This window comes from Streptomyces termitum, from assembly GCF_014650175.1.
Lineage (GTDB): Bacteria > Actinomycetota > Actinomycetes > Streptomycetales > Streptomycetaceae > Streptomyces > Streptomyces termitum.
The window spans coordinates 1-56,570 of record NZ_BMUL01000009.1 but is presented as its reverse complement, the minus strand read 5'-3'; the positions used below and the strand labels follow the sequence as shown (position 1 = coordinate 56,570).

The following is a 56,570-nucleotide window of genomic DNA, read 5'->3' as shown; positions in this document are numbered from 1 at the left end:
ACCCGCCCAACACCGTCCTCGCCAACGTCTGCGAGCAGCTCCTGAGGGTCACCCCCGACCTCAGGATCGAGCCCGGCCTCGCCACCTCCTGGAAGCAGCCCGACCCGCGCACCTTCGTCTACACCCTGCGGTCCGGCGTCACCTTCCACGACGGCGGCACCATGACCGCCGACGACGTCGTCGCCTCCCTGAAGCGGCAGATGGACCCCGCCACCGGCTCCCCCTGGGGCTCGGCCTTCAAGACCGTCGAGTCGATCGCCAAGACCGGCCCGCTGGAGGTCACGATCCGGCTCGGCAAGCCCGACGCCCTCTTCCACGAACTGCTCGCCGCCTCCCCCGGCACCGTCGTCAGCGCCGCCTCCCTGAAGCGGGAGGGCAAGGACTACGGCACCCCCAAGGGCGCGCTGGACTGCACCGGCCCCTTCTCCCTGGAGAAGTGGGCCCAGGGCGACAGCATCACCCTCAAGGCCAACCCCCGCTACTGGGACCAAAAGCTCGCCCCCAAGGCGCGGTCCGTGAAGTTCACCTTCGTCGAGGACCCCGCCGCCCGCGCCAACGCCTTCCTCTCCGGCGCCGCCGACGGCGGCTACCTGGTGCCGTCCTCCTCCTTCGCGCAGCTCCGCGGCAGTGGCAAGGGCTCCCTCCTCTTCGGCCCCAACACCGCCGCCGCCGACCTCGCCGTCCTCGACTTCAAGGGCCCCCTCGGCGACCTGCGGGTCCGCCGGGCCCTGTCCATGGCGCTCGACCGGAAGAACATCGTCAAGGCCCCCGCCGGCGGCGTCGGCGTGCCCGCCAAGGCCCCCGCCGCGCGCGGCGCCTGGGCGCTGGCCCCCGAGAAGACCGCCGCCCTCTTCGACGCCCTGCCCGAGCCCGTCCAGGACGTCGCCGGGGCGAAGAAGCTGATCGAGGAGGCCGGCGCCGGCGGGCGGCGGATCACCATCGCCACCAGCTCCATGGCGCCCGAGATCAGCGTCGTCGCCAACGCCGTGCAGGCGGCCGGCCGCCAGATCGGCCTGGACGTCGTCCTCAAGCCGGTCTCCCCCGACGCGTACAGCAGCATCTTCGTCGACCCCGACGCCCGCGACGGCCTCGACCTGGTCATCACCAACGGCTACGACAACACGCCGGACCCGCTGGAGTTCTACCAGTACCTGCGCACCGGCGACTTCGGGAACTACGGCAACTGGTCCGACGCCTCCTACGACGTCGCCTTCGACCGCGCCAACAGCGAGTACGACCCCGCCAAGCGCGCCGAACTCACCGCGAAGGTCCAGGAGATCGCCCTGCGCGAGCTGCCCGTCATCCCCGTCTACGAGGCGCCCTACTCCGTCTTCCTCGGCAAGCGGATCACCGGCGCCCCCACCGGCATCGCCCAGCTCTACTACCCGTGGGCCGCGACGATCGGGGCGGCACAGAAATGACCCGCTTCCTCCTCGGCCGGCTCCTCGGCCTGGCGGCGGTGCTGTTCGTGACCTCGGTCGTCGTCTTCGGCACGATCCACCTCGCCCCCGGCGACCCGGTCACCTTCCTCCTGCACGGCCGCCCCGCGACCCCCGAGACCGTGGCGGCCCTGCGCGCCGAGCACCACCTCGACGACCCGCTCGTCACGCAGTACGGCAAGTGGCTCGGCGGCGTCCTCACCGGCGACCTCGGCCGCTCCGCCCAGTACCACCAGGACGTCACCGCCCTGCTCGGCTCCCGGCTGCCCGGCACCGCGCTGCTCGTCGGGTACGCCGCCCTGCTCGTCGCCGTCCTCGGCGTCGGCGCCGGCCTCCTCGCCGCGCTCCGCCCCGGCCTCCTCGACCGGACCGTCCTCATCGGCACCGGCATCGCCACCGCCACCCCGTCCTTCGTCCTCGCGATCGCGCTCGTCTCCCTCTTCTCCGTGCGGCTCGGCTGGTTCCCCGGACCCGGCGGCGGGGTCGCCGAGGGCATCGGGGCCCGGCTCCACCAGCTCACCCTGCCCGCCCTCGCGCTCGCCCTCACCTTCGCGGGACTGCTCGCCCGGGTCACCCGCTCGGCGGTCCTCGACGAACTGGGCCGCGACCACGTCGAGGTCGCCCGCGCCCGGGGCGTCCCCGGCCGGACCGTCGTCCGCCGGCACGTCCTGCGCAACGCCCTCGGCCCCGTCGTCACCGTCGGCGGCACCATGCTCGCCGGCCTCCTGATCAGCACCTCCATCGTGGAGACCGCCTTCGACGTGCCCGGACTCGGCTCGCTGCTCGTGCAGTCGGTCACCGCCCAGGACTTCGCCGTGGTCCAGGCCGTCACCCTGCTCAGCGTGGCCGCCTTCGTCCTCGTCAACCTCGCGGTGGACCTCCTGGTCCCGCTCATCGACCCCCGTCTCTCCCCCGGGGAAGGCTCCTCATGACCACCACCCTCACCACGGTGCCGCACCGCAGGCCGGGCCTGCGGCGGCTGCGCCTCCTCGGGCAGGGGCCCCTCTTCGCCGCCTCGGTCGCGGTGCTCGTCCTGCTCGTGCCGGCCGCCCTCCTCGCACCGCTGCTCGCCCCCTACGACCCCGAGGCGCTGGACCTCGGCGCGAGCCTGGTCGGCACCTCCGGCGACCACCTCCTGGGCACCGACCAGTCCGGCCGCGACATCCTGTCCCGGCTGCTGCACGGTGCCCGCACCGGACTCCTCGGCCCGCTCCTCGTGGTCGGCGTCTCCACCCTGCTCGGCACCCTGGTCGGCGTGGTCGCCGCCTGGCGCGGCGGCTGGGCCGACACCCTCCTGTCCCGCGCCATGGACCTGGTCTTCTCCGTCCCCGGCCTGATGCTCGCGATCCTGCTGGTCGCCGTCACCGGACCCGGCATGACCGCCCCCGTCGTCGCCATGTCCGTCGCCTACACCCCGTACGTGGGCCGGCTGGTGCGCGGCATCGCCCGCCAGGAGAAGGCCCGGTCGTACATCGAGGCGTACGTGGTGCAGGGCTGGTCCGGCTGGACGGTCTGCGTCCGCCACCTGCTGCCCAACATCGCGCCGACGGTCCTCGCCCAGTCCGCGATGAACTTCGGCTACGCCCTGATGGACCTGGCCGCCCTGTCCTACCTCGGCTTCGGCGTGCAACCGCCGACCGCCGACTGGGGCGCCATGATCAACGAAGGCCAGGGGGCCGTCCTCCAGGGCGCGATGCTGCCGGCCCTCGCGCCGTCCGCGTGCATCGTCCTCGCGGTCGTCGCCTTCGGCATCGTCGGCGAGGGGATCGCCGACCGGATCGCACGGCGGGAGAAGTGAACGCCATGACCACCGCCCCCGACACCCCCGTCCTGGAGATCGACGGGCTCGGCCTGCGGCTCCCCGACGACCGGGCCGCCCGCCCGATCCTGGACGGCGTCTCCCTCACCGTCCGGGCCGGGGAGACCGTCGGCCTCGTCGGCGAGTCCGGCTCCGGCAAGTCCGTCGCCTGCCGCAGCGTCCTCGGCCTGCTCCCCCGTGGCGCCCGCACCACCGGCCGGGTCCTGGTCGGCGGCGAGGACGTCCTCACCATGGGCCGGGCCCGGCTGGCCGCCCTGCGGGCCCGCGAGGTCGCCATGGTCTTCCAGGACCCGCGCGCCTCCGTCAACCCGCTGCGCCGGGTCGGCGACTTCCTCACCGAGGGCCTGCGCGCCTCCGGCACCCCCGCCGCCGAGGCCACCGCGCGCGCCGAGGAACTCCTCGACGCGGTCGGCATCCGCGACCCGCGCGGGGCCCTGCGCCGCCACCCGCACCAGTTCTCCGGCGGGATGCTCCAGCGCGTCGTCATCGCCGCCGCGCTCGCCGCCGAACCCGCCCTCCTGGTCGCCGACGAACCGACCACCGCCCTCGACGTCACCACCCAGGCCGAGGTCGTCTCGATCCTCGCCCGGCTGCGCGCCGAACGCGGCACCGGCATGCTGTTCGTCACCCACGACCTGGAACTCGCCTCCGCCGTCTGCGACCGGGTGTACGTCATGTACGCGGGCCGGATCGTGGAGGCCCGGTCCACCGGCGACCTGTTCGACCGGCCCCGGCACCCGTACACGGCGGGGCTGCTCGCCTGCACCCCCCGGATCGAGGCGGGCGCGCCCGCGCCCCGGCCCGTCCCGGGCCGCCCGGTGTCGCTCGCCGAGGCCCCGCCCGGCTGCTCCTTCGCCGCGCGCTGCGCGCACGCGGTGGCCCGCTGCACCGAGGAGAAGCCCGAACCGGCACGCCACGGCGACGGGTTCGCCGCGTGCCACCGCGCCGACGAAGGGATCGCGCTGTGACGCCGCCGAAGGAGCGGGGCCTCGTCGTCGAGGGCCTGCGCAAGCGGTACGGGAACCACCTCGCCGTGGACGGCGTGTCGTTCACGCTGCCCGCCGGCGGCTCGCTGGCCGTCGTCGGCGAGTCCGGCAGCGGCAAGACGACCACCGTGCGGATGCTCGTCGGCCTGGAGCGCGCCGACGGCGGCACCGTCCGCCTCGACGGCCGGGACCGCTCGGCCCGCGCCCGCGGCCGCGCCGAACGGCTGGCCCGCGCCCGGGAGATCCAGATGGTCTTCCAGGACCCCTATCTGTCGCTCGACCCGCGCGTCACCGTGAGCGGCTGCCTGGACGAGGTGCTGCGCCTCCACACCGGGCTGGACGCGGCCGGGCGCCGGGCCGGGGTCACCGACCTCCTCGACCGGGTCGGACTCGGCGCCCGCGAAGCGGCGGCCCTGCCGCGCGGCCTCTCCGGCGGCCAGCGCCAGCGCGTCGCGCTCGCCCGCGCGCTCGCCGTCGAACCCCGGGTCCTGGTCCTCGACGAGGCGGTCGCCGCCCTCGACGTGTCGATCCAGGCACAGATCCTGGACCTGCTGCGGGAGATCCGCCGCGAGGCCGGCATCGGCTACCTCTTCGTCACCCACGACCTGGCGGTGGTCCGGCACGTCGCCGACGACGTGCTGGTCCTCAAGGCGGGCACGGTGGTGGAGTCCGGCCCGGTGGACCGGGTGCTCGACAGCCCGGAACACCCCTACACCCGCCTCCTCATGGACTCCGTCCCCCGCCGCGGCCGGCTGCCGCTCGGCTGACGGGCGACGGCCCCGGGGAGGGCTGGGCGGCGCGGGGGCGGCCGGGGGGACGAGCACGGGGGGCTCGTCCCCCCGGCCGCTCCCGTTCCCTTCGGCCGTGTCCGGTTCCGGGCTGCTCGCATCGTGGGCCGGCGGGTGTCCGGCTGGTGGGCATCGTAGTGGCGGATCTCCCGGCCCCGCCCACGTCCTCGCAGGTCAGAGCCGTACGCGTACGGCCTCCGGTGGCGCAATACTGCCGCAACACCATCCGGGCCGCGCCCCGGTTACGTTCCCTGCCATGCCCGCCGAACGCACTCCCGCCGCCCTCCCGGTCGCCGCCGCCCGCCGTCGCCGGCTGCGCGCGGACCGGGCGCGGCAGCTCGCCGACCTGCTGCGGCACCAGATCCTCACCGGCGCGTTCCCGCGCGGGGTGCTGCCCCTGGAGGACGTGCTCGCGGCCGACCACCACGCCAGCCGCAACACCGTGCGCCAGGCCCTCGACCTGCTGCGCGGCGAGGGCCTGGTGGAGCGGCAGCCGGGGGTGGGGACGGTCGTCGTCGGCGAGAAGTACCCGCACGGCCTGGACCGGCTCCAGGGGCTCGCCGAGATCCTGCGCGAGCACGGCCGGGTCACCAACGAGGTGCGCAACCTCGGCCCGGTGCGGGCGCCCGGCCCGGTGGCGCACCGACTGGGCCTGCCGGACGACGCCGACGTGCTGTGCGTCGAGCGGCTGCGCCGGCTGAACGGGCTGCCGCTGTCGCTGGACCTGTCGTACCTGCCGATGGACGTCGGCGGTGAACTCCTCGGCTGCGACCTGGAGAACACCGACGTGTTCCGGCTCCTGGAGCGGCTGACCGGCGGGCCCCTCGGCCACGCCGACATCACCCTGGAGGCGGTGAACGCCGACGCGCACGCGGCGGCCGTGCTCCAGGCCCCGCGCGGGGCCGCCCTGCTGATGCTGGAGCGGCTCACCCATCTGCCCTGCGGACGGCCGGTGGACCTGGAGTTCATCCGCTTCCGCGGGGACCGCATCACCATGAGCGGCGTGCTCCGCCGCTCCCCCTGATCCCCCTGATCCTCCTTCCTCCTGATTCCCCTTCTTCTCTCCCCCGGAGCCCGCCATGCCCCTGGTGCCCCAGCGCGCCGACGTGCCCGTGACCATCGACGAGTCCCGGTGCATCGACGGCTGCACGCTCTGCGTCGACATGTGTCCGCTGGACTCGCTGGCCATCCGCGAGGAGGACGGCAAGGCGTACATGCACGTCGACGAGTGCTGGTACTGCGGCCCGTGCGCCGCCCGCTGCCCCACCGGCGCGGTGACCGTCAACATGCCCTATCTGCTCCGGTGAGCACTTCCGTGAAAGGCCGAACTCCCATGCGGGGAAAGAGAACCGCCCGCCGTCCGCTGCTCCTGGCGGCGGTGCTGCCGCTGCTGCTCGCCACCGCCTGCGGCGGGTCCGCGGGGGCGGACGGCGCGGACGGCCGGACCGTCACGGTGACGGTCGGCTACCAGTCGAAGACCATCAACACGGTGACCGCCGGAACCCTGCTCCGCTCCCTCGGCTACTTCGAGGAGGAGCTGAGGCGGCTGGGCCGCGCGGACGGGACCGCGTACCGGGTGGTGTGGCAGGACTACGCGACGGGGGCGCCGATCACCGCACAGATGACCGCCGGGAAGATCGACATCGGGTCGATGGGCGACTTCCCGCTGCTCCTGAACGCGGCCCGGGGCCGGCAGCTCGGCGAGCCGACCCGGCTGGTGTCGGTGACCGGCTACAACCTCGCGGGCGGCCTCAACACCGTGGTGGTGAAGCCGGGTTCAAAGCTGCGGACGCTCGCGGACCTCAAGGGCCGGAAGGTGTCGACGAGCGTCGGCTCGGCCGCCGACGGCACCCTCGTACGGGCGCTGCGGCGGGCCGGGCTCGACCCGGCGAAGGACGTACGCAAGCTCAACCAGCAGCCCAGCGTGGGCGCTTCGGCGCTCTCGGCGGGCAGTGCGGACGCCCTGTCGCAGTTCGTCGCCTGGCCGGGGCTGCTGGCCTTCCAGGGGAAGGCGGAGGCGCTGTACGACGGCGCGGAGCTGAACCTGCCGACCTTCCACGGGGTCACCGTGCGCGAGGAGTTCGCGAAGGAGCGGGCCGGGGTCCTGGACGCGTTCCTGCGGGCCCAGCGGCGGGCCACCGACCGGCTGCGGGCCGAGCCGGTGGCCTCGGCCGAGTCGGTGGCGAAGGAGACGGGGCTGCCCGCCGAGGTCGTCTACCTGTACAACGGCGCGCACGGCGCCGCGACCTTCGACCCGGAGCTGCGGCCGGAGCTGCTGGCCGCGCTGAAGGAGGACGTGCCGGTCCTGGAGGAGGCCGGGCTGGTGTCCGGCGTCGACGTGGACGCCTTCGCGGACCCGGCGCCGCTGCGGCGCGCGGTGACCGCCGCCGCGCTGCCCCGGGCGGGCGCGGCCCGCTCCGAACTGTGGCCGCGCGGGGCGTCGGCGACGCGTTCCTTCGCGGAGCCGGGCGCGCTGCTGAAGGCCCTCGCGGCGGCGCCTGCGGGCTCGGTGCGGGCGGCGTACGTGCCGGACGCGGTGACGGGCACCCCGTGGTTCGCGGACCGCGCGGTGTGGGTGTCCGACGGCTCCGGGTGGCGGGCCTTCGTCACGCGGGCCGGGGCCGGGCGGTGGGCCGCCGCGCACCCGGGCGCCCGGATCGTGCCGTACGCGGACGCCGTGCGGGCGGCGTCGTGAGCGCGGGGCGGCGGCTGGTGCGCGCCGGGTCGCTGCTGGCGGCGCTGGGCGCGTGGCAGCTGCTGACGGCGTACGACGTGAACCTGTGGCTGCGCTTCGAGCAGTTCCCGACCGTGGCCGAGGTGGCGCGGGCGTTCGCGGAGCGGGCGGGCACGGAGGCGTACTGGCAGGACCTGGGGTCCAGTCTGCGCCGGATCGTGACCGGCTTCCTGCTGGCGGCGGTGCTCGGGGTGGCCGCCGGGACGGCGGTGGCCCGCTCGCGGTGGGCGGCGGACCTGCTGGGGCCGCTGGTGGAGGTGGTGCGGCCGGTGCCGGCCATCGCCCTGGTGCCGGTGGCGATCCTGCTGCTGCCGACGAACGAGCAGGGGATCGTCTTCATCACCTGCGCGGCGGCCTTCTTCCCGGTGCTCGTCGCGACCCGGCACGCGGTGCGGGCGCTGAGCCCGGTATGGGAGGAGGCGGTCCTCACGATGGGCGGCGGCCGGGCCAGGGTGCTGTGGTCGGTGGTCCTGCCGGGCGCCCTGCCCGGGGTGTTCGGCGGGCTGTCGATCGGGGTCGGGGTGGCGTGGATCTGTGTGATCTCGGCGGAGATGATCTCCGGCGAGTACGGGGTGGGCTACCGCACCTGGCAGGACTACACGGTGGTCGACTATCCGGGCGTCTTCGTCGGCATGGCCACCATCGGGGCGCTCGGGCTGCTGACCTCCACGGTGGTGGAGGCGGCGGGGCGGCGGATCACCGCCTGGCTGCCGCGCGTCCCGGACCGGGCCGGTCCCGCCGTGCCCCGTCCGCCGCGCCCGTCCCGTCCGCGCCCGCGCCGGGCGCCCGAGCCGCCGTCCGCCGCCGCTTCCGCTTCCGCGCGGGAGGTCCCCGTACCCGAGAAGGAGCCGGTTCCGTGAGCCGTACGCCGTTCCCCTCCCCCGCCGTCCCCCTCCCGGAGAGCGGCGGCGGGGCCGCGCTCGCCCTGGAGGGGGCGCTGCTCGGGCACTCCGGCGGGCCGGCCCCGGTGGGGCCGCTGGACCTGCGCGTCGCGCCGGGCGAGGTGCTGGCCGTGGTCGGGCCGTCCGGCTGCGGCAAGACGACCCTGCTGCGGACCCTCGCCGGGCTGCTGCCGCCGCTCGGCGGGCGGGTGCTGTGCGACGGGGAGCCGGTGCGCGGGCCCGGCGGCGACCGGGCGCTGGTCTTCCAGCACGACGCGCTGCTGCCCTGGCGCACGGTGCGGGGCAACGTCGAACTGCCGCTGGCGGTCCGGGGCGTGGACCGGGCCGGGCGGCGGCGCGCGGCCGACGGGTGGCTGGAGCGGATGGGGCTGGCAGGGCACGCGGCGCGGTGGCCGCACGGGCTGTCGGGCGGGCAGCGGCAGCGGGTGCAGCTGGCCCGCGCGCTGGCCGGGCGGCCCCGGGCGGTGCTGATGGACGAGCCGTTCGGCGCGCTGGACGCGCACACCCGCACCGGGATGCAAGACCTCCTCGTGGAGATCCTGCGCGGCACCGGCGCGACCGTCGTCTTCGTGACGCACGACGTGGACGAGGCCGTCCACCTGGGCGACCGGATCGCCCTGCTGCCGTCGGGCGGGGTGCTGGACGTGCCGCGCCCCCGGGACCGCGCGGCCGCCGGTGATCCGGCGACCCGGGCGCTGCGCCGCCGCGTCCTCGACTCCCTCTGAGACGAACCCCGTTCACCCCCCTCTCTGCCGGAAAGGCCCGCCGTGTCCTCCCCCCTGACCTCCGTCCCCGCGCTCGCCGACGCCCGCGAGTTCTCCTGCGACGTGCTCGTCGTCGGCGGCGGCACCGCCGGCACGATGGCGGCGCTGACCGCCGCCGAGCGCGGCGCCGACGTCCTGCTCCTGGAGAAGGCGCACGTGCGGCACTCCGGCGCCCTGGCCATGGGCATGGACGGGGTGAACAACGCGGTGATCCCCGGCCGGGCCGACCCGGACGACTACGTCGCCGAGATCACCCGCGCCAACGACGGCCTGGTGGACCAGTCGACGGTCCGTCAGACGGCGCTGCGCGGCTACGACATGGTGCGGCGCCTGGAGTCGTACGGGGTGAAGTTCGAGAAGGACGAGCACGGCGCGTACGCGGTGCGGCAGGTGCACCGCTCGGGTTCGTACGTGCTGCCGATGCCCGAGGGCAAGGACGTGAAGAAGGTCCTGTACCGGCAGCTGCGGCGGCGGGAGATGCGGGAGCGGATCCGGATCGAGAACCGGGTGATGCCGGTGCGGGTGCTGACCGCCCCGGAGGACGGCCGGGCGGTGGGGATCGCCGGATTCCACACCCGTACGGGCGAGTTCGTGGTGGTCCGGGCCGGGGCGGTGATCCTGGCGACGGGCGCCTGCGGCCGGCTGGGGCTGCCCGCCTCGGGCTATCTGTACGGCACCTACGAGAACCCGACGAACGCGGGCGACGGGTACGCGATGGCGTACCACGCGGGGGCGGCGCTCACCGGCATCGAGTGCTTCCAGATCAATCCGCTGATCAAGGACTACAACGGGCCCGCCTGCGCCTACGTGGCCAATCCGTTCGGCGGCTACCAGGTGAACCGGCACGGCGAGCGGTTCGTGGAGTCGGACTACTGGTCGGGGCGGATGATGGCCGAGTTCGCGGCCGAACTCGCCTCCGACCGGGCGCCGGTGTACCTGAAGCTGAGCCATCTGCCGGAGGAGACGATCGGGGCGGTCGAGTCGATCCTGCACTCGACGGAGCGTCCGACCCGGGGCACCTTCCACGCGGGCCGGGGGCACGACTACCGCACCCACGACATCGAGATGCACATCTCGGAGATCGGCCTGTGCGGCGGCCATTCGGCCTCCGGCGTGCGGGTGGACGACCACGGCCGCACCACGGTGCCGCGCCTGTACGCCGCCGGTGATCTGGCGTGCGTGCCGCACAACTACATGATCGGGGCCTTCGTCTACGGCGACCTGGCGGGCGGGGACGCGGCCCGGTACCGGGCGTACGGGGGCACGCTGGACCGGGCGCAACTGGAGGAGGCGCACGCGCTGGTCTACCGGCCGCTGCTCCACCCGGACGGGCCGCCGCAGCCGCAGGTGGAGTACAAGCTGCGCCGGTTCGTGAACGACTACGTGGCGCCGCCGAAGTCGGGGGCGAAGCTGTCGCTGGCGGTGGAGGCGTTCGAGCGGATGGCGGACGAGATCGCGGGGATGGGCGGGCGGACGCCGCACGAGCTGATGCGGTGCGCGGAGGTGTCGTTCATCCGGGACTGCGCGGAGATGGCGGCCCGTGCCTCGCTGGCGCGGACCGAGTCGCGGTGGGGTCTCTACCACGAGCGGCTGGACCATCCGGAGCAGGACGACGCAAAGTGGCTGTACCACCTGGACCTGCGCAAGTCGGCGTCCGGGGCGATGGAGTTCACGGCCCGGCCGGTGGAGCCGTATGTGGTGCCGGTGCCGGAGTTCGCGCCGCCGGGTGGTCCGGAGCGGCCGCTCGGCGAGGTGGCGCTGGTGCCGGTGGCGACGGCGGGCCCGCGCGAGGCGCCGCCGGCGGCGCGCCCGGCGGACCGGCCGGACCCGCTCCCGGCCTCCGGTCCGGTGGCGGCCGGGCCGGGCCCCCGGCTGCTCGGGCTGCTCGCGCTGGCCGAGGACTCTCCCGAACTCGGCTTGCTGGAGCCGTATCTGACGGATCGTGATCCCGAGGTGCGGGCGGCGGCCGTCGCCGCCTTGGCGGAGACCGCGCCGGCCGGGACGGGCACCGCCCTGGCGGCGCGGCTGCGGGACGGGGACGCGGCGGTGCGGGCGGCGGCCGTCGGGGCGCTGCGCGAGCTGGCGGAGGTGCTGGACGGCGGCGCCGGGCTGGCGGCCGGGCTGCGGGCCGCCCTGGACGTGCCCGACGCGGCGGTCCGGGCGGTGGCCCTGGAGGTACTGCGGGCCCGGCGGCTCGGCGACGCCGGGGGGTACGCGGCGGCGCTGGCCGACACGGCGGTGGAGGTCCGGCTCCAGGCGGTCCGGGGACTGGTGGCGGTGGACGCGACCGCCGTCCTGGCGGAGGCCGCGGCCGATCCGGCGCGCGAGGTGCGGGTGGCGGTGGCGAAGGGGCTCGCGGCCGTGTCGGCCCCGGCGCCGGAGCCGCTGGTCCCGCTCCTGGACGATCCCGATCCGCTGGTGCGCGGGGCGGCCTTCGGGGCGCTGGCCTCGGCGGGCTGCCCGGAGCCGCTGGCCGCGCGGGCGGCGGCCGGGCTGGACGATCCGGCGTGGCAGGCGCGGGCGGGCGCGGCGGCTGCGCTGCGGGCCGCGGCGGCGGGCCGGGCGGTGCCCGCGCTGGCGAAGGCGCTGGCGGACCGGAACGCGGACGTGCGCAAGGCGGCGGTGCTGGCGCTTCTGGCGCACGCGGCGGAGCCGGGGGCGCGGGACGCGCTCGCGACGTCGGCGGCCGATCCGGACGCCGACGTGCGCGCCTACGCGGCCCGCGCGGCGGCCTCCTGAGCACCGGGGCGGGGCCGGCCGGGTGAAGCGGGGTGTGCCGGGCGGCGGGCCGGGGAAGGCGCGCGGCGTGGCGTCCGGTCGGCGGGCGCCCGGGTGAGGAGGTGGTCCGGTGACGGGCCCGACGACGGCGCGGGCGCTGGGCGCGCCGTGCTGGCTGAGTCTGGCGGCGCGGGATCTGGGCGCGGCGGAGCGGTTCTACGGGGCGGTGCTGGGCTGGTCGTTCCGGCCGGGCGAGCCGGGCGCGGGGGCGCCGTACGCGGTGGGTGAGCGGGACGGGGTGCCGGTGGCGGGGATCGCGGCGCTGGCGGCGGAGCTGGCGGTGCCGGTGGCGTGGACGGTGTTCTTCGCGGTGGAGGACGCGGGCGCGGCGGTGGCCCGGATCCGGGAGCGGGGCGGGACGGTGGGGGTGGGTCCGGTGGCGTATCCGCCGCGGGGCCGGGCGGCGCTGGCCACGGACCGGGACGGGGCGGCGTTCGGGGTGTGGGAGGGGCGGCTGGTGGACCGCTGGCAGGTGGGTGAGCGGGGCGCGCCGGCCTGGGTGGAGCTGCACACGCGGGACGCGTTCGACGCGGCCGTCTTCTACGGCGGGGTGCTGCGCTGGGCGGACGGCTCGCCGGGGTGCTGCGAGACCTCGTACGAGGAGGACCGGGTGGTGCTGCGCCGGGCGGGGGTGGCGGTGGCGCGGCTCGACGGCGGGCCGGTGGAGGCGGCGTCGCCCCGGCCGCAGCTGCGGCCCCGCTGGCTGGTGCGGTTCCGGGTGCCGGACGTGGCGGCCTCGGTGGCGGCGGTGACGGAGCACGGCGGCGCGGTGGTGCCGGGCGGCGAGTGGGGCGGGGCCCGGGAGCCGGAGGAGGCGGACGCGGCCGGCCGGGTGGTGGTGCGCGACCCGGACGGAGCGCTGTTCACCCTGGAGGCGGCCGGGACGCCGTGAGCGGTACGACCCCCGGGACCGGGGTCTCGTGAGCCGTACGGGTGACGGGGCCGGGGCCTCGCGGGCCGTACGGCCGGGTCGTGCGGGAACGGCGTGGCCGGTACGGGTACGGGGTCGGAGCCCCGCCCCCGTACCGTTCGGTCAGGCGGCGCGGGCGGCCTTCTCCGGGGCGGGGGCCTCGGCGGGGGCGCCCGCCGGGGTGTGCCGGGCGGGGATGAGGGCGGCGGTGAGCGAGGCGAGCAGGGCGACGCCGGCGCCGATGAGCATGGCGGCCCGGAAGCCGTTCTCGGAGGGCAGCGCGTGGCCGCCGAAGGGGGTGGTCATCTGGGCGAGGACGACGCCGATGACGGCGGCGGAGACCGAGGTGCCGATGGACCGCATGAGGGTGTTGAAGCTGTTCGCGGAGGCGGTCTCCTCGGTGGGGACGGAGCCCATGATGAGGGCGGGCATGGCGCCGTAGGCGAGGCCGACGCCGGTGTTGCAGACGAGGGTGACGACGAGCAGGCCCCCGGTGGTGCCCATGAGGACGAGCGAGGAGGCGTAACCGGCGGAGATGACGAGGGCGCCGACGGCGAGGGTGACCTTCGGGCCGCGGGCGGCGGACAGCTTGGCGCCGAGCGGGGCGAGGATCATCATCGCGAGGCCGGCGGGGGCCATCCACAGGCCCATGGCCAGCATCGACTGGCCGAGGCCGTAGCCGGTGGCCTCGGGGAGCTGGAGCAGCTGGGGGACGACCAGGGACTGGGCGTACATGGCGAAGCCGACCAGGACCGAGGCGAGGTTGGTGAGCAGGACGACCGGGCGGGCGGTGACGCGGAGGTCGACGAGCGGGTCGCGGGTGCGCAGCTCCCAGAAGCCCCAGGCGAGCAGGACGACCGCGGCGGCGGCGAAGAGGCCGAGGGTGGTGCCGCTGCCCCAGCCCCAGCCGGCGCCCTTGGAGACGGCGAGGAGGAGGGCGATCAGGCCGGCGCCGAGGCCGAGGGCGCCGGGCAGGTCGAAGCGGCCGGGGGCGGGGTTGCGGCGGCCGGCCGGGACGACGCGCCAGATGAGGAGGGCGACGGCGGCGGAGAGGCCGGCGGCGACCCAGAAGAGGACGCGCCAGCTGGCGTTCTCGGCGACGGCGGCGGAGAAGGGCAGGCCGAGGGCGCCGCCGACGCCCATGGAGGCGCTCATGAGGGCGATGGAGCCGCCGAGCTTCTCGGGCGGCAGGACGTCGCGCAGCAGGCTGATGCCGACGGGGACGACGCCCATGCCGAGGCCCTGGAGGGCGCGGCCGACGATCATCGGGAGGACGCCGTCGGAGAGGGCGCAGACGACCGAGCCGGCGATCAGCGGGACGGTGGAGGCGAGCAGGACGGTCCGCTTGCCGAGGGTGTCGCCGAGGCGTCCGGCGACGGGGGTGGCGACGGCGGCGGCGAGGAGGGTGGCGGTGATCACCCACGAGGCGTCGGAGGCGGAGGCGTGGAGCAGCCTCGGCAGGTCGCCGATGAGCGGCACCACGAGGGTCTGCATGAGTGCCGCCACGATGCCGGCGAAGGCGAGGACGCCGACGACGCCTCCGGGGCGTGCGTCGGTCTGGGCGCGGTCCACGGGTGTCTCCCTGGGTGGGTCACGAAAAGATGCTTGTGCATCATGCATACAGACTGCATGATGCACAAGTTGTGTATGATGCATATCGCATCGCCGCAGGGGAGAATGCCCCCATGGAGAAGCCCGAGGACAGCAGCGTGGAGCAGCCGGAGAAGCCGGGGGCGGCGCAGGCCACCGACCGCGTCGAGTTCGAGACGATGCTGCTCAGCCGGCACGCGCACCTCCACGCACCCCGCGCCAGGACCGGCGGCGGCGGTCTCGACCGCAGCGCCTACGTGCTGCTCACCCGCATCCGGATGGACGGGCCGATGTCCATCGGCCAGCTCACCGACGCCTTCGGGCTCGACGCCTCCACCCTCAACCGGCAGACCGCCGCGATGGTGCGGGCCGGGGTGGTCGAGCGGATCCCCGACCCGGACGGCGGGATCGCCCGCAAGTTCCGCATCACCGGGGAGGGCGAGCGGCGCCTGGAGGCCGACCGCTCCTTCAACATCGGCGGACTGGAACGGATCCTGGAGCACTGGCCGGCCGAGGACGTGACCCGCTTCGCGGACTTCCTGGAGCGCTTCAACCGGGACATCGAGCGGCTGGAGGGCCGCCCCTGGCCCCGGGCCTGACGCCCCGCCACCTCCCCCTCGGACCGACACCCCGGGCCCGGGCCCCTTCGGCCGGGCCCGCGCCCGTCCCTCCCCTCGAACGTCCGCTGCGCGGACACTTCCGTCCGCCTCCGCGCCAGCGCCGCGCGAACCCTTTACGCGCCCGTTCCGGGGAGGTAACTTCCCGGCGACGCAAGAACTTTCCGCAAGCTTCCGCAAACGCTTCCAGGAGTGCCGATCCCCGTTCCGCCCCGGCACCCTCCCGGACGCGCGCCCCCGTCTGGAGATCCGCATGCCCCCCACCCGTACCCGGCCGCGCGGGAGAGCCCTCGCGCTGCTCGGCGCCGCCGCCGGCGTCGTCGGCCTGCTGGCCGCACCGCCCGGCGCCCCGTCCACACCCCTCGCCGCCGACCCCGCGGCCGCCGTCGCGGACGCCACCGCGACCGTCTACTACTGGACCAAAACGAAGAACTGGTCCGCCTACAACCTCCACTACGCCCCCGACGGCGGCGCCTGGACGACCGTCCCCGGCACCGCGATGGAACCCGCCTGCGCGGACTGGGTGAAGAAGACCGTCAGCCTCGGCTCCGCCGCCGGCCTCCGGGCCGCCTTCAACAACGGCAGCGGCGTCTGGGACAACAACGGCGGTCGCGACTACGCCCTCGGCACCGGGAACATCACCGTCAAGGACGGCGTGGTCGCCCACTCCGACCCGTGCGCCGACACCCCGGAGCCCGCCGCGAAGAAGGCGACGGTGTACTACTCCTCCGCCTCCCTCGGCTGGTCGACGGTGAACGTCCACTACCAGCCGGCCGGCGGCTCCTGGACGGCCGTGCCCGGCGTCGGCATGACCGCCGCCTGCACCGGCTGGTGGAAGCGGGAGATCGACCTCGGCACCGCCACCACCCTCCGCGCGGCCTTCAACAACGGCAACGGCGTGTGGGACAACAACGGCGGCGCCGACTACGCCCTCCCGGCCGGCGTCTCCACCGTCCGGGACCGCGTGATCACCCCGAACGCCGCCGACCCCTGCGCCGCGACCCCGCCCGACACCCAGGCGCCGACCGCGCCCGCCAAGGTGACCGCGAAGGCCGACGGCGTCTCCGTCCTGCTCTCCTGGGACCCGGCCACCGACGACAGGGGTGTGGCGAAGTACCAGGTCACGCGAGTCGGCGGCAGCACCGGCACGGTGGTCACCGACGTCGCGTCGACGGTCTTCTCCGACACCGGCCTCGCCGAACGGACCGCGTACACCTACACGGTGAAGGCCGTGGACGCCGCCGGGAACACCTCCCCGGCCTCCGCCCCCGCCACCGCGACCACCGGCGACCGGCCGACCGCCCCCGGCAACGGCAAGCCGCTCGGTACCGACCCGCGCAAGGACCCCGTCTACTTCGTCCTCACCACCCGTTTCTACGACGGCGACACCTCCAACGACCGGGGCGGCAGCCAGCACGTGAAGTCGGGCAACGCGGCCAACGACGACCCCATGTTCCGAGGTGACTTCAAGGGCCTGGTCCAGAAGCTCGACTACATCAAGGGCCTCGGCTTCTCCGCCGTCTGGATCACCCCCGTGGTCCTCAACCGCTCGGACTACGACTACCACGGCTACCACGGCTACGACTTCTACAAGGTCGACCCGCGCCTGGAGTCGGCCGGCGCCTCCTACCAGGACCTCATCGACGCCGCCCACGCCAAGGGCATGAAGATCTACCAGGACGTCGTCTACAACCACTCCTCCCGCTGGGGCGCCAAGGGCCTCTTCACGCCGACCGTGTACGGCGTCCGGGACGCTCAGTGGAGCTGGTACTACGACGAGAAGCAGCCCGGCTTCGAGTACGACGGCCTGACCGTCGACACCAAGAGCGGCAAGTCGTACTACAACGGCGACCTGTGGTCCACGGCCGAGCCGCCCGGCAACACCTGCGTCAACTGGGGCAAGCCGACCGGCGGCAGGAGCCAGGAGGGGTACACCCTCTACAACTGCCAGTGGCCCAGCCCCACGTCCGGGATGTTCCCGAAGGCCCTCTACCACCAGTGCTGGATCGGCAACTGGGAGGGCGAGGACTCCCGTTCCTGCTGGATCCACGAGGACCTGGCCGATTTCAACACCGAGAACCCGGCCGTCCAGAACTACCTGATCGGCGCCTATGACAAGTACATCGACATGGGGGTGGACGGCTTCCGGATCGACACCGCCGTGCACATCCCGCGCACCACCTGGAACCGCCGCTTCCTGCCCGCCATCCGCGACCGGGTCACCCAGCGGCACGGCGCCGAGGCCGCGAAGAACTTCTTCGTCTTCGGCGAGGTCGCGGCCTTCGTCAACGACAAGTGGAACCGGGGCTCGGTCAACCACTCGGCGCAGTTCTACACCTGGAAGGAGCGCAAGGAGTACGACGCCGACGACGCCAAGGCCGCGCTGGAGATGTACGACTACGAGCAGCAGCGGGGCACCGGCGACCAGCCCACCTCCACCAACGCCTTCCTGAACGGCAACAGTTACCACGAGCCCGACCACAGCCGCTTCTCCGGCATGAACGTCATCGACATGCGCATGCACATGAACTTCGGCGACGCGCAGAACGCCTTCTCCAACGGCAAGGACTCGGACGACAGTTACAACGACGCCACCTACAACGTCGTCTACGTCGACAGCCACGACTACGGGCCGAACAAGTCGAGCGAGCGGTACGCGGGCGGCACCGACGCCTGGGCCGAGAACATGTCGCTGATGTGGACCTTCCGCGGCATCCCGACGCTCTACTACGGCTCGGAGACCGAGTTCCAGGCGGGCAAGAAGATCGACTGCGGGCCCACCTGCCCGCTGGCGACCACCGGCCGCGCCTACTACGGCGACCAGATCGAGGGCTCGGTCACCGCCTCGGACTTCTCGAAGGTCTCCGCCGCCTCCGGAGCCGTCGCCACCACGCTCCAGAAGCCCCTGGTCAAGCACGTCCAGCGGCTCAACGAGATCCGGCGCGCGATCCCGGCGCTCCAGATGGGCCAGTACTCCACGGAGGGCATCTCGGGCGGCATGGCGTTCAAGCGGCGCTACACCAGCGGCTCCACGGACAGCTTCGCGCTGGTGACGGTCTCGGGCGGCGCCACCTACAACGGCGTCCCCAACGGCACCTACACCGACGCCGTCACCGGTGACGTGCGGACCGTCTCCAACGGCACGCTCTCGGTCGGCGCGCCCGGCAAGGGCAACCTCCGGGTGTACGTCCTGAACGGCCCCGGGAAGATCGGCGCGGCGGGCCCCTACCTCAAGTAGGAACCCCCGCGCCGGGCACGGCCGGAGAGGGGGCGGACGAAGGAAATCCGCCCCCTCTTCGGCATGTTCAAGTCAAGATTCTGTTACGCGGACGGACATGTGCGACAGAAGTCTTCCCTCCACCCCCTCCCCTCTGGAATCTTGCGTCCACCCCACACACCACAGGGCCCGGCACGGCGCGACCCGCGCCACCGGGCCATCGGAGGACGCATGTTTTCCCAGATACCCGGCCGGCTCAGACTCCCGGCGGCCCTCCTCGGCGCGGCCCTGGCCCTGGCGGGCCCGGTCTCCCTCGCCCAGGCCGCCCCGCTCGACAACGAGCCGCTCGCGGCGCGCGCCCTGTCCCAGGCCAGGACCTCGGCGGCCGCGCCCGCCGCCTGGGCCGCCGGCACCCGCGCCTACCTGGTGATCACCACCCCCGGCGACACCACGGCTGTCCGCAACGCCGTGGCCGCCAACGGAGGTTCGGTCTTCTCGTCCTTCGACGCGATCGGCGTGGTCGTCGCCCACTCGACCTCCGCCTCCTTCGCCGCCACGATGCGCGGCGTCTCCGGCGTCCAGCAGGTCGGCGCGACCCGCACCTCCGACGTCCCGGCCGACGCCTACAACCCGGCGCTGCCCGCCAACCCGTCGCAGGCCACGGCCCCGACGACGGAGCCGGTCCGCTCGGACATGACCCAGATCAAGGCCGACCAGGCGTGGGCCGTCAACCCGGGCTCCGCCACCGTCAAGGTCGGCATCCTGGACACCGGCGTCGACGACCAGCACCAGGACCTGGCGCCGAACTTCAACGCCGCCGACTCGGTCTCCTGCGCCTACGGCAAGCCCGACACCCGGACCGGCGCCTGGCGCGACGTCGACCAACACGGCACCCACGTCGCCGGCACCGTCGCGGCGGCCAAGAACGGCAAGGGCGCCATCGGCGTCGCCCCCGGCGTGAAGATCTCCTCGGTGCGCATCGCCGAACCCGGCAGCACCCTCTTCTTCGCGGAGAACACCATCTGCGGCCTGATGTGGGCCGGCGACCACGGCTTCAAGGTCACCAACAACAGCTACTACACGGACCCGTGGCAGTTCAACTGCCCGGACAACCTGGACCAGGCGGCCATCCTGACCGGTGTGGGCCGTGCCCAGGCGTACGCCGACGGCAAGGGCTCGCTCCAGGTCGCGGCGGCCGGCAACTCCAACGTGGACCTGGCCAACAAGACCACGGACTCCTCCAGCCCCAACGACTCGACGCCGGTCACCCGGACGATCACCAACGCCTGCCTCGACATCCCGGCCGAGCTGCCGGGCGTCGTCACCGTCGCCGCCAACGGCACCAGCGGCTCGTCGAAGGCGTCGTTCTCCAACTACGGCCGCGACGTCATCGAGGTCTCCGCGCCCGGCGAGTCCGTCTACAGCACGATCCCCGGCGGCCGGTACACCTCGATGAGCGGCACCTCGATGGCCTCCCCGCACGTGGCGGGCGTCGCCGCCCTGCTGGCCAGCGCGAACCCCTCGTACACCCCGGCGGACCTGCGGGCGAAGCTCGGCGAGCAGGCGACCGACCTGGCCTGCCCCTCGGACGCCCGCTGCACCGGCACCACCGCGAAGAACAGCTTCTTCGGCGAGGGCCGGGTGGACGCGCTGAAGGCCGTCTCCGGCTCGACCACGCCGCCCACCGGCCCGTTCTTCGAGAACACCGCCGACGTGGCGATCGCCGACAACACCACGGTCGAGAGCCCGATCACCGTCAGCGGCGTGACCGGCAACGCCCCCGCGACCCTCAAGGTCGGCGTGGACGTCAAGCACACCTACATCGGTGACCTCAAGGTCGACCTGGTGGCCCCCGACGGCTCGGTCTACTCCCTGCACAACCGCACCGGGAGCAGCACCGACAACATCCTCCGGACCTACACCGTGAACGCCTCCTCCGAGGTCGCCAACGGCGTCTGGAAGCTGCGCGTCAGCGACAACGCCGGCGGCGACACCGGCAAGATCGACGCCTGGAACCTGACCTTCTGATCCCCCTGGCACCCCGAGAAGGGGCCGGAGCCACGCGCTCCGGCCCCTTCTCGCATGCCCGGCGCGGGACCCCGGGAAGAAAGTCCGTACCGGGGGGGTAGCCCGCACCGGACCCTTGCTATACGTTGCGTCTAACAAGCTTGCTAGACGCGATGTCTAACAAGCCTCGCGCAGCCCACGAGCCGACCGCGTGACCCAGGGAGCCGCACCATGGCCAGCAGCACCGTTCGCCCGGACGACCAGAACCACGACGACGTGGCCGAGCGACTGCTCCGGTCGGCCGCCAAGCTCAGCTACGACCCCGCCGTCGAGGTCGACTGGGACACCCCCCTCGACAAGGACTTCCACGGCCAGAGCCCCGAGTGGAACAGCCTCTACGGCACCGCGTACTGGAACGAGATGAGCGAGGAGCAGCGCAAGGAGCTGACCCGCCAGGAGTCCGCCTCCGTCGCCTCCACCGGCATCTGGTTCGAGATGATCCTCCAGCAGATGGTGCTCCGGGACATCTACCTCACCGACCACACCGACCCCCGCTTCCAGTGGGCGCTCACCGAGATCGCCGACGAGTGCCGCCACTCGATCATGTTCGCGCGCGGCTCCCAGAAGCTCGGCGCCCCCGCCTACCGGCCCAAGCGCTCCGTCCTCGAACTCGGCCGGTTCATGAAGACCGTCGGCTTCGGCGAGGCCGCCTACGCCGGCATCCTCGTCGCCGAGGAGGTCCTCGACGTCATGCAGCGCGACTGGATGCGCGACGAGCGGGTGGTCCCCTTCGTCCGGACCATCAACAACATCCACGTCGTCGAGGAGTCCCGGCACATGAAGTTCGCCCGGGACGAGACCCGGCGCCACCTCGCCCGCGCCTCCCGGGCCCGCCGCCACTTCCAGGCCCTGATCGTCGCCATCGCGGCGTACTACATCATCACCAGCCTGGTGAACCCCGAGGTCTACGTGCGGGCCGGCCTCGACCCCGAGCGCGCCCGCCGCGAGGCCGCCGCCAACGAGCACTACAAGTCCCAGCTGCGCGCCAGCTGCTCCGGACTCATGGAGTTCCTCGGCGACGTCGGCATGCTGACCCGCCCCGCCGTCTTCTTCTACCAGCGCGCCCACCTCCTCTGACCCCGACGAGCCGAGCCGAGCCGCCATGACCTACGCCATCACCCAGACCTGCTGCTCCGACGCCACCTGCGTCGCCGTCTGCCCGGTCAACTGCATCCACCCGACGCCCGACGAGCCGGACTTCGGCACCACCGAGATGCTCTACATCGACCCGAAGACCTGCATCGACTGCGGGGCCTGCGCCGACGCCTGCCCGGTCGACGCGATCTTCCCGGCCGACCGGCTGACCGGCCCCCTGAAGCGGTACGAGGAGATCAACGCCGCCCACTACGAGGGCCGCGAACCCGCCCCCGTCCTCGCCTCCCCCACCTTCCACCCCTGGGGCGAGCCCGTCTTCGCGCGCTCGCTGCCCTCCGACTTCGCGCCGCTGCGCATCGCCGTCGTGGGCACCGGACCGGCCGGCATGTACGCCGCCGAGGACCTGCTCCTGCACACCAACGCCGAGGTCACCCTCATCGACCGGCTGCCCGTCGCGGGCGGCCTCGTCCGCTACGGCGTGGCCCCCGACCACCCCGGCACCAAGGGCGCCGGCGACGTCCTCGCCCGCTTCCACCGGCACCCCCGGGTCACCGTCCGGCTCGGCGTCGCCGTCGGCCGGGACGTCACCGCCGCGGAACTCGCCGCCCACCACGACGCGGTCGTCTACGCCGTCGGCGCCCCCGCCGACCGGCGCCTCGGCATCCCCGGCGAGGACCTGCCCGGCAGCCTCTCCGCGACCGCCCTCGTCTCCTGGTACAACGCCCACCCGGAGACCGCCCCCGACGCCGTCGCCCTCGGCGCCGCCGAGCGGGCCGTGGTCGTCGGCACCGGCAACGTCGCCCTCGACGTGGCCCGCGTCCTCGTCTCCGACCCGGAGGCCCTGGCCCGTACCGACATCGCCGACCACGCGCTGGCCGCCCTGCGCGGCGCCCGGCCGCGCGAGGTGGTGCTGCTCGGCCGGCGCGGACCCGAGTCCGCCTCGTACACCGCCTCCGAACTCCTCGCCCTCAAGGACCTCCCGGGCGTCGACCTCGTCGTCGACGACCACGACCCCCGGATCGCGGCGGCGATCGGGGCGGCCGGGCCCGGCGACCGGGCCGCCCTCCTCGCGGACGTCGCCCGCGAGGCCGTCGACTGGTCGCGCGGCCCGCGCGAGGGCCGGCGCCGGATCGTGCTCCGCTTCCACTCCGCCCCCGAGGAGGCCCTCGGCCCGGACGCCGTGCGCGCGGTCCGCGCCGGCGGACCCGACGGGCCCGTCGAGATCCCGGCCGGACTCCTGGTCCGGGCCATCGGCTACCGGGGCGTCCCGCTCCCCGGCCTCCCCTTCGACGAGGCCACCGGCACCGTGCCGCACGCCGCCGGCCGGGTCGAGGGCGTGCCGGGCGCGTACGTCGTCGGCTGGATCAAGCGCGGCCCGTCCGGTGGCATCGGCGCCAACCGGTCCTGCGCCGCCGAGACCGTCGGCAGCCTGCTCGCCGACGCCGTCGACGGCCGCCTGCCCAGGCCCTCCGGCTCGGCGAAGGACTTCGCCCGGCTCGCCCGCGCCCGCAGCGGCCACCTCGTCGACGCCCGCGGCCTCGCCGCCATCGACCGGGCCGAACGGGCCCGGGGCGCGGTGACCGGCCGGCCGCGGGTGAAGCTCGCGACCGTCCCCGAACTGGTCGCGGCGGCCCGTCGCGGCCGCCGGCGCGGCCCGGTGGGCTGACCCGAGACCCCCACAGGAGAGAAGGGGCGCGCGGAGAAGACGCACCCCGGCCGGTGGCATACGGGGCGGGCGCGGGGGCACTCGCCCCGTATGACCACGGCCGGACGTGTCCACGGCGATGGCGGGTGCGGGGCGGCGGGTGCGGTGCCGCTCCACCTGGCGGTCGTGACGACGGGACCGGACAGGGAGCGGGAAAGAAGGGGAACGGGGCGTGCTGAGGTCCGGCCCGGGACGGCGGGCCGGCGTGGAGCGGAGGGCTTTGGCGGTCAGGCGGCGACGGCGAGCGGCCGGCGCAGCACGATGGCGTTCAGGCCGACCGCGAAGGGCGCGGTGTCCGTGAGCCCGAGGGCGAGGACCCGGTCCTTGGGCAGGTCCACCGCGACGTCCACGCAGAACGCGAGCGCGTGCAGGTCGCCGCCCGTCTCCTCGTCCTGGAGGGCGAAGAAGAGGTCGCGGTAGTAACGGGTGCGCTCGGGGGTCTCCTCGTAGAAGGAGAGTCCGGGCGTGCCCTCCTGCTCGGCGAGGCCGGTGAAGGCGGCGACCAGCTCCCGCTCCACGGTCCGCCAGTACCCGGCCTCCGCGCACTGGGGCGGCAGCGCCTGGCGGACCGCCTCCTTCAGCGAGAGGACCATGACGAGCAGCGGCGCGTGCTCCTTGAGGCCCCAACCGCGCACCATGCGGACGACGGTGCTGTCCGGGACGGCGGCGGCCGCCCGGTGGATGGCCTCGAAGTCGAAGTTGACGGTGGCGGGGGCGATCGCCTCCTGGAAGACGCGGTCGATCGACCGGGCCTCGTCGAGGCGGCCGGGCGCCACCTCGACGACGGTCCTGAAACTGGCGGCCAAGGGCTTCTCCTGTTCTCGCCGCCCACCGGTGTGGGCGCTGATCATCAGGAGGAGTATGCCGAGGGGGCCGGTCAGGAGCGGCGGCGGGGCTTCCCGCCGCGCGCGGGGCGGCCCGAGGCGCCCTTGGCGGGCCGGCCGCCCTTCCCGGCCCCGGCCTTCTGTCCGCCCCGGGCGGCGGGCTTCGCCCGCTTCGCGGACGGCTGGGGGTCCTTGCCGCCCTTCCCGGCCTCGGCCCGGCGGCCCCGGGTGCTGTTGACGGTCCGGCCCCGGACGATCCCGATGAACTCCTCCACCAGGTCGGGGGCCTCGTCGGCCCTCGGCCAGGAGAGCGCCACCCGGGACTGCGGGACGCCGGTGACCGTGCGGTACGTGAGGTCCTTGCGGTGGTGCAGGCGGGCCAGCGACTGCGGGACGACGAGCAGGCCGACGCCCGCGGCGACCAGCTCGATCGCGTCGGCGGTGGTCTCCGGCCGCTGGAGGGCGGGCAGGCCGGGCGGCCGCTCCCAGTCGAGGGTGTCGTCGAGCGGGTGCAGGACCAGCTCCTCCGCCAGGTCCTCCGGGGTCAGCTCCTCCGCGGCGGCGAACAGGTGGTCCTTGGGCACGACGACGACGCTCGTCTCCTCGTACAGCGGGATCGCGCTGAGGTCCTCGCCGTCGACGGGCAGCCGCAGCAGCGCGGCGTCCGCGTCCCCGGCGCGCAGCGCGGCGGGGGCCTCGGCGGGGGTGGCCTGGACGAGGACGAGGGGGACGTCGGGCAGCCGCTCGCCCCAGACCCGCACCCACTTCGAGGGGGTCACACCGGGCACGAAGGCGAGCCGGAAGGTCGTGGGGGCCGGGGTGGAGTCTGTCACCCGGCCAGGTTACCGGGCATCACGCCGACCGCCGTCGCGGGCCGGGGCGGGGGCGGAGGGGCTCCGGCGCGGGCGGCGTGCGGTCGCCCGCGCGAACAGGGATACGGCCGTCGGCGCGGACGGGATGCGGCCGTCGGCGCAGGTCGCGGGGCGGACCGGCGGGCCGGGCGGGGGCGGGTGTGGTCGGGAGGGGGGCCGCCGCTCGAATACCCTGGACACCATGACGTCGCACCAGAACTCCCAGACGATGAAGCCGGCCACCGCGGCCAAGAAGCTGGGCGTGTACCTCGAGGCCACCCCCGCCGATTTCCGGGAGGGTGTCGTCTCGCGCTCCGAGCTGAACGCGCTCCAGACCGACCCGCCCGCGTGGCTGAAGGAGCTGCGGCAGAACGGTCCGCACCCGCGCCCCGTGGTCGCGTCCCGGCTGGGCATCTCCATCTCCGGTCTCGCCCGGGGCGGCATCACCGAGCCGCTGACCACCGAGCAGATCGAGGCGCTGCGCGCCGAGGCGCCCGAGTGGCTGACCAAGGAGCGCGCCACGCAGGCCGAGGTCCGCAAGGAGACCGTCCGCATCAAGGAGCGCGACGCCCGCCGCGCCGCCGAGCGCGCGCAGGACGCCTGACGGTGCGCTGACCCCGACGGGGGACCTCCGGCGTGGCGGGGCGCCGGGCGAGGGAGGCATTCCCTCATGAACGAGGAGAGCGCGGGGGACGGCCGGCCGGTCGTCGCCGCCGTCGACGGTTCCGAGCACAGTCTGCGCGCCCTGTCCTGGGCGCTGGGCACAGCCGAGGCGCTGGGCGCGCCGGTGGTCGTGGCGCACGTCCGCTCCGAGGCGCTCCAGCTGGGCGCCGCCCGGATCGCCTCGCTGGGCACCGGGCCGGAGCCGCCGGACACGGTCCTGGACGCGGTGCGGACGGTGGTGGAGGAGCGCGGGCACACGGTGCCGGTGCGGTACGCCTCCCTGGACGGGGCGGTGACCGAGGCGCTGCCGGAGGCGGCGCGGGAGGCCCGGCTGCTGGTGACGGGGTCGCGCGGGCACGGCGGTTTCGCCACCCTGCTGCTCGGTTCGACCGGCCGGTCGCTGGCCGCCCGCTCGCCCTGCCCGCTGGTGGTGGTGCCGCACGCGGCGCGGAGCACCGCCCTGGACGGCGGGCCGCGCGGCGGGCGGGTGCTGCTGGGGCTGCATCCGGAGGAGACTCCGGACGAGGTGGTGGAGTTCGCGTTCGGGGCGGCGGAGCTGCGCGGCGCACCGCTGGAGGCGGTGACCGTGCTGCGGCTCCCGCCGTCCCCCGCCGCGCTGGTCGCGGCGCCCTCCCCGGCCCTCCAGGTGCCGCCGCCGCTGCCGCTCGCGGACGACACCGAGGAGCTGCTGGCGGAGGCCCGCCGGGAGCAGGCGGCGCGGCTGGACCCGTTCGCCGCGCGGTGGCCGGGGGTGGAGCTGGTGCGGACGGTGTCGCCGGGGGACGCGGCGGGGCTGCTGGTGGACGCCTCGGAGAAGGCGGCGCTGCTGGTCGTGGGCCGGCACCACCGGCACCGGATCGCGGAGCTGCTGGTGGGGTCGGTGGCGCACGCGGTGCTCCAGCACGCGGCCTGCCCGGTGGCCGTGGTCCCACCCGCGCCGACGCCCTGACCCGTACCGGCACTCTGACCCGTACCGGCGCCCTGACCTGTACCGACGTCCTGCCCCGTACCGACGTCCTGTGCCGGGAGTCCGGCGGGGTCAGGGGCGCAGGCTGGAGACGATCTCGGCGGTGGAGGCGACCCCGTCGTGGATGGTGGGGGCGACGCTGGTGCCGGCCAGGAAGAAGCCGAGCAGGACGCAGACGACGGCGTGTCCGGTCTTCAGCCCTCCGTTCCGCATGAAGATGACGGTCAGCAGGAGGAGCAGCACCACGACGGAGATGGAAACGGCCATTGCCCTCACGTCCTTCCTCTGCCGCAACGAAATGCGGCGTTCGGCCGACAGTGTGGCGTAACACGCGGTCCGTCCGGGTGTGTGGCGGGACGGCCGTTCGGGTGAGATCCGCCGGAGGGGGTCAGGCCATGGTGCCGGCCGGCAGGCAGTCCTTCCAGTCGACGGTGCGGTCGCACCAGCGGTCGAGCAGGACGCGGTCGTGGCCGACGGCGAGCAGTCCGGCGCCGGTCTCCGCCCGGTAGGTCTCCACGGCGGCGACGAGCGCGGCGGTGGTGGAGGCGTCGAGCATGGCAGTCATCTCGTCGCAGACCAGCCAGCGGGGGGAGAGGCTGAGCGCGCGGGCGAGGCAGGCGCGCTGGAGCTGGCCGTCGCTGACCTCGTGGGGGCGGCGGGTGAGCAGGTCGGGGGTGAGGCCGACGGCGGGGGCGAGTTCCGCGACGCGGTCGGCGGCCTCGGTCTTGCGGCCGGTGGCGCGCAGGGGTTCGGCGATGAGGTCGGCGAGGCGGAGCCGGGGGTCGGCGGCGGTGCGGGGCTGCTGGAAGACGACGCCGACGGCGGTCCGCCACGCGCGGGGGGCGCGGTGGCGCCAGGCGGTGACCTCGGTGCCGTCGAGGACGAGGCGGCCGGCGTCGGGCCGGTGGAGGAGGGCGGCGACCCGGGCGAGGGTGGACTTGCCGCAGCCGCTGGGGCCGAGGAGGCCGACGGCCTCGCCGGGGGCGACGGTGAGGGAGGCACCGCGGAAGACGGGGCGGCGGGGCTCGTAGCCGGCGGTGATGGCGTGGAGTTCAAGCACGGGGCCGCTCCGGGTGGTGGCAGGCGACGCCGGCGCGGAGCTCCGGGACGGTGGCGCACTGGTCGGTGGCGCGGGGGCAGCGGGGGGCGAAGGCGCAGCCCTCGGGGAGGGCGGAGAGTTCGGGCGGCATGCCGGGGATGGGGGTGAAGGCCCGTTCGGGGAGGGCGTCGAGGAGGCCGCGGGCGTAGGGGTGGGCGGGGCCCGTGGGGCCGAAGAAGCGGTGGGCGGGGGCGATCTCGACGATGCGGCCCGCGTACATGACGGCGACCCGGTCGGCGATGCGGGCGGCGGCGGTGAGGTCGTGGGTGATGAGGAGGAGGCCGCGGCCGTCGTCGGCGTGCCGGCGCAGTTCGTCGGCGGTGCGCTCGACGAGGTCGCGGTCGAGGCCGGTGGTGGGTTCGTCGGCGAGGAGGAGGGGGGCGTCGCCGATGAGGGCGAGGGCGGTGGCGGCGCGCTGGGCGAGGCCGCCGGAGAGTTCGTGGGGGTGGCGGTCGAGGTGGGTCGCGGGGAAGGCGGCCCGGTCGGCGGCGTCCTCGGCCGCCTTGCGGCGGGCGGTCCTGGGGGTGCCGGTGAGGGCCCGGACGGTCTCCTCCAGGTGGGCGCGGACGGTGCGGACGGGGGTGAGGTGGGCGGCGGGGCTCTGCGGGACGAGGCCGACGCGGCGGCCCCGGACGGTGCGGGCGAGGGTCTTCTCGTCGGCGGCGAGCAGGTCGGTGCCGTCGAGGAGGGCGGTGCCGCCGGTCTCGGCGTTGCCGGGGAGGAGGCCGAGGAGGGCGGAGGCGAGGACGGACTTGCCGCAGCCGGATTCGCCGACGAGGGCGAGGCACTCCCCCGGGGCGAGGTCGAAGTCGGCGTCGGTGACGGCGGCGACGGTTCGGCCGCCGCGCAGCCGGAAGCGGACGGTGAGGCCGCGGACGGTGAGGAGGGCGGCGTCGGCGCGTTCGGCGGTGACGGCGTCCAGGGCGCGTTCGAGGCGGGTGTTCACAGCATCAGCTCCGATCGGCGGCGCGGGTTGAGCCGGTCGCGCCAGACGCCCGCGAGGCCGGCGATGGCGAGGGTCGGGAGGATGAGGAAGAGGCCGGGGAAGAGGGTGGGCCACCAGTCGCCGGCGAGGAGGGAGGAGCGGGCGGACTGGACGAGGTTGCCGAGGCTGGCCTGGTGGCTGGGGAGGCCGAGGCCGAGGAAGGAGAGCGCGGACTCGTGCCACATGGCGTGCGGGACCATCAGGACGGCGGCGAGGCCGGCCTGCGGCAGGACGGCGGGCAGCAGGTGGCGGACGGCGACGCGGCGGCGGGAGGCGCCGCCGGAGACGGCGGCCTCGATGTGGGGGCGGGCGCGCAGCGAGAGGACCTCGGAGCGGACGATGCGGGCGGTGGAGAGCCAGTGGGTGACCGCGACGGAGGCGATGACGGGCCAGACGCCGGGCCGGAAGAGGGCGACGACGAAGATGCCGAGGAGGAGGTGCGGCACGGAGGAGAAGGCGTCGACGAGCCGCATCAGGGTGCGGTCGGTCCAGCCGCCGAGGGCGCCCGCGGCGGCGCCGACGGCGGTGCCGAGGACGGTGGCGACGAGGGCGGCGACGAGGCCGACGAGGAGGGAGATCCGCAGGCCGTAGACGCAGCGCAGGAGGAGGTCGCGGCCGACGTCGTCGGTGCCGAAGGGGTGGGCCCAGGAGGGCGGGAGGAGTTTCTTCGAGAGGTCGACGGCCTGTTCGTCGAGCTGGACGAGCGGGGGGACGAGGAGGACCGCGAGGAGGACGGCGCCGACGGTGAGGGCGGAGGTCCACAGTCGCAGGCGGTGGGTGCGGGGGTCAGCCATCGAAGCCCACCCTCGGGTCCGCGAGGCCGTAGAGGAGGTCGGAGAGCAGGTTGCCGAGGAGGACGGCGGCGGTGGCGAGCACGGTGAGGGCGGCCAGCAGCGGGAAGTCGACGGCGGTGGCGGCCTGGACGGTGGCGGCGGCGATGCCGGGCCAGCTGAAGACGGTCTCCACGAGGAGGGCTCCGGTGATGAGCTCGGGCACCCGGGAGCCGATGAGGGTGAGCATCGGGAGCATCCCGGAGCGCAGGGCGTGGCCGGTGAGGACGGTCCGTTCGGCGAGGCCGCGGGCGCGGGCGCCGCGCACCGGGTCCTCGTCGAGGGCGTCGCCGACGCCCTGGCGGACGTAGAGGAAGAACCACGGGAGCTGGGAGACGCCGAGGACGAGGGCGGGCAGGACGAGGTGGCGGGCGACCTGGTCGGCGGTGACGGTGTCGCTGGCGGTGTCGGTGAGCCCGCCGGCGGGCAGCACGCCGAGCTTGAGCGAGAAGAACCAGATGGCGAGGAGGCCGAGCCAGAAGGCGGGGGCGGCTTCCAGGGTGTAGGCGAGGGAGCTGACGGTCCGGTCGAGGAGGCCGCCGCGGCGGCGTCCGGCGAGGACGCCGAGGAGGGTGCCGAGGAGGATGGCGACGGCGAAGGCGGTGGCGGCGAGGAGGACGGACCAGCCGAGGCGTTCGGTGACGACGTCGGCGACGGGGCGGCGCATGACGCTGGAGTCGCCGAGGTCGCCGGTGAGGGCCGAGGTGAGCCAGTCCCACCAGCGGGTGAGGAGGGGCCGGTCGACGCCGAGGTTCTGGCGGAGCTGGTCGAGGTTCTCCTGCGAGGCGGTGAGGCCGGCGGTGCCGGCGTATGCCTTGACCGGGTCGAAGGGGGAGGCGTCGGCGACGGCGAAGACGGCGAGGGTGACGCCGAGGAGGACGGGGACGGCGGCGAGGGCGCGCCGTCCCGTCATCCGGGCCATGGCCCCCCAGGGGAGGCGGCGGTTCACTTCTTCGCGTCCCCGGTGTTCTTCGGCTTCCAGGACTCGACGTTCCACCAGGGGCCGGAGGCGAGGCCGTGGTCGTGCGGCTCGGTCTGGGTGGTGAGGGGGGCGCCCTGGGCGTCGGAGGCCCAGGAGTCGTTCACGACGTAGAGGTGGTCGATGTGGGTGAGGAAGGTGTAGCCGGGGTTCTTGACCAGTTCGCGCTGGACGGTGTCGTACGCGGCCTTGCGCGCGGCCGTGTCGCCGGTGCGGCGGGCCTCGTCCAGGGCGCGGTCGACGGTCTTGTTGTCGTACCAGGCCATGTTGTTGAAGCCGTCGCCGGCGAGCTCGGACTTGAGCAGGAGGTACTGGTCGAAGTCGGGGTCGCCGGGCGAGCCGCCGCCGGCGAGGACGGCGTCGCTCTTCATGCGGGGTTCGATGACCTCCCAGGTGCCGGCCTGGGTCTTGATCTCGATGCCGGCCTTCTTGGCGTCGGAGGCGTAGGCGAGGGCGTGGTCCTGGCGGAGCTTGTCGCCGGAGAGGTACCAGAGCGGGAAGGAGGCGCGGACGCCGTTCTTGGCGCGGACGCCGTCGGGTCCGGGCTTCCAGCCGGCCTCGTCGAGGATCTTCCGCGCGCCGTCGAGGTCGTGGCGGCGCTCGGTGCCCCGGGCGAACCAGGGGCTGCCGGTGGGGACGGGGCCGTAGGCGGGCTTGCCGGCGCCTTCGAGGATCTTGTCGACCATGGCCTGCCGGTCGACGGCGACGTCGAGGGCGCGGCGGACGGCGGTGTCGCCGGTGACCGGGTTGTGGGTGGGGAGGGTGACGGTGCGGTAGTCGTAGGTCTTCGCGGTGTACGTCGTACGGCCCTTGTCCGCGGCGAAGCCGGCGGCGAGGTTGGGCGGCAGGATGGCGGCGTCGAGGTCGCCGGCGCGGAGCCGGGTGGCGCGCACGTCGTCGTCCTTGACGACGGCCATCGTGAACTTCTTCACGGCGGGGGCGCCGTTCCAGTACGCCGGGTTGGCCTCGAAGGTGAGCTTCTCGCCCTTGGACCAGCCGGTGAGGACGTAGGGGCCGGTGCCGACGGGCTTGGTGGTGAAGGGCCCGGTGTTGACGTCCTGCCCGCCCGCGACGTGGGCGGGGGCGATGGCCTGGACCGTGCGCTGCGCGAAGGGCGCGTAGGGGTACTTGAGGCGGAAGACCACGGTGTCGTCGCCGACGGCGTCGACGCTCTTGAGGGCGTCGAGCTCGGTGCGGGAGGGGTTGTTGGTCTTCGGGTCGAGGATCGTCCGGTAGGTGAAGACGACGTCCCGGGCGGTGAAGGGCTTGCCGTCGCTGAAGGTGACGCCCTTGCGGAGGGTGTACGTGTAGGTGAGACCGCCGTCGTCGACGCGGGGCAGCGCGGCGGCGAGGGCGGGCTTCAGCTTCATGTCGGCGTCGAGGGCGAGGAGGCCGTCGAAGATCTTGGAGTTGCCGTCCTTGCCGTAGCCGAGGAGGGGGCTGAGGGTGTCGGGCTCGTAGGCGATGCCGACGACGGCGGAGTCCTTCGGCCCGCCGGAGCCGGCGGCGCCGGGGTTCGTGCAGGCCGCGGTCACGAGGGCGAGGGCCCCCGTGGCTATCGCGGCGGTCGCGCGGCGAACGGGTCGGGCGGCCATCGTGTCCACACCCCTTTTTGAAGATCGTCGGTTGTTGCGAAGACCTCGCAATTAAACCGCACGTAAAGGGGCGCGAACACAGGGGACCCTTACTTCCCCTGTTCAGAGCGGGTACGGCTCCGATCCCGACGGCCCCGGAAAGGCCCGGGACCGCCGTCCCGGAGGAACCGGGCCCGCCCGTCCGGAGCCGCCTCCCGGGGAAGCCGTGACCGGAGTGCGGGCCCGGACTCCGGGCCCGGGGGCACCCGTTCAGACCCGGCCTCCGGACCCGGGAGCACCCCGTTCAGGCCCGGCCTCCGGACCCGGGCCCGTCCGTTCAGGCCGGGGCCGGGAGGTCCGCCAGGTCCGCGACCACGTCCTGGTGGTGGCCGGCCGAGCCCAGCGCGAGCTGGTCCGCCTTCGCCCGCTTGAGCGCCAGGTGGGCCGGGTGCTCCCAGGTCATGCCGATCCCGCCGTGCAGCTGCACGCACTCCTCCGCCGCGCGGACCGCGACCCCGGAGCAGTACGCCTGCGCCACGGCCACCGTCAGCTCCGCGTCGGCCGCCCCGGCGGCGAGCGCGTCGGCGGCGGCGCGGGCCGCCGCCCGCGCGCCCACCACGTCGAGCCAGAGCCGGGCCATCCGGTGCTTGAGCGCCTGGAAGGAGCCGACCGGCCGGTTGAACTGGTGCCGCTCCCGGGCGTGCCGGACGGTCTCCTCCAGGCACCACTCGGCGAGCCCGAGCTGCTCGGAGGCGAGCAGTCCGGCCCCGGCGAGCAGGCCGCGCCGCACCGCCGCCCGCGCCCCGGCGGCCCCCGCCAGCCGGGTGCCGGCTGCGCCCCGGGCGTCGACGGCGGCGAGCGGGCGGGTGAGGTCGAGCGGGGAGAGCGGGGTGACAGCCGCCTCGACGGCGGGCACCGCGTACAGCCCGTCCGGGCGGGGCACCAGGAGGACGTCGGCGGCGACCGCGTCCGCCACGCCCCGCACCGGGGCTTCGGCCGGGACCGCGAAGAGGGCGTCCGCGCCGCGCGGCGCGGTGGTGAGGGGGGCGGCCAGGACGGCGGTCCGCTCCCCCGCCGCCAGCTCCGCGAGCAGCCCGGCGGCCGGCCCGCCGTCCCCGGCGAGCGCGAGCAGGGTCTCGGTCGCCACCACGGCACCGGTGAGGTACGGGGCCGGGGTCACCGCCCGGCCCAGCTCCTCCAGGACCACGGCGGTCTCCCGGTGGCCCGCGCCCTGGCCGCCGAGCTCCTCGGGGACGAGGAGTCCGGCGGCGCCGATGTCCCCGGCGAGCGCGGGCCAGAGCCCCGGCGGGTAGGGGTCGCCGGTCTCGATCCGGCCGAGGACCACCGGGTGCCCGGCCCGGTCGGCGAGCAGGGCGCGGACGGCGGCGCGGAGGGCTTCCTGGGTGTCGGAGTGCAGGAGGTCCGGCTCGTGGCTCATCGGGCGAGGTCCTTCCAGGGGACGTCCTTGTCGTCGCGGGGCTCCGGGGGCAGGCCGAGGACCCGCTCGGCGACGATGTTGAGCAGCACCTCGCTGGTGCCGCCCTCGATCGAGTTGCCCTTGGCGCGCAGATAGCGGTAGCCCGCGTCGCGCCCGGTGAAGTCGACCCGTTCGGGCCGGGTCATCGTCCAGTCGCCGTACAGCAGCCCGTCGTCGGCGAGGAGTTCGACCTCCAGTCCGCTGACGGCCTGGTGGAGCCGGGCGAAGCCGAGCTTCATGGCGCTGCCCTCGGGGCCGGGCTCGCCCGCGGCGAGCTGCTGGCGCAGCCGCTCGCCGGTGAGCCGGGCCACCTCGGAGTCGACCCAGAGGTCGAGGAGGCGGCGGTGGAGGGCGTGGGTGCGCAGTTCGGGACGGTCGCGCCAGACGGCGGCGGCGCGGCCGATCATGCCGCCCTCGCGGGGGATCCGGGCGCCGCCGATGGAGACCCGCTCGTTCATGAGGGTGGTCCGGGCGACCCGCCAGCCGTCGCCGACCGCGCCGAGGCGGTGCGCGTCGGGGATGCGGACGCCGGTGAGGAAGACCTCGTTGAACTCGGCCTCGCCGGTGAGCTGCCGGAGCGGCCGGACCTCGACGCCGGGGTCGGTCATGTCGCAGACGAAGTAGGTGATGCCCCGGTGCTTGGGCAGGTCGGGGTCGGTGCGGGCGAGGAGGATGGCCCAGCGGGCGGTGTGGGCGCTGGAGGTCCACACCTTCTGCCCGTCGACGATCCAGTCCCCGGTGGCGGCGTCGCGGACGGCGCGGGTGCCGAGGGCGGCGAGGTCGGAGCCGGCGCCGGGCTCGCTGAAGAGCTGGCACCAGACCTCCTCGCCGGTCCACAGCGGCTTCAGGAAGCGGGCCCTGACCTCGTCGGAGCCGTGCGCGAGGAGGGTGGGGGCGGCCATGCCGAGGCCGATGCCGATGCGGCCCGGGTCGTTGTCGGGGGCTCCGGCGGCGGCGAGTCCGGCGTCGACGGCGGCCTGGAGGGAGCGGGGGGCGTCGAGTCCGCCGAGGCCCGCCGGGTGGTGGACCCAGGCGAGTCCGGCGTCGAAGCGGGCCCGGAGGAAGTCGGTCCGGCCGGTAGTGGCGGGCGGGTGCGCGGCGAGCAGGTCGCGGACACGGGCCCGCAGGTCGGCGGCGTCGGTCACGGGCGGACCCCTTCCGGGAGGACGACGAGGCGGCCGGTGGTGGTGCCGTCGGCGACGCGCTGGACGGCGTCGGCGGCGCCCGCGAAGGGGACGCGCTCGGCGACGAGCGGCTTCACCGCCCCCTGTTCGGCCAGTGCGGTGAGGGCGCGGTGGCAGTCGAGGACGGAGGCCGGGTCGCGCTGGGCGTACAGACCCCAGTGGAGGCCGAGGATCGTGTAGTTCTTCACCAGGGCGTGGTGGAGGGAGGGGGCGGGGACGGTGCCGCTCGCGAAGCCGACGACGACGATCCGGCCCTCGAAGGCCACGCACTTGGCGGACTGCCGGTACGCCTCGCCGCCGACCGGGTCGTAGACCACGTCGGCGCCGCGTCCGCCGGTGGCGGCCTTGACGGCGGCGACGACGTCCTCGGCGTGGCGGTCGATCACCAGGTCGCAGCCGAGGGCGCGGGCGGTGGCGGCCTTGGCGGGTCCGCCGGCCACGCCGATCACGGTGGCGCCGGCGGCCTTGCCGAGCTGGACGGCGGCGCTGCCGACGCCGCCGGCCGCCGCGTGGACGAGGAGGGTCTCGCCCGCGCGGAGGGCGGCGCGCCGGTGGAGGCCGAACCAGCCGGTCTGGTAGCCGATGTGGAGGGCGGCGGCCTCGGCGTCGTCGAGGACGTCGGGGGCGGGGAGGAGGCCGGCGGCGTCGGCGACGGCGTAGTCGGCGAAGCCGCCGTGCGGGAGGGCCGCGGTGGTGACGACCCGGCGGCCGTCCCCGGTCTCGCCGCAGAGTTCGACGCCGGGGGTGAAGGGCAGCGGCGGGCGGATCTGGTACTGGCCCCGGGCGAGGAGCGCGTCGGGGAAGTTGACGTTGGCGGCGCGGACCTTCAGGAGGACCTGGCCGGGGCCCGGTTCGGGGACGGCCACCTCCTCGCGGCGCATCACCGCGCCGGGTTCGCCGTTCTCGTGCACACGCCATGCCTGCATTCCGTGGTGCCTCCGTCCGTACCGAGCGGTCGGCGGCATACTAAGCGGTCGCTTGCCCGTGGGGGAACCGCTCAGCCGGACTTCTTGGGCCGCGCCCGTACGTGCATCCGCTCCCCCTGCGGCCCGTACAGGCTCAGGAACTCCACCGGCCCGTCGGCGGTCGGCCCGAACCAGTGCGGCACCCGCGTGTCGAACTCGGCGGCCTCCCCCGCGCCCAGCACCACGTCGTGCTCGCCCAGCACCAGCCGCAGCCGCCCGGAGAGCACGTACAGCCACTCATACCCCTCGTGCACCCGCGGGTCCGGCTGCTCGGACGCCTTCTCCTGCACCACCTTGTACGCCTGGAGCCCGCCCGGCTGCCGGGTCAGCGGATACATCACCCGCCCGTGGCGGACGATCGGCCGGGCCCGCACCCGGGGATCGCCCACCGGCGGCGCGCCCACCAGCTCGTCCAGCGGGACCTGGTGGGCGCGGGCGAGCGGCAGGAGCAGCTCCAGACTGGGCTTGCGCTGCCCCGACTCCAGCCGGGAGAGGGTCGAGACGGAGATGCCGGTGGCGGTGGAGAGCTCGGCGAGGGTGACGCCCCGGTCGCGGCGGACCCGGCGCAGGCGGGGGCCGACCTCGGTCAGGACGGCGTCGATGCGATCGTCTTCGGTCATGCGTCCAGTGTTGCAGGAACGGCAAGTTTCCTTGCCGGGTCGGCAGGCCCCGGGTGAAGGTCGCCGTATGAACGCACACACCGACGAGAACAGCCACGAGGTCGTCGTCATCGGCGGCGGGGCGGCCGGGCTCAGCGCCGCCCTGATCCTCGGCCGGTCCCGCCGCCGCACCCTGGTGGTGGACTCCGGCGCCCCGCGCAACGCCCCCACCGCCCACATGCAGGGCTACCTCTCCCGGGACGGCATGGACCCGGCGGAGTTCCTGGCCGCCGGCCGGCGCGAACTGGTGCCGTACGGCGTCGAGGTCCGGCGGGGCGAGGTGACCGGTGCCGTCCGGGACGGCGACGGCTTCGCCCTCACCCTCGCGGACGGCACCGCGCTGACCGCCCGCCGCCTGGTCGTCGCCACCGGCCTCGTCGACGAGCTCCCGGAGGTCGAGGGGCTGGCCGGGCGGTGGGGCCGGGACGTGCTGCACTGCCCGTACTGCCACGGCTGGGAGGTCCGCGACCGGGCCTTCGGCGTCCTCGCCCACCCGACGATGCCCGCCCACCAGGCGCTGATGGTCTCCCACTGGTCCCCCGACGTCACCCTCTTCCTGAACGGCGCCGTCCTCACCGGCGAGGACGCCCGGCTGCTCGACGCGGCCGGCGTCCGCACCGTGGCCGGCCCGGTCCGGGGCGTCGCCGTCGAGGACGACCGGCTGACCGGCGTCCGCCTCGCCGACGGCACCGTGGCCGGCTGCGAGGTCCTCTTCGCCGCCGCCACCCGCCTGGCCGCCCGCCACGACGTGCTCCGGCGGCTCGGCGCGGAGCTGTACGAGACGCCGTTCGGCTCCTTCGTGAAGGTGGACGAGACCGGCCGGACCAGCGTCCCGGGCGTCTGGGCGGCGGGCAACGTCACCGGCCCGACCGAACAGGTCGTCAACGCGGCGAGCGCGGGCTACCGGGCGGGCACCGTGATCAACGCGGAACTGCTGATGGCCGACCTGACGGCGAAGGCGGACGCCCGCACCGCCTGAACCGGTCCGGGGCCGAGGGGGCGTGCCGCCGGGGAGCCGGGGGCGCAGGACGGCGGGCGGAGCCCCGGGCGGGCGCGGTGAGCGGCGGTCCGGGGCCCGGGGCGGGCGGGGGTGCGGCCGTTCCCCGGTCGCGCCGTCCGCGCGGAGGGCCGACGATCGGTCGTGGCGGCCGGAACCCGCCCGGCCGCGGGACCACGGAAGGACGGCACCCCATGCTCGGCACCCGGTACACCCACGGCTCGCCCTGCTGGCTCGACCTCGGCAGCCCCGACACCGGCGTCTCGGCGGCCTTCTACTCCGCCGTGCTGGGCTGGGAGTTCCGGTCGGCGGGCCCCGGGGCCGGCGGGTACGGCTTCTTCCAGCAGGACGGCGCCACCGTCGCCGCGCTCGGCCCGCTCACCGAGGAGGGCGCCCGCGGCGCCTGGACGGTCTACTTCCAGACGCCGGACGCGGACACCACCCAGATGGTGGCGGCGGCCGAGGGCGGCACGGTCCGGATGCCCGTCATGGACGTGATGGACGCGGGCCGGACGGCCGCGCTCACCGACCCGGGCGGCGCCGAGTTCGCGATCTGGCAGCCCGGGTCGGTACGCGGCCTCGACCGCACCTCGGCGCCCGGCGCCCTGGTCTGGGTGGAGCTGCACACCGCCGACCCGGAGGCCGCGCTCGGCTTCTACCGCTCGCTGTTCGAGTGGCGCTGGTCGGCGATGGAGGCCCCCGGCATGACGTACCGGGTGGTCTCCACCGCCGAGGGCGACCAGGAGGACGCCTCCTTCGGCGGGGCGGCCGAGCTCCAGGAGGGTGCCGACCGGGCCCGCTGGGTGCCGTACCTGGAGGTCACGGACGCCGACGCGACCGCCGACGCCGTGACGGCCGCCGGCGGCACGGTCCTCCTCCCGCCCGCCGACATCCCCGACGTCGGCCGCCTCGCCTGGTTCGCCGACCCCTTCGGCGCCCCGTTCGCGGTCCTGAAGCCGTCCCCGGCGATGAGCTGAACCCTTGGGAGCCGGGGCCCGGGCCGGGCACCGATTACGGCCCCGGCTCCGGGGTCAGCGCGGGAAGAGCTCGAAGGAGACGGCGGGGCGGCCGCCGAAGCGTCCGGCGGTCCGGCCCGTCGTCTCCGTGAGGAAGCCGCGGACGTACTCCTCCAGGTCCTGGTCCGTCAGCGCCTCGATGTAGGCGCGGTGGCAGAGCAGCGAGTCGACCGCGCGGGCGAGGCCGGGCCCCGCGTCGACGGCGTGGGTGGGCGTGCTGGAGGCGGCGACGGCGACCCAGCGGACGCCGTCCCAGGGGTCGAGCCCGTCCTCGGCCAGCTCCGGGAAGATCCAGCGGTTGCCCGCGTCCGCCGCCGCGTCCAGGACGGCGCGGCCGACGGCCACGTGGTCGGGGGTGTTGCGGGGCGCGCCCGGCCCGTCGCCCCAGCCCTCCCGGTGGTTGAGGGTGATGACGAGTTCGGGGCGGTGGCGGCGGATCGCGGCGGCGATGTCGCGGCGCAGCGCGGTCCCGTACTCGATGACGCCGTCGCGGTGGTCGAGGAACTCGACGGTGCCGACGCCGACGACGGCGGCGCTCGCCCGCTGCTCGCGCTCGCGCAGCGGCCCGCACCGCTCCGGGGCGAGCGTGTCGATCCCGGCCTCGCCGCGGCTGACCAGGAGGTAGACGACCTCCTTCCCGGCGTCCGTCCAGCTCGCGACGGCCGCCGCGCAGCCGTACTCCAGGTCGTCGGGATGGGCGACCACGGCGAGCGCGCGCCGCCAGTCGCCGGGCATCTCCGCGAGGTCCGCGGCTTCGGTGTCGCTCATGCCCGCAGGATACGGGGGCGCGGGGCCCGGCGCCGGGCCCCGCGCGGATCCGCGGGACCGGGTCCGGGACCCGTCCTCGTCGACCGTCCGGAGGTCAGAGTTCGTCGCGGGAGAGGGCGAGGAGGCGGTCGAGGACGCGGGGGCCGCCGGCCCGCACCCCGTCGTGCTCGAACTCGTCGGTGACCCAGGTGCGCAGCCCCCGGATCGCCCGGGCGGTCTCCAGGGAGTGGGCGGTGTCCACGTACATGTCGTCGTGGTAGACGGCGGCGGCCACCGGCACCTCGTTGACGGCGAGCCGCGCCGGGTCGTAGAGCGGGGTCCAGTCGTCCCGCCGCGCGAGGAGCTCCGCCGTCTCGCGCAGCGGGCGCAGGGCGGGGTCGGCGGTGAAGTGCCAGGGGTGGATCGTCTCGCCGGTGAGCAGGACGGGCCGCCCGGCGGCGAGCGCGGCGGCCGCGTCGAACTCGGGGAAGTCCGCCCGGATCCGCTCGGCGGCCCAGGCGGTGGGGCCCTTCCCCTGGGCGTAGATGGCCTCGTGGAGGACGGCGTAGAGGGGGTGTCCGGCGTACGAGAGGTGGGCCTGGACCTGTTCGAGGAAGGCGTCGGCGAGGACGGGTCCGCCGGGGGCGCGCACGAAGGCGCCCTCCAGGAGGTGGTGGAGCTGGTGGGTGCCGTCGCCGGAGCCGAGGAGGATGCCCAGGGACTGGAAGGACTCGGCGGTGAGGAGGCCGCCGCCGGGGAGGGCGGTCTCGTGCTCCAGGAGGTGGGCGGCGATCGTCCGGACGTGCTCGGCGTCGTCGGGGTAGCGGGCGAAGTGGGCCTCGTTCTTGCGGCGGGCCCTCGGGTAGGCGGCGGTGTACACCTCGTCGGCGGTGGCGTGGAGGGACGGCAGGCCGCCGGTGATCAGGACGCGCTCCAGGCCCTCGGGGGCGGTGGAGAGGTAGTGGACGGCGCAGAAGCCGCCGAAGCTCTGGCCGAGGACGGTCCAGGGGGCGCCGCCGGTGAGCCGGCGGCGGATCAGCTCGCAGTCCTTGACGATGGAGTCGGCGCGGAAGTGCGTCAGGTGGTCGGCCTGGGCGGCGGCGTCGCCGCGCGCCGGGAGGGTCTGGCGGTTGGCCGGGGTGGAGCGGCCGGTGCCGCGCTGGTCGAGGAGGAGCACCCGGAACTCGCGCAGGGCCCGGTCGAGCCACGCCTGCCGGCCGATGAAGCGGCGGGCGCCGAAGCCGGGGCCGCCCTCCAGGTAGACCAGCCAGGGCAGCCGCTCCCGCTCGGTGGCGGAGAGGCCGCTCGCGGCGATCTCGCGGGCGTACACCTCGATCTGCTCGCCGTCGGGGCGGGCGTGGTCGAGCGGGACGGGGAAGCGGTGGTCGGTGACGACGGTCCCGGGCTGGCGGTAGGTGGTCAAGGATGCTCCTGCTCCTGCTGCTGTTCCTGCGCGGTACGGCCCCGCCCGCCCAGTGGACCACAGGCCGGCGGGGGCCGTGCCGCCGCCCCCGCCTCCCGGTGGCCGGCTCAGGGGGCGAGCGGGAGCTGCCGCTTGTGCTCGGTGAGGTCGTAGCGGCGGACGATCGCCTCGTAGGCGGCGTCGGTGACCGGCTTGCCCTCCAGGAAGTCGTCGATGTCGTCGTAGGTGACGCCGAGCGCGTCCTCGTCGGGCTTGCCGGGGTCGAGGGTCTCCAGGTCGGCGGTGGGGACCTTCCAGACCAGCCCGTCGGGGGCGCCCAGCTCGGCGGCGACGGCGCGGACGCGCCGCTTGGTGAGGCCGGTGAGCGGGACGAGGTCGGCGGCGCCGTCGCCGAACTTGGTGAAGAAGCCGGAGACGGCCTCGGCGGCGTGGTCGGTGCCGACGACCAGGCCGTCCCGGGCGCCGGCCACCGCGTACTGGGCGATCATGCGCTGGCGGGCCTTGATGTTGCCGTGCACGAAGTCCTGGTGGTGGGCGTCGCGGAAGACGACCCCGGCCGCGACGGTGGCGTCGAGGGCGGCGTCGGCGGCCGGCTTGATGTCCACGGTGAGGACCTCGTCGGCGCGGATGAAGTCGAGGGCGGTCCGGGCGTCGCCCTCGTCGGCCTGGACGCCGTAGGGCAGGCGCATGGCGAGGAAGGCGGCGTCGTGGCCGGCGGCGCGGGCCCGCTCGACGGCGAGCTGGCAGAGCCGTCCGGCGGTGGTGGAGTCGACGCCCCCGCTGATGCCGAGGACGAGGGAGCGCAGCCCGGTGGTGGTGAGGCGCTCGGCGAGGAAGGCGACCCGGCGCTCGATCTCGGCACGGGGGTCGAAGGTGTCGGAGACCTGGAGCTCCCGGGCGATCTGCTGCTGGCGGGCGGTGGGCGCCGGGTCGGTCACGGCATTCTCCTCGTCGGACGGGGTGCGGTCGTCGCCCCCGACTCTACGGGGTGACCGGCACGGCGCCGCGCGGAGGCCGCCCGGGGCGGTCCGGGGTCAGCTGGGGGTGCCGTACGCCCCGATCACGGTGGCCCCGAGGTCGCACCAGACGGTGGAGGTGCCGCCCGAGGGGACGCGGTTGCCGAAGTGGCGGTACGTGTATCCGTTGTCCGTCCGGCGGCAGTCGGCGACGCCGGTGAACGAGGAGCCGGTACAGGTGATGCTCGCCCCCCGGTGGCCGCCGCTGCCGGTGATCAGCCGGGCGGAGCAGTCGAGCGGGACCGGGGCCGAGGCGGACGCGGCGGCCGGGGCGACGGCCGCGAGGGTGCCGCCGGCCGCGAGGCCGAGGGCGAGGACGGCCCGCAGGGCACGCTGGCGAAGACGCATGGGGGAACCTCCCGTGGAGCGACGATGCAATTACTGTGCGTAGTGAAAACTTACGCCAGGTGACCGCGCTCCACCAGCGGGGCCGGAAAGGTTGGCGAGTGGGCGCCAACCGTTCGAGGGCGGGAGCGGGTCAGTCGTCGCGGAGGGCGCGGTCCAGGCCGGCCTGGGGGAGGTCGCCGAGGGCGCGGAGGAAGATCTCCTCGTAGACCGGGTCGCCGAGGGCGGCGCGGACGGTGGCGGTGTGGTGGGCGTGGAGGGTGCGCAGGCCGGGGAGGCCGCGCCGGGGCTGGCCGGTGGCGCGCCAGTACGCCTCGCCGGTGCCGGAGACGTCGGCGGCGCGTTCGCCGTCGCCGGCGGCGGCGTGGGCGGTGGCGAGGACGTCGAGGCCGAGGGCGACGCCGAGGCTGGCACCGAGGGCGCGGGTGCCGGCGAGCATGGCGCGGGCGTGCCCGGCGGCGGCCCCGGGGTCGCCCTCCAGGAGGCCGGTGAGGGCGAGCTGGTACTCCAGGGCGGTGCGGATCCAGTGCTCGTCGAGGTGTTCGCAGTGGGCGCGCAGGGCGAGGGCGTCGGCGCGGGCCTCGGTGAGCCGGCCGAGGCCGGTGAGGGCGAAGACGCGGACGAGGTGGCAGCGCAGGGCGGCGGCGGAGTCGGCGGGGCCGCCGCGGGCGGCGGCGAGGACGTGGTCGACGACGACGAGGGCGGTGTGGGCGCGGCCGGTGGTGAGGGCGAGGAGTCCGGCGAGGGCGGCGGCGTCGAGGGTGAGGGCGCCGGGGCGGTACGGCTCCGAGGGGGCGCCGGGGGTGCGCAGCGGGTGCTCGGTGCGGCGGGCCTCGCGGGCGCAGCGCTCGCCCGCCTCCTGGGCGGGGCCGGACTCGCCCTGGAGGGCGAGGGTGACGCCGAGGGCCCACAGGGCGCGGGTGCGGGTCCGGCCCCGGGCGTCGCTGAGCAGCAGGGCCTGTTCGAGGCCGTCGCGGGCCTCGCGGAGGCGGCCCCGGCAGGACCAGGCGAAGGCGACGGCGCCGACGAGGTCGAGGGCGGCGTCGGGGTCGGTGCGCAGCAGCCGGTCGAGGGCGGTGCGCAGGTCGGTGTGGTGGGTGTCGACGGCGTGGTACCAGCGGAGCTGGCGGGGGCCGTGCCAGGCGGTCTCGCCGAGCCGGGCGAGGGCCCGGAAGTGGGCGGCGTGGCGGTCGGCGACGGCGGCGGTCTCGCCGAGCCGGTCCAGCCAGCCGGCGCCGTACTCGCGGAGGGTGTCGAGCACGCGGTGGCGGCCGGAGGGGTCGGCGGGGCGGACGACGGAGGCGCGGACGAGGCCGTCGAGGGCGGTGGGCAGGGCGGTGGGGGTGAGCGGTCCGCCGGCGCAGACGGCGGTGGCGGAGGCGAGGTCGAAGGGGCCCCGGAAGACGGAGAGCCGGGCCCACAGGAGCCGTTCGAGGGGTTCGGCGAGCTCGTGGCTCCAGCCGATGGCGGCGCGGAGGGTCTGGTGGCGGGCGGGCCAGACGCGGTCGGGGTGGGCGAGCAGGTCGAAGCGGGCGTCGGGCGGGGCGTCGAAGCGGCTGCCGAGCTGGTCGCGGACGGCGGGTGCGCCCTGGAGGCGGATCTGGGCGGCGGCGAGTTCGAGGGCGAGCGGGATGCCTTCGAGGCGGACGCATATCTCGGCGGCGGGGCCGGTGGCGGGCAGGTCCTCGCCCGCGGCGGCGCGCAGCAGGTCGAGGGCGTCGCCGCCGGTGGGCGGGAGCGGGTCGAGGAGGACGGTGTGCTCGCCGGGGACGCCGAGGGGACGCCGGGAGGTGGCGAGGACGGTGAGGCCGGGGGCGGCGGCGAGGAGGTCGGCGACGAGCCGGCCGCAGGCGTCGGCGAGGTGGTCGCAGCAGTCGAGGACGAGGAGGAGCCGGGTGTCGGCGAGGCGGCGGCGCAGGGCGCCGGCGTCGCTGCCGGGGCTGTGGTCGGAGAGGTCGACGGAGTCGGAGACGAGGGCGACGAGGAGCCGTTCGCCGTCGAGTTGGCCGAGGTCGGCCCACCAGGCGCCGTCGGAGTGGCGGTGGCGGGCGCGGTGGGCGGCGCGCAGGGCGAGCCGGGTCTTGCCGACGCCGCCGGGGCCGGTCACGGTGACGAGGCGGTGCTCCGCCAACGCGGCGGACAGGCGCTTCAGTTCCGTGCGGCGGCCCACGAACCCCGGGTTCTCGTCAGGGAGATGTCCACGCACGGGAGCAGTGTCCCCCATGGCGGCGCCGAAAGCTCCCGCCGGAGGAAGTCCGCCCCGGTCCGCGCCCCCTCCCGCTCCCCCGTGCGCCCCCGCGTGCCCCCTCTTCCGGGCGGTGCGCGGAGGGTCCGGCGCGGGGTCCCGGAGGCCGTCCGGCGGGGCCGTCGCCTGCGTTCCGGCGCCGTCGGGCGGACACTGGGAGCGGAGCCGTACGCGCGATGAGGAGGGTCCGCCATGAGGAGTGCCGCACCCAAGGCCAGCACGCTGCCGCCGGAGCACCGCGAGCGGCTGATGGCCTTCGCCGAGGACGTGTACTTCGAGGCCGGTCGGCGGCTCTTCGAGGAGCAGTCCCACGCGGACCGGTTCTGGATCGTGAAGACGGGGGCGGTGAACCTGGACGCGCGGGTGCCGGGGCGGGGCGCGCCGGTGATCGAGACGCTGCGCCACGGGGAGCTGGTGGGCCTGTCGTGGCTGTTCCCGCCGTACCTGTGCCAGTCGGGGGCGGAGGCGATGACTCCCGTACGGGCGCACGAGTTCGACGCGACGGCGGTGCGGTCGCTGTGCCACGCGGACCGGGAGTTCGGGGCGGCGGTGTTCTTCTGGGTGGGGTCGATCCTGGCGCACCGGCTCCAGGTGACCCGGGTGCGGCTGCTCGACCTGTACGCGCCGCACGGCAGCGGGATCATGGCCTGAGCCCGGTCCCGGAGTGATCTGTGCCGCACCGGGGCCGGGCCCCGGTGCGGCCCGGTGCCCCGGCGGTACGGTGACCGGCAGGTCCGGGCCCTTCCGCCGGTCCGGCGGGCGACGGGCGGGAGGCCCCCGATGACAGCACCGGCACCGAGGCACGCGCGCGAGGCGCTGGCCCTCGTCACCGACGACTTCGCCGAGCTGCCCGCGCCGCCCGCCGCGGCCGGGGCGTCCGGCGTCTCCGATGGGGACGGTCCGATCGGCTGGCCGGGTTACGGCCGGTCGCGGGCGGCGGCCGGGGCCCGGACGGGCACGCCGGAGTCGGTGCTCTGCGGGACGGCCACGGTCGGCGGGGCGCGGACGGTGCTGGTCTCGTTCGAGTTCGGCTTCCTCGGCGGTTCGATCGGCGAGGGGACCGGGGACCGGGTCGCCGCCGCGCACGCGCACGCCCGGGAGCACCGGCTGCCGGTGACGGTGCTGCTGGCCACCGGCGGGAGCCGGATGCAGGAGGGCATGCGGGCGCTGGCGCAGCTCCAGCGGCTGGCCGGGGAGTCGGCGCGGACCCGGGCGGCCGGGCTGGCGCAGCTGGCGGTGGTGTGCGATCCGACGACCGGCGGCGGCTGGGCGACACTGGGGGCGGGGGCCGACGTGGTGCTCGCGCTGCCGGGTGCCCAGGTGGGTTTCGCGGGGTCCCGGGTGCGTCCGGCGGACGCCGATCCCGCCGCGTACACGGCGGAGTCGCAGTACGCGCACGGGCACGTGGACGCGGTCGTGCCGGCGGCGGAGCTGCGGGCGGTGCTGGGGCGCTGGCTGGGGCTGCTGGGCGGTCCGGCGGCGGACGCGGTCCCGCCGCCGTACGCGCTGGGCGCGACGGACGCGGCGGGGAGCGGCCGGGAGGCGGTGGCGCGGGCGCGGCGGCCGGAGCGGCCCCGGGCGGGCCGCTATCTGGAGGCGGTGTTCACCGAGCGGGCGGAGCTGTCGGGCGACCGGGCGGGCGGCACCGATCCGGGCGTGCGCTGCGGTTTCGGCCGGCTTCCGGACGGGCGTACGGCGGCGTACGCGGCGCAGTGCGGGACGGCGACCCGGCCGGCCGGTTTCCGGACGGCGGCGCGGCTGGTGCGGCTGGCGGGGCGGCTGGGGGTGCCGGTGCTGACCCTGATCGACACCCCGGGCGCGGCGAACGACGCGGCGGCGGAGCGGGCCGGGGCGGGGCCGGCCATCGCGGACCTCTTCGGCGCCGTGGCGGAGGCGCCGGTGCCGGTGACGGCGCTGCTGATCGGCGAGGGCGGTTCGGGCGGGGCCCTGGCGCTGGCCGCGCCGGGCCGCACCTGGGCGACCCCGGACGCGTACTTCTCGGTGATCGCTCCCGAACTGGCGGCGGCGATCCTCAAGCGCCCGCCGGAGGAGGCGGACGCGCTGGCCGACGCCCTGCGGCTGCGCCCGGCGGACCTGGTGGACCTCGGGGTGGTGCGGGGCGTGGTGGGCACGGACCCGGACGCCCCGGCCCGGTGAGGGCCGGGGCGGTTCCGGGGGCGCCGGGCGTCAGTGGCCCAGTTTCCGCTTGAGTTCGGCCTTGTTCATGCCGGACCTGCCGTGCAGGTTCCGGCGCCGGGCCTCGGCGTAGAGCTGGTCGTAGGTGGGGCCTCCGGCGCCGCTGTGGGAGCGCTTGCCGCCGCGCCGGGAGGAGGACATGGCGGTCCCCGTGCCGCGCGGCTGCCGCGTGGCGCCGGGTCCAGCGGACCATGAGGCGCGGCAGCAGGAGCGGGGCCCGTCGTCCGGCCATGCGGCGGGCGGGGCGGTCGTCGGTGTTCAGGTCCTCCTCGATCTCGGCCGGTACGCGGCGTTCGTGCGCGGAGAGCCGGGCCTCGTCCATCACGGGCGCCTCCTCCGGTCCTGACCCCGCGCCGGGTGGCGGGGGCTTCCTCCCGGCGGCCACCCGCCCGGAGGCGGTTCAGACGGCCGGGACGGGCCGGAACGCTCCCCGGGGCCGAGTGGGAAGGGGATCGCGCACCAGACCGTCCGGCCCCGGTCGCGGGGGACGCAGCCCCAGGCGGCGGCGAGCCGTTCGACGAGGTAGAGGCCGTGGCCGTCGGGGCGGGCGGGGCGGTGGCGGCCGTGCGGGCGGGCCCGGACCGGTCCGGTGTCGCTGAGCTGGACCCAGACGCGGTCCCCGGCGCGGTCGAGGCGGAGCTCGTACGGGGTCCCGCCGTGCCGCACGGCGTCGGCGACGAGTTCGGTGACGACGAGGAGCAGGTCCCCGGCGGCGGTCCGGCGGGCCGGGGAGAGCGGGCCGTACCAGTCCCCGACCGCGGCTCCCGCGAGGGTGCGGCACCGGGCGGCCGTGCCGGGCCCGTCGCCGAGCGCGTACCGCCGGGCGCGGGCGGTGAGGTCGGTGTCTCCTTGCTCCATGTCCGGCTCCTGACCCCTCCCGAAGTGGGTCAAACGCCTCTTGACGGGCATGCTGGAAGAAGGACGCTCCACCGATGGGCCGCGACGCCACCCCCTCCGGCCGTGGCACCGGTCCCCCGGAACCGTCGAAGGAGTCCCATGACCGTCGGCCGAGCCGTACGCACCCCTTCCGCACGCGCCCCCACCCGCCCGTACCGGCCCGCGGCCGCCGCGCGGCGGCGGGCCCTGGCGGGGCTGCCGGAGCCGGAGCGCCCGGCGGCGGCCTCCACCGACGACGCCCGGACCCTCTCCGTGTCGCTGCTCACCCGGCTGGCGGAGCTGGAGGAGGGCACGCCGGAGCACGCGTACGTACGGAACACCCTGGTGGAGCTGAACCTGAGCCTGGTGAAGTTCGCCGCCCGGCGCTTCCGGGGGCGGGCCGAGCCGATGGAGGACATCGTCCAGGTCGGCACGATCGGCCTGATCAAGGCGATCGACCGCTTCGACCCGGCCCGCGGGGTCGACTTCTCGACCTTCGCCCTGCCGACCGTCATCGGCGAGATGAAACGTTTCTTCCGAGACACCGGATGGGCCGTCCACGTCCCCCGCCGCATGCAGGAACTCCGCATCGGCCTCGCCAGGGCCGCCGACGCCCTCGAACAGGCCGAGGGCCACCGCCCCAGCCGCTCCCGGCTCGCCGACCGCCTCCACCTCACCGAGGCCGAGGTGGCCGAGGGCGAGCTCGCCGCCCACGCGTACACCGCGCACTCCCTCGACGCCCCCGCCGGCGACGACGAGGAGGGCGCGCCCCGGGGCGCGGAGGGCCGCCGCGCCGCCGTCACCGAGCCCGCCTACGAGCTGATCGACGACCTGGAATCCCTCCGGCCGCTGGTGGCCCGGCTCTGCGAGCGGGACCGGCTGATCCTCGCGCTGCGCTTCTCCGGGGAGCTGACCCAGGCCGAGATCGGCCGCCGCGTCGGCCTCTCCCAGATGCACGTCTCGCGGCTCCTCGCCCGCATCCTCGACGAACTCAGGACGGGGCTGCTGGACGACGGTGCCACGGCGGACGGGACCGCCGGCTGACCTCCAGCCACACCACCTTGCCGGTCCCGCCGGGCCCCCGGCCGACCGAGCCCCAGTCGCTCGCCAGCCGGTCGAGCACCAGCAGTCCGTGGCCGCCCGGCAGCGAGGGCGAGCGGGGGGCCATCCGGCGCGGGGGCTCGGCGCTGCGGTCGGCCACCTCCACCCGCAGCAGTCCGTCCCGGTGGCGCAGGACGAACTCCTCGGGGCCGCCGCCGTGCAGGCAGGCGTTGGTGACCACCTCGGAGACCAGCAGCAGCACATCCTCGACGCGCTCCGCGTCCTCGGGGCTCTCCGCCGGGGTCCAGCCCCAGTCGGCGAGGGCCCGCGCGGTGAAGTCCCGGCAGCGGGAGACCGCCCCGGCGGCGCTCCGCAGCGGGAGCCGCCGGATCTGGGAACCTCCGGCGCCCGCGCCGTCCTCGCCCATCCCGCCCTCCCGCACGGCCGGTCCCGTCACGGCCGTTTCCCGGGCGGGCCGCCCGGTCCGGCGTCGAGGGCCTCGTGGACGTCCGCGTAGATCCGGAAGACGCGGACCGCGCCGGTGATCTCGAACATCCGGTCCACCGGCGGGCGCAGTCCGGCCAGGTCGAGGCCGGCGCCCGCCTCCCGGGCCTGGGCGCGGGCCCGGAGCAGCAGGTTCAGGCCGGTGGAGTCGCAGAAGTCGAGACCGGCGCAGTCCACCACGATCCGGGCCGCGTCGGCGTGCTTGTCCAGGGCGGTGCGCAGCGGTTCGACCGTGTCGTGGTCGAGTTCTCCGCGCGGGGCGAGCACCACGGTGCCGGTCCCCCGCGCGGAGCGCGCGTCGACCGTGAGCCGACCGGCCGGCGGCCCGTTCTCCGGTGGTACCTGCCCACCGTCCATGGACACCTCACCTTCACGAAGTGAGTCCATTTTCGGCCAGAGCGCCCCGCTTCGCTCTGCGAGGGGTCCGCCGGACGGCGGGACGGAAGCGGCCCCCGCCCGGTGGGCGGGGGCCGCGAGGGGGCCGGGGGTCACGGGGCCCCGGGGGGTGTTACGGGACCCAGTGGTTGCCGGAGACCGTGATCATGACCTGGAGCTGGATGCTGGCGGAGAAGTAGCTGCTGTTGTCGATGGGCGTGGCGACCATCTTGTTCCAGAGCGAGTCCAGCCACGCCTGGCTGCCGGGGTCGGTGGTGGCGGCGACGGCGAAGGGGGCGAAGAAGGCCGCCTCGCTGCCGGAGGAGATCTGGGTGCCGTTGAGCTTGTAGCCGACGGCGATCTTGTTCGGGTCGCCGCCGGTCTTCGTCTTGATCCAGCCGTTGAGCTTGCGCGCGGCGGCGAGGGACTTGGCGTCGCCGCTGGTGGCGGCGTCGGCGGCGATGCGCCACGGGGTGCGGCAGGCGTTCCACCAGTACTGGCCGTCGTTGGGGTCCTCCAGGACCTCGCCGGGGGCCGGCTTGGGGGTGGTGTTGGTGTTCACGACGAAGTCCGGCAGGAGGCCGGTGCTCGCGGCGTAGGTGGACTGGAGGTTGGCGATCTGGTTCTGGTGGGCGGTGCGGACCGCGTCCCAAGTGCTGTCGCCACCGGCCGCGCGGAAGGCGCGGAAGTGGTCGACCATCCAGTCGGAGGTGCGGGAGAGCCAGTAGTACTGGTCGCCCGAGCTGGTCCAGTCGCCGAGCTTGAGGAGCTTGGTGGTGGGGTTCACCTCGTCCTTCTTGATGGCGGCGATGTGCTTGAGGGCGAGCGCCTTGTAGTCGTACGTGCCCGCGCTGCCCCACTGCTTGTCGGCGAGGAGGAGGCCGTAGGCCACGTCCATGTCGCCGTCGGTGGCGCCGTCGCCGCCGTTGACGCTGCGGCAGTTGACGTCCTGCTCGGCGGCGAGGAGGTCGGGGTTGACGGAGGACGGGTGGTCGATCTTCCACTTGACCAGGCCGTCGAAGATCTTCTTGGCGTCGGGGTCGGCGCCGGCCATGGTGGCGGCGATGACCATGCCGTAGCCCTGGGCCTCGGCGACGTAGGGGTGGTCGGCGTCGGGCGAGATGACCTGGTACCAGCCGTTGCCGCAGTTCTGGCGGACGAAGGCGGACTTCCAGCGCTGGTAGTAGTCGACGACCTTCTGGTCGACGGCGGACTGCGCGCCGGAGGGCTTGAGGATGCCGGCCGCGTACGGCTTGAGGTGGCTGCCGAAGGGGACGGCGGGGCCGGCGTTCCCGCCGCCGTTGCCGCCGGCCGGGGCGCCGTAGACCTGCGCCTCCCAGAGCGAGTAGCCGTACGCGGTGCCCCGCGCGGTCCCGTAGATCCGCACGTAGCGACCGGAGCCGGAGACGGTCAGGTCGTCGACGGCGCCGTCGCCGCTGGTGGTGGAGTAGACGTCGGTCCAGGTGCTCCCGTCGGCGGAGGTCTGGACGCGGTAGGAGCGGGCGTACGCGTCCTCCCATTCGAGGCGCACCCGGGAGACCGTGTGGTTCGAACCGAGGTCGATCCGGAGCCACTGCGGGTCGGCGCCCTCCAGGCTGGCCCAGCGGGTGGTGGAGCTGCCGTCCACGGCGAGGCCGGGGGCGAAGCCGGTCCCCTCGACGGAGGAGGCCGTCGTGGGGCGGCCGGCGGAGACGAGGCCGTCGGCGGCCTGTGCCTCCGGCAGGGCGATGGTGAGGGGCAGGGTCAACAGGGCGGCGAGTCCGAGGGGGACGGCGCTGCGTCGACGCATGGGGGGTTCCCTTCTCTCCCAGGCGATCGCGTTAGGAAACGTTCCTAACGATCGGGCGCTGAGCGTAGGGACGACCGGGGCTCCGCGCAAGACCTCTGTACGGAGCCCCAGTTGAGAGCGTGTGTCGAAAAGGACCACTACCCCGGAAGGGTGCCCTCCGGAAGGGTGAGGGCAGTGGCGAGGGCGCGTGCGAAACCGTCGGGGTTGTCGAGCATCAGGTTGTGGCCGGCGGCCGGCACCACGAGGACCGGCACGCCCATCGCCGCCGCCTTCTCCGCCGCCGGATCCGGCAGGCTCTCCTCCCCCACCAGGAACACCCTCGGCAGCGTCAGCCCCGCCAGCACGTCCCCCGCCTCCGGGTCGCCGCCCGCCACCAGGGCGACGGCGCTGCGGTGGACCGCCCTCGGGTCGGCGAGCCGCAGCCGGGCCGCGTAGTCCGCCCGGTCGGCCAGCGCCAGCAGCCGGGCGAAACCGGTCCGGACGAACTCCTCCTCGTCCTGCCGGGCCACCGGCCGGCTGAACGCGCCCCCGCCCGCGTACAGGTTCGGCTCCGCGACGACCAGCCGGGCGATCCGCTCCGGCCGGGCCGCCGCCAGGTGGATCGCGACGGCGCCGCCCATGGAATGGCCCACCAGGTGCACGCCGGTGAGGCCGAGGTGGTCCAGGAGCGCGGCCACGGCCGCCGCCTGGCTCTCCGGCCGGTAGTCGAAGCCGGCGGGCCGGTCGCTCAGCCCGTACCCCAGCAGGTCGACCAGGAGGGCGCGCCCGCCGCCCAGCGCCGGATGCGCGGCGATGTGCGCGAAGTCGGAGGCCGCCGTGCAGCCCAGGCCGTGCAGGAAGACCCGGACGGGCCCGTCCCCCGGCAGGTCGATCCACCGCAGGTACGCCTTCGGTCCGGGCAGCGAGAACTGTCTCATGCGGCCACCCTACGAACCCGCGCGGTACGGCGTCCCACGCGCCCGCGCCCCCGTGGCGGCCCGGCGGCGCGTGCCGTCCCGCGCGCCCATCGCGGACCGGTGCCGTCTGCCGCCGCACGCGCCCGCGCGCGTTGCCGACCGATGCCGCGCCCCGTCCCGCGCGCCCGCGTGGGCTGGGGGTCGGTGCGGGCCCGGGCGCGCCGGGCGGGGCCGGGCGCGGTGGCTTGCGGGACCGGGGCCGTAACTGCGGAATCCGTCCGGCGGGGACGGCCCGCCGGACCGCTGCGATACGGTGGCCCTCCATGGCATCGAGCACCGCACTCTGGTCCTTCGCGCTGGTCGTGGGACTCCTCACCCTCACCCCCGGCCTCGACACGGCCCTCGTCCTGCGCACGGCCGCCCTCGGCCGCCGCACCCGCGCCTGGGGCGTCGTCCTCGGCATCCAGACCGGCACCCTGACCTGGGGCGCGCTGACCTCGCTCGGCGTGACGGCCCTCCTGACCGCCTCCCACCTGGCGTACGAGATCCTCCGCTGGGCGGGCGCGGCCTACCTGCTGTGGACGGCCGTCCTGATGGTCTCCCGGACCTTCCGGAAGGGCGCGGGCGGCGAGCGCGCCGAGGTGGCGATCGGCGGGACGGACACCTTCGCGGCGGGCTGGCGGCAGGGCACCCTCACCAACCTGCTCAACCCCAAGGTGGGCGTCTTCTACGTCGCCGTCCTGCCGCAGTTCATCCCGGCCGAGGCCCCGCACTTCGCGATGGGGCTCGGCCTGACCTCGGTGCACGTCGTGCTCGGCATCCTCTGGTCCACGGTCCTCATCGCCTCCGCGACCGCGCTCGGCGCCCGGCTGCGCGGCCCCCGGGCCCGCCGGGTCCTGGACCGGGTCACCGGCACGGTCATCGGCCTCTTCGCGGTACGGCTCGCGGTGGGCGACTGACGGCCCGCCGGCCCCCTCGCCCGTTCGGCGCCCGCACCGGCCGACGGGGCGTCCCCCCTCCGGGCCCGCGGCCCGGTCCGGTTGTCGGACCCGGCGCCTAAGGTGGCGCGTACCGACACCGCCGACCCCGGACGAGGGAGAGACCTTTGAGCACGGCCCAGCGGAGCGCCCCGACGCCGTCCGCGCCGCACATCGCCGACAGCCACGGCCTGATCCGCGTCATCGGCGCGCGCGAGAACAACCTCAAGGACGTGAGCATCGAGATCCCGAAGCGCCGGCTCACGGTCTTCACCGGGGTCTCCGGCTCCGGCAAGAGCTCGCTGGTCTTCGACACGGTCGCCGCCGAGTCGCAGCGGCTGATCAACGAGACGTACAGCGCCTTCGTCCAGGGGTTCATGCCGACCCTCGCCCGTCCCGACGTGGACGTGCTCGACGGGCTGACCACCGCGATCATCGTCGACCAGCAGCGGATGGGGTCCGACCCGCGCTCCACCGTCGGCACCGCCACCGACGCCAACGCGATGCTGCGGATCCTCTTCAGCCGCCTCGGCACCCCGCACATCGGCTCCTCGCGGGCCTTCTCCTTCAACATCCCGTCGGTCAGCGGGGCCGGCGCGGTGACCGTGGAGCGCGGCGGCCGGACCGTGAAGGAGCGCACCAGCTTCACCATCACCGGCGGCATGTGCCCGCGCTGCGAGGGCCGGGGCCGGGTCTCCGACATCGACCTGGCGCAGCTGTACGACGACTCCAAGTCGCTCGACGAGGGCGCGCTCACCATCCCCGGCTACACGGCGGACAGCTGGTACGGGCGCACCTACCGCCTCTCCGGGCTGCTCGACCCGGCGAAGCCGATCCGGGACTACTCCGCGCGGGAGCGCGACACCCTCCTGTACAAGGGGGCGACCCGGGTCAAGGTCGAGGGCGTCAACGTGACGTACGAGGGCCTGATCCCGAAGCTCCAGAAGTCCTTCCTGGCGAAGGACGTCGAGGCGCTCCAGCCGCACATCCGCGCCTTCGTGGAGCGGGCCACCACCACCCAGGTCTGCCCGGACTGCGACGGCACCCGGCTCAACGAGGGGGCCCGCTCCTCGAAGATCGACGGGCGGAGCATCGCGGACGCGTGCGCGATGCAGATCAGCGACCTGGCGGCGTGGGTGGCCGGGCTGTCCGACGCGTCGGTGGCGCCGCTCCTGGAGTCGCTGCGCCGGACCCTGGACTCCTTCGTGGAGATCGGCCTCGGCTACCTGTCCCTGGACCGTCCGGCGGGCACCCTGTCGGGCGGCGAGGCGCAGCGCGTGAAGATGATCCGGCACCTGGGCTCCTCGCTCACCGACGTCACCTATGTCTTCGACGAGCCGACGGCCGGTCTGCACCCGCACGACATCCAGCGGATGAACGAACTCCTGCTGCGGCTGCGGGACAAGGGCAACACGGTCCTGGTCGTGGAGCACAAGCCGGAGACCATCGCGATCGCCGACCACGTGGTGGACCTGGGGCCCGGCGCGGGCACCGGCGGCGGCACGGTCTGCTTCGAGGGGACCCTGGAGGGGCTGCGCGGCAGCGGCACGGTCACCGGCCGCCACCTCGACGACCGGGCCGCGGTGAAGAAGACGGTCCGGACCCCGTCCGGCGTGCTGCCCGTCCGCGGCGCGACCGCCAACAACCTGCGGAAGGTGGACGTCGACCTGCCGCTCGGTGTCCTCGCCGTGGTGACTGGTGTGGCCGGCTCCGGCAAGAGCTCGCTCGTGCACGGCTCGATCCCGGCGGAGGCCGGGGTGGTGTCGGTCGACCAGAGCCCGATCCGCGGTTCGCGGCGCAGCAACCCGGCGACGTACACCGGGCTGCTCGACCCGATCCGCAAGGCGTTCGCCAAGGCCAATGGGGTCAAGCCCGCGCTGTTCAGCGCCAATTCGGAGGGCGCCTGCCCGACCTGCAACGGCGCCGGGGTGACGTACACCGACCTCGCCATGATGGCCGGGGTGGCCACCACCTGCGAGGAGTGCGAGGGCCGGCGGTTCCAGGCGGCGGTGCTGGAATACCGGCTCGGCGGCCGGGACATCAGCGAGGTCCTCGCGATGCCGGTGGCCGAGGCGGAGCGGTACTTCTCCGAGGGCGAGGCGCGGACCCCGGCGGCGCACCGGATCCTGGAGCGGCTGGTGGACGTCGGGCTCGGGTACCTGACCCTGGGTCAGCCGCTCACCACGCTCTCCGGCGGCGAGCGGCAGCGGCTGAAGCTGGCCACGCACATGGGCGACAAGGGCGGGGTGTACGTCCTCGACGAGCCGACCACCGGGCTGCACCTCGCGGACGTGGAGCAGCTGCTGGCGCTCCTCGACCGGCTGGTGGACTCCGGGAAGTCGGTGATCGTGGTGGAGCACCACCAGGCGGTGATGGCGCACGCCGACTGGATCGTGGACCTGGGGCCGGGCGCGGGCCACGACGGCGGCCGGGTCGTCTTCGAGGGGACGCCGGCGGACCTGGTCGCGGCCCGCTCGACCCTCACGGGCGAGCACCTGGCGCGGTACGTGGGGGCCTGAGCGGCGCGCTCCCGGCGGCCCGTCCGCGTCTCCGGTCCCGCTCAGGCGGTGGTGGCGAGCGGGCCGTCTAGGACGGACGGCGGGGCGGCGGAGGCGATCGCCGCGACGGCGGACCGGGCGGGGTCCGTCCACTCCCGGAGCCGTCCGGCCGCCGGGCCCGCCTTGAAGCGGGCCTCGGCGCGGACCCAGGCCCGCAGGAGCGCGGCCCCCTGGTCGGGCGCGGCCTCCGCCTCCCGGATCTCCGGCTCCGTCAGCAGCCCGCGGAGGACCCGCGGGGGGCCGGGACGGCGGGCGGCGGGTTCCACGTCGACGCCGACGGGGCCGTGTCCGGCGGCGGCCGCGACCACGCCGTCGGCGTGGCTCAGGCTGAGGCCGATCCCCGGGTCGCCGGGGAGGTACGGGCGGCCGTGGCCGTCCCGCCCGCACCCGGGACAGCGCTGGGCGGGCCCGGCGTCCGCCAAGGGCCGCCCGGTGAGCCGGGCGGCGCAGAGCCGGAGCAGCAGCCGGGCCGCCAGGACGTCGTCGCGGCGGGCGGGGACGCGGACGGCGTCGAGGCGGCGCAGCTCCCAGGGCGCGAGGAGGTGCGGGCCGAGGCCGGGGCGGTCCAGGACCTCCCGGGTGGTGGCCACGACCGCGAAAGCCTCCGGAAGGGCCTCCGCGGGGCGGGGGCTCATCCGGTGGGGGTTCCGCTGGGGCTGAGGAAGCGCTCCTGGACGCGGTTCAGGGTGCGGAAGTCGTCGATGGTGACGTCCTGGAGGTCGATGGAGGTACCGGAGACGTCCTCCAGGAGGTCGATGAACTCCAGGAAGTCCATGGAGTCGATGAGCCGGCCCTCGATGAGGTCCTCGTCGGCGGCGAGCGGCCCGTCGAGGCCGGGGTTCTTCTCCAGGATCCAGGCGGCGATGCGGTCCACGGGTGGTTCTCCTTGTGCTGCGGGGAAGGGAAGGGGGCCGGGCGTCAGGCCGCGGCGGTGACGGCGCGGAGGTGGTCGAGGGCCTTTTCGGCGGTGCCGTGGGCGAGGATCATGGCGTGGACCCAGCGTTCCGTGCCGAAGGCCACGCAGGCGCTGTAGGCGGTGCCGTGGGAACCGGCGGTGATGCCCAGGCGCTCGCCGAAGAAGTTGCGGTGGCGGTTGACGGA

Annotated in this window: 51 protein-coding genes and 2 pseudogenes (1 of these 53 running past the window's edge); 26 read left to right on the top strand and 27 right to left on the bottom strand. The window is 75.3% G+C overall.

Annotated elements, in window-relative coordinates:
• From IE219_RS18290 to IE219_RS18235, 12 genes are all read left to right on the top strand, one after another.
• Positions 1-1,421: the 3' portion of an ABC transporter substrate-binding protein gene (locus IE219_RS18290; RefSeq protein ID WP_189978689.1), read on the top strand. Its footprint begins 217 nt before the window's first position; the window shows 1,421 of its 1,638 coding nt (coding positions 218-1,638); its start codon lies beyond the left edge, outside the window; the stop codon is at positions 1,419-1,421.
• A complete protein-coding gene (locus tag IE219_RS18285) occupies positions 1,418-2,371 on the top strand; it encodes an ABC transporter permease (RefSeq protein WP_189978687.1) in 954 nt (317 codons plus the stop codon). Before IE219_RS18290 ends, IE219_RS18285 begins: the two co-directional genes overlap by 4 nt.
• A complete protein-coding gene (locus IE219_RS18280; protein WP_189978685.1) occupies positions 2,368-3,237 on the top strand; it encodes an ABC transporter permease in 870 nt (289 codons plus the stop codon). Before IE219_RS18285 ends, IE219_RS18280 begins: the two co-directional genes overlap by 4 nt.
• Positions 3,238-3,242: 5 nt before the next feature.
• Positions 3,243-4,226 carry an ABC transporter ATP-binding protein gene (locus IE219_RS18275; protein WP_189978683.1) on the top strand — a complete coding sequence of 328 codons (984 nt, stop codon included), beginning with the start codon at positions 3,243-3,245 and terminating at the stop codon, positions 4,224-4,226.
• Positions 4,223-5,011 (top strand): ABC transporter ATP-binding protein, encoded by a 789-nt coding sequence (locus tag IE219_RS18270; RefSeq protein ID WP_229849841.1) that lies wholly within the window; start codon positions 4,223-4,225, stop codon positions 5,009-5,011. The genes IE219_RS18275 and IE219_RS18270 overlap by 4 nt, the downstream gene beginning before the upstream one ends.
• Positions 5,012-5,288: 277 nt before the next feature.
• Complete coding sequence (locus IE219_RS18265) at positions 5,289-6,056, top strand: GntR family transcriptional regulator (RefSeq protein ID WP_189978679.1); 768 nt, start codon at positions 5,289-5,291, stop codon at positions 6,054-6,056.
• A 55-nt stretch (positions 6,057-6,111) separates the two neighbouring features.
• Entirely contained in the window at positions 6,112-6,339 is a 228-nt protein-coding gene (locus tag IE219_RS18260; protein ID WP_030497738.1) for a 4Fe-4S dicluster domain-containing protein, read from the top strand.
• Positions 6,340-6,365: 26 nt separating this feature from the next.
• Positions 6,366-7,727, top strand: coding sequence for an ABC transporter substrate-binding protein (locus tag IE219_RS18255; RefSeq protein ID WP_189978677.1), 1,362 nt, complete (start codon positions 6,366-6,368; stop codon positions 7,725-7,727).
• Positions 7,724-8,626, top strand: a complete 903-nt coding sequence (locus tag IE219_RS18250; protein WP_189978675.1) for an ABC transporter permease — start codon at positions 7,724-7,726, stop codon at positions 8,624-8,626. The genes IE219_RS18255 and IE219_RS18250 overlap by 4 nt, the downstream gene beginning before the upstream one ends.
• Positions 8,623-9,393: an ABC transporter ATP-binding protein gene (locus tag IE219_RS18245; protein WP_189978673.1), complete on the top strand. Its 771-nt coding sequence runs from the start codon at positions 8,623-8,625 to the stop codon at positions 9,391-9,393. The genes IE219_RS18250 and IE219_RS18245 overlap by 4 nt, the downstream gene beginning before the upstream one ends.
• 42 nt (positions 9,394-9,435) lie before the next feature.
• Entirely contained in the window at positions 9,436-12,171 is a 2,736-nt protein-coding gene (locus IE219_RS18240) for a fumarate reductase/succinate dehydrogenase flavoprotein subunit (RefSeq protein WP_189978671.1), read from the top strand.
• A gap of 109 nt (positions 12,172-12,280) precedes the next feature.
• A complete protein-coding gene (locus IE219_RS18235; protein WP_189978669.1) occupies positions 12,281-13,102 on the top strand; it encodes a VOC family protein in 822 nt (273 codons plus the stop codon).
• A 141-nt stretch (positions 13,103-13,243) separates the two neighbouring features.
• Here the strand turns inward: IE219_RS18235 and IE219_RS18230 are convergent, their stop codons facing one another.
• Positions 13,244-14,740 carry an MFS transporter gene (locus IE219_RS18230; RefSeq protein WP_189978667.1) on the bottom strand — a complete coding sequence of 499 codons (1,497 nt, stop codon included), beginning with the start codon at positions 14,738-14,740 and terminating at the stop codon, positions 13,244-13,246.
• A 65-nt stretch (positions 14,741-14,805) separates the two neighbouring features.
• Here IE219_RS18230 and IE219_RS18225 point away from each other — a divergent pair, with 65 nt between their 5' ends.
• The 5 genes from IE219_RS18225 to IE219_RS18205 all read left to right on the top strand — a co-directional run bounded on the left by IE219_RS18225 (position 14,806) and on the right by IE219_RS18205 (position 23,372).
• Complete coding sequence (locus IE219_RS18225; protein WP_189978665.1) at positions 14,806-15,309, top strand: MarR family winged helix-turn-helix transcriptional regulator; 504 nt, start codon at positions 14,806-14,808, stop codon at positions 15,307-15,309.
• 271 nt (positions 15,310-15,580) lie between these two features.
• Positions 15,581-18,565 carry a carbohydrate binding domain-containing protein gene (locus IE219_RS18220; RefSeq protein ID WP_189978664.1) on the top strand — a complete coding sequence of 995 codons (2,985 nt, stop codon included), beginning with the start codon at positions 15,581-15,583 and terminating at the stop codon, positions 18,563-18,565.
• A gap of 210 nt (positions 18,566-18,775) precedes the next feature.
• On the top strand, positions 18,776-20,572 hold the full coding sequence (locus IE219_RS18215) for a S8 family serine peptidase (RefSeq protein ID WP_189978662.1): 1,797 nt from the start codon (positions 18,776-18,778) through the stop codon (positions 20,570-20,572).
• A 210-nt stretch (positions 20,573-20,782) separates the two neighbouring features.
• Positions 20,783-21,688, top strand: coding sequence for an AurF N-oxygenase family protein (locus IE219_RS18210; RefSeq protein WP_189978660.1), 906 nt, complete (start codon positions 20,783-20,785; stop codon positions 21,686-21,688).
• A 25-nt stretch (positions 21,689-21,713) separates the two neighbouring features.
• On the top strand, positions 21,714-23,372 hold the full coding sequence (locus IE219_RS18205; RefSeq protein ID WP_189978658.1) for an FAD-dependent oxidoreductase: 1,659 nt from the start codon (positions 21,714-21,716) through the stop codon (positions 23,370-23,372).
• 266 nt (positions 23,373-23,638) lie between these two features.
• On the opposite strand, the gene IE219_RS18200 is transcribed toward IE219_RS18205, so the two are convergent.
• Positions 23,639-24,217, bottom strand: coding sequence for a Type-2Aa cytolytic delta-endotoxin (locus IE219_RS18200; RefSeq protein WP_189978656.1), 579 nt, complete (start codon positions 24,215-24,217; stop codon positions 23,639-23,641).
• A gap of 71 nt (positions 24,218-24,288) precedes the next feature.
• Entirely contained in the window at positions 24,289-25,068 is a 780-nt protein-coding gene (locus tag IE219_RS18195) for a LysR family substrate-binding domain-containing protein (RefSeq protein ID WP_189978654.1), read from the bottom strand.
• A 220-nt stretch (positions 25,069-25,288) separates the two neighbouring features.
• Between IE219_RS18195 and IE219_RS18190 the strand changes: the two genes are divergently transcribed.
• Positions 25,289-25,690, top strand: coding sequence for a DUF5997 family protein (locus IE219_RS18190; protein ID WP_189978652.1), 402 nt, complete (start codon positions 25,289-25,291; stop codon positions 25,688-25,690).
• Positions 25,691-25,756: 66 nt separating this feature from the next.
• A complete protein-coding gene (locus tag IE219_RS18185) occupies positions 25,757-26,698 on the top strand; it encodes a universal stress protein (RefSeq protein WP_189978650.1) in 942 nt (313 codons plus the stop codon).
• A gap of 90 nt (positions 26,699-26,788) precedes the next feature.
• Here the strand turns inward: IE219_RS18185 and IE219_RS18180 are convergent, their stop codons facing one another.
• The 10 genes from IE219_RS18180 to IE219_RS18135 form a co-directional block, all read right to left on the bottom strand.
• A complete protein-coding gene (locus IE219_RS18180) occupies positions 26,789-26,983 on the bottom strand; it encodes a hypothetical protein (protein ID WP_189978648.1) in 195 nt (64 codons plus the stop codon).
• Positions 26,984-27,104: 121 nt separating this feature from the next.
• Positions 27,105-27,776, bottom strand: a complete 672-nt coding sequence (locus IE219_RS18175; protein WP_189978646.1) for an ABC transporter ATP-binding protein — start codon at positions 27,774-27,776, stop codon at positions 27,105-27,107.
• On the bottom strand, positions 27,769-28,761 hold the full coding sequence (locus tag IE219_RS18170; RefSeq protein ID WP_229849839.1) for an ABC transporter ATP-binding protein: 993 nt from the start codon (positions 28,759-28,761) through the stop codon (positions 27,769-27,771). The genes IE219_RS18175 and IE219_RS18170 overlap by 8 nt, the downstream gene beginning before the upstream one ends.
• Positions 28,758-29,594: an ABC transporter permease gene (locus IE219_RS18165; protein WP_189978641.1), complete on the bottom strand. Its 837-nt coding sequence runs from the start codon at positions 29,592-29,594 to the stop codon at positions 28,758-28,760. Before IE219_RS18165 ends, IE219_RS18170 begins: the two co-directional genes overlap by 4 nt.
• Positions 29,587-30,579 (bottom strand): ABC transporter permease, encoded by a 993-nt coding sequence (locus tag IE219_RS18160; protein WP_189978639.1) that lies wholly within the window; start codon positions 30,577-30,579, stop codon positions 29,587-29,589. The genes IE219_RS18165 and IE219_RS18160 overlap by 8 nt, the downstream gene beginning before the upstream one ends.
• Positions 30,576-32,204: an ABC transporter substrate-binding protein gene (locus IE219_RS18155; protein WP_189978637.1), complete on the bottom strand. Its 1,629-nt coding sequence runs from the start codon at positions 32,202-32,204 to the stop codon at positions 30,576-30,578. The genes IE219_RS18160 and IE219_RS18155 overlap by 4 nt, the downstream gene beginning before the upstream one ends.
• 316 nt (positions 32,205-32,520) lie before the next feature.
• On the bottom strand, positions 32,521-33,621 hold the full coding sequence (locus IE219_RS18150; protein WP_189978635.1) for an acyl-CoA dehydrogenase family protein: 1,101 nt from the start codon (positions 33,619-33,621) through the stop codon (positions 32,521-32,523).
• Positions 33,618-34,805, bottom strand: a complete 1,188-nt coding sequence (locus IE219_RS18145) for an acyl-CoA dehydrogenase family protein (RefSeq protein ID WP_189978633.1) — start codon at positions 34,803-34,805, stop codon at positions 33,618-33,620. Before IE219_RS18145 ends, IE219_RS18150 begins: the two co-directional genes overlap by 4 nt.
• On the bottom strand, positions 34,802-35,770 hold the full coding sequence (locus IE219_RS18140) for an NADPH:quinone oxidoreductase family protein (protein ID WP_189978631.1): 969 nt from the start codon (positions 35,768-35,770) through the stop codon (positions 34,802-34,804). Before IE219_RS18140 ends, IE219_RS18145 begins: the two co-directional genes overlap by 4 nt.
• A gap of 71 nt (positions 35,771-35,841) precedes the next feature.
• A complete protein-coding gene (locus IE219_RS18135) occupies positions 35,842-36,429 on the bottom strand; it encodes a helix-turn-helix domain-containing protein (RefSeq protein WP_189978629.1) in 588 nt (195 codons plus the stop codon).
• A gap of 67 nt (positions 36,430-36,496) precedes the next feature.
• Here IE219_RS18135 and IE219_RS18130 point away from each other — a divergent pair, with 67 nt between their 5' ends.
• Together IE219_RS18130 and IE219_RS18125 are read left to right on the top strand one after the other, a co-directional pair.
• Positions 36,497-37,447, top strand: a complete 951-nt coding sequence (locus IE219_RS18130) for an NAD(P)/FAD-dependent oxidoreductase (RefSeq protein ID WP_189978627.1) — start codon at positions 36,497-36,499, stop codon at positions 37,445-37,447.
• 212 nt (positions 37,448-37,659) lie between these two features.
• Positions 37,660-38,442, top strand: coding sequence for a VOC family protein (locus IE219_RS18125; protein ID WP_189978625.1), 783 nt, complete (start codon positions 37,660-37,662; stop codon positions 38,440-38,442).
• Between the two features lie 54 nt (positions 38,443-38,496).
• On the opposite strand, the gene IE219_RS18120 is transcribed toward IE219_RS18125, so the two are convergent.
• From IE219_RS18120 to IE219_RS18100, 5 genes are all read right to left on the bottom strand, one after another.
• Complete coding sequence (locus IE219_RS18120) at positions 38,497-39,249, bottom strand: PIG-L deacetylase family protein (RefSeq protein ID WP_189978624.1); 753 nt, start codon at positions 39,247-39,249, stop codon at positions 38,497-38,499.
• Between the two features lie 94 nt (positions 39,250-39,343).
• Entirely contained in the window at positions 39,344-40,651 is a 1,308-nt protein-coding gene (locus IE219_RS18115) for an alpha/beta fold hydrolase (protein WP_189978622.1), read from the bottom strand.
• Between the two features lie 107 nt (positions 40,652-40,758).
• The gene (gene nadE, locus IE219_RS18110; protein WP_189978620.1) at positions 40,759-41,589 is read right to left on the bottom strand and encodes an NAD(+) synthase; all 831 of its coding nucleotides are present in this window, start codon (positions 41,587-41,589) and stop codon (positions 40,759-40,761) included.
• A 96-nt stretch (positions 41,590-41,685) separates the two neighbouring features.
• Positions 41,686-42,015, bottom strand: coding sequence for a hypothetical protein (locus IE219_RS18105; protein ID WP_189978609.1), 330 nt, complete (start codon positions 42,013-42,015; stop codon positions 41,686-41,688).
• A gap of 130 nt (positions 42,016-42,145) precedes the next feature.
• Positions 42,146-44,218, bottom strand: coding sequence for an ATP-binding protein (locus IE219_RS18100; RefSeq protein WP_229849838.1), 2,073 nt, complete (start codon positions 44,216-44,218; stop codon positions 42,146-42,148).
• A gap of 231 nt (positions 44,219-44,449) precedes the next feature.
• On the opposite strand from IE219_RS18100, the gene IE219_RS18095 reads away from it, so the two are divergent.
• Both IE219_RS18095 and IE219_RS18090 read left to right on the top strand, forming a co-directional pair.
• Complete coding sequence (locus IE219_RS18095; protein WP_189978605.1) at positions 44,450-44,908, top strand: cyclic nucleotide-binding domain-containing protein; 459 nt, start codon at positions 44,450-44,452, stop codon at positions 44,906-44,908.
• Positions 44,909-45,037: 129 nt separating this feature from the next.
• Positions 45,038-46,414, top strand: a complete 1,377-nt coding sequence (locus IE219_RS18090; protein ID WP_189978603.1) for a carboxyl transferase domain-containing protein — start codon at positions 45,038-45,040, stop codon at positions 46,412-46,414.
• A gap of 30 nt (positions 46,415-46,444) precedes the next feature.
• Here IE219_RS18090 and IE219_RS18085 read toward each other — a convergent pair.
• Both IE219_RS18085 and IE219_RS18080 read right to left on the bottom strand, forming a co-directional pair.
• Positions 46,445-46,600: pseudogene (locus IE219_RS18085) on the bottom strand (plasmid stabilization protein); the annotation flags it as partial.
• Between the two features lie 174 nt (positions 46,601-46,774).
• On the bottom strand, positions 46,775-47,311 hold the full coding sequence (locus tag IE219_RS18080; RefSeq protein WP_189978601.1) for an ATP-binding protein: 537 nt from the start codon (positions 47,309-47,311) through the stop codon (positions 46,775-46,777).
• 138 nt (positions 47,312-47,449) lie between these two features.
• Here IE219_RS18080 and IE219_RS18075 point away from each other — a divergent pair, with 138 nt between their 5' ends.
• Positions 47,450-48,373: a SigB/SigF/SigG family RNA polymerase sigma factor gene (locus IE219_RS18075; protein WP_189978599.1), complete on the top strand. Its 924-nt coding sequence runs from the start codon at positions 47,450-47,452 to the stop codon at positions 48,371-48,373.
• Here the strand turns inward: IE219_RS18075 and IE219_RS18070 are convergent.
• From IE219_RS18070 to IE219_RS18055, 4 genes are all read right to left on the bottom strand, one after another.
• Positions 48,321-48,827 (bottom strand): ATP-binding protein, encoded by a 507-nt coding sequence (locus IE219_RS18070; RefSeq protein WP_229849837.1) that lies wholly within the window; start codon positions 48,825-48,827, stop codon positions 48,321-48,323. The two genes, IE219_RS18075 and IE219_RS18070, sit on opposite strands and share 53 nt — an antisense overlap.
• Positions 48,824-49,231 carry an STAS domain-containing protein gene (locus IE219_RS18065; RefSeq protein ID WP_189978597.1) on the bottom strand — a complete coding sequence of 136 codons (408 nt, stop codon included), beginning with the start codon at positions 49,229-49,231 and terminating at the stop codon, positions 48,824-48,826. The genes IE219_RS18070 and IE219_RS18065 overlap by 4 nt, the downstream gene beginning before the upstream one ends.
• Positions 49,232-49,382: 151 nt before the next feature.
• A complete protein-coding gene (locus IE219_RS18060) occupies positions 49,383-51,038 on the bottom strand; it encodes a glycosyl hydrolase family 8 (protein ID WP_189978595.1) in 1,656 nt (551 codons plus the stop codon).
• A gap of 137 nt (positions 51,039-51,175) precedes the next feature.
• Positions 51,176-51,955, bottom strand: a complete 780-nt coding sequence (locus IE219_RS18055) for an alpha/beta fold hydrolase (RefSeq protein WP_189978594.1) — start codon at positions 51,953-51,955, stop codon at positions 51,176-51,178.
• Between the two features lie 302 nt (positions 51,956-52,257).
• Between IE219_RS18055 and IE219_RS18050 the strand changes: the two genes are divergently transcribed.
• Positions 52,258-52,893, top strand: a complete 636-nt coding sequence (locus IE219_RS18050) for a LysE family translocator (protein ID WP_189978593.1) — start codon at positions 52,258-52,260, stop codon at positions 52,891-52,893.
• Positions 52,894-53,039: 146 nt separating this feature from the next.
• The gene (locus IE219_RS18045; RefSeq protein ID WP_189978592.1) at positions 53,040-55,430 is read left to right on the top strand and encodes an ATP-binding cassette domain-containing protein; all 2,391 of its coding nucleotides are present in this window, start codon (positions 53,040-53,042) and stop codon (positions 55,428-55,430) included.
• A gap of 41 nt (positions 55,431-55,471) precedes the next feature.
• On the opposite strand, the gene IE219_RS18040 is transcribed toward IE219_RS18045, so the two are convergent.
• The 3 genes and pseudogenes from IE219_RS18040 to IE219_RS18030 all read right to left on the bottom strand — a co-directional run.
• Entirely contained in the window at positions 55,472-56,104 is a 633-nt protein-coding gene (locus IE219_RS18040; RefSeq protein ID WP_189978591.1) for a 4'-phosphopantetheinyl transferase superfamily protein, read from the bottom strand.
• Positions 56,101-56,343: an acyl carrier protein gene (locus IE219_RS18035; protein WP_189978590.1), complete on the bottom strand. Its 243-nt coding sequence runs from the start codon at positions 56,341-56,343 to the stop codon at positions 56,101-56,103. Before IE219_RS18035 ends, IE219_RS18040 begins: the two co-directional genes overlap by 4 nt.
• A gap of 44 nt (positions 56,344-56,387) precedes the next feature.
• Positions 56,388-56,570 (bottom strand): annotated as a pseudogene (locus tag IE219_RS18030) (hypothetical protein); the annotation flags it as partial.

Bases quoted from the DNA above. Each gene is read 5' to 3' on its own strand.
- IE219_RS18285 (WP_189978687.1), top strand. From the start codon at position 1,418: ATGACCCGCTTCCTCCTCGGCCGGCTCCTCGGCCTGGCGGCGGTGCTG.
- IE219_RS18280 (WP_189978685.1), top strand. From the start codon at position 2,368: ATGACCACCACCCTCACCACGGTGCCGCACCGCAGGCCGGGCCTGCGG.
- IE219_RS18275 (WP_189978683.1), top strand. From the start codon at position 3,243: ATGACCACCGCCCCCGACACCCCCGTCCTGGAGATCGACGGGCTCGGC.
- IE219_RS18265 (WP_189978679.1), top strand. From the start codon at position 5,289: ATGCCCGCCGAACGCACTCCCGCCGCCCTCCCGGTCGCCGCCGCCCGC.
- IE219_RS18260 (WP_030497738.1), top strand. From the start codon at position 6,112: ATGCCCCTGGTGCCCCAGCGCGCCGACGTGCCCGTGACCATCGACGAG.
- IE219_RS18255 (WP_189978677.1), top strand. From the start codon at position 6,366: ATGCGGGGAAAGAGAACCGCCCGCCGTCCGCTGCTCCTGGCGGCGGTG.
- IE219_RS18230 (WP_189978667.1), bottom strand. From the start codon at position 14,740: ATGCATGATGCACAAGCATCTTTTCGTGACCCACCCAGGGAGACACCC.
- IE219_RS18225 (WP_189978665.1), top strand. From the start codon at position 14,806: ATGGAGAAGCCCGAGGACAGCAGCGTGGAGCAGCCGGAGAAGCCGGGG.
- IE219_RS18220 (WP_189978664.1), top strand. From the start codon at position 15,581: ATGCCCCCCACCCGTACCCGGCCGCGCGGGAGAGCCCTCGCGCTGCTC.
- IE219_RS18215 (WP_189978662.1), top strand. From the start codon at position 18,776: ATGTTTTCCCAGATACCCGGCCGGCTCAGACTCCCGGCGGCCCTCCTC.
- IE219_RS18210 (WP_189978660.1), top strand. From the start codon at position 20,783: ATGGCCAGCAGCACCGTTCGCCCGGACGACCAGAACCACGACGACGTG.
- IE219_RS18205 (WP_189978658.1), top strand. From the start codon at position 21,714: ATGACCTACGCCATCACCCAGACCTGCTGCTCCGACGCCACCTGCGTC.
- IE219_RS18190 (WP_189978652.1), top strand. From the start codon at position 25,289: ATGACGTCGCACCAGAACTCCCAGACGATGAAGCCGGCCACCGCGGCC.
- IE219_RS18185 (WP_189978650.1), top strand. From the start codon at position 25,757: ATGAACGAGGAGAGCGCGGGGGACGGCCGGCCGGTCGTCGCCGCCGTC.
- IE219_RS18180 (WP_189978648.1), bottom strand. From the start codon at position 26,983: ATGGCCGTTTCCATCTCCGTCGTGGTGCTGCTCCTCCTGCTGACCGTC.
- IE219_RS18165 (WP_189978641.1), bottom strand. From the start codon at position 29,594: ATGGCTGACCCCCGCACCCACCGCCTGCGACTGTGGACCTCCGCCCTC.
- IE219_RS18155 (WP_189978637.1), bottom strand. From the start codon at position 32,204: ATGGCCGCCCGACCCGTTCGCCGCGCGACCGCCGCGATAGCCACGGGG.
- IE219_RS18150 (WP_189978635.1), bottom strand. From the start codon at position 33,621: ATGAGCCACGAGCCGGACCTCCTGCACTCCGACACCCAGGAAGCCCTC.
- IE219_RS18140 (WP_189978631.1), bottom strand. From the start codon at position 35,770: ATGCAGGCATGGCGTGTGCACGAGAACGGCGAACCCGGCGCGGTGATG.
- IE219_RS18135 (WP_189978629.1), bottom strand. From the start codon at position 36,429: ATGACCGAAGACGATCGCATCGACGCCGTCCTGACCGAGGTCGGCCCC.
- IE219_RS18130 (WP_189978627.1), top strand. From the start codon at position 36,497: ATGAACGCACACACCGACGAGAACAGCCACGAGGTCGTCGTCATCGGC.
- IE219_RS18125 (WP_189978625.1), top strand. From the start codon at position 37,660: ATGCTCGGCACCCGGTACACCCACGGCTCGCCCTGCTGGCTCGACCTC.
- IE219_RS18120 (WP_189978624.1), bottom strand. From the start codon at position 39,249: ATGAGCGACACCGAAGCCGCGGACCTCGCGGAGATGCCCGGCGACTGG.
- IE219_RS18105 (WP_189978609.1), bottom strand. From the start codon at position 42,015: ATGCGTCTTCGCCAGCGTGCCCTGCGGGCCGTCCTCGCCCTCGGCCTC.
- IE219_RS18095 (WP_189978605.1), top strand. From the start codon at position 44,450: ATGAGGAGTGCCGCACCCAAGGCCAGCACGCTGCCGCCGGAGCACCGC.
- IE219_RS18090 (WP_189978603.1), top strand. From the start codon at position 45,038: ATGACAGCACCGGCACCGAGGCACGCGCGCGAGGCGCTGGCCCTCGTC.
- IE219_RS18080 (WP_189978601.1), bottom strand. From the start codon at position 47,311: ATGGAGCAAGGAGACACCGACCTCACCGCCCGCGCCCGGCGGTACGCG.
- IE219_RS18075 (WP_189978599.1), top strand. From the start codon at position 47,450: ATGACCGTCGGCCGAGCCGTACGCACCCCTTCCGCACGCGCCCCCACC.
- IE219_RS18065 (WP_189978597.1), bottom strand. From the start codon at position 49,231: ATGGACGGTGGGCAGGTACCACCGGAGAACGGGCCGCCGGCCGGTCGG.
- IE219_RS18060 (WP_189978595.1), bottom strand. From the start codon at position 51,038: ATGCGTCGACGCAGCGCCGTCCCCCTCGGACTCGCCGCCCTGTTGACC.
- IE219_RS18055 (WP_189978594.1), bottom strand. From the start codon at position 51,955: ATGAGACAGTTCTCGCTGCCCGGACCGAAGGCGTACCTGCGGTGGATC.
- IE219_RS18050 (WP_189978593.1), top strand. From the start codon at position 52,258: ATGGCATCGAGCACCGCACTCTGGTCCTTCGCGCTGGTCGTGGGACTC.
- IE219_RS18040 (WP_189978591.1), bottom strand. From the start codon at position 56,104: ATGAGCCCCCGCCCCGCGGAGGCCCTTCCGGAGGCTTTCGCGGTCGTG.